Origin of the sequence: Aliiglaciecola lipolytica E3, assembly GCF_000314975.1 — a bacterium.
GTDB classification, from domain to species: Bacteria; Pseudomonadota; Gammaproteobacteria; order Enterobacterales; family Alteromonadaceae; genus Aliiglaciecola; species Aliiglaciecola lipolytica.
On record NZ_BAEN01000025.1, the window covers coordinates 1 to 43,608 of the forward strand.

Genomic DNA, 43,608 nt, shown 5'->3' on the forward strand with positions numbered 1-43,608 from the left:
TGTCGATTCAGATGTCACTAGGATGCCATTTGCGGCTTTTAAACGAGATTAATACAACTAAATTTTTAAATATATTCAGCTTGATAAATATCAAAAATTTCGTAACCCACAACCAATTAAAACTTAGGGTTTGAAAAACATTGCTTTAAGGTATAAAGCCCTGTTGTTGCTAACTTAATATCCATGATGATCTCCTGATTATGGTGTTTCTGGTGACGTTAAGGTCCCAAAAATGTGAGACTGTGGCGGTAATATCTAAGCTGTAATTACAGCATCACTCAGCCAATTTAATGCTAACCCGTAAGCCTGGCTGAGCCGAACTGACGGTTAATATACCGCCGTGTAGCTCAATGATGGCCTTGACTATGGCTAAACCAAGGCCATAACCTTCGCCCTGACGACTTGCATCAATACGGTACAAACGTTGAAATACTTTTTCTTGTAGTGCCTCAGGTATGCCTGGGCCATTGTCGCTCACAATCAACTCGCAGCCGGTAGTAAGGGGCTTTAATTCAAGGCGTATTTCACCTTGCTCTTGAGTGTATTTAATGGAGTTATCCACCAAGTTAAACACGGCCCTAAACAACAAATTACGTTCGCCTTTAATCATTAAAGGGCCAGAGGTTTGAGTTTTGGAGTAGCTAAAATCTAGGTTTTGTGTTTTTTGTTCGGCCAAGGGTTGCGCGAGTTCCAGCACATCCTTACATAAAGCCACCATATCCAGTTCACTAAATAAGGTGCCTTGCACACCTTGTTCGAGTCTCGACAACTCAAGCATGGCGTTAAAGGTGGCGATGACTTGTTCTAGCTCTTCCAACAGCCCCAGTTTCCAGCGTTCATCCTCACTGCCTTCGAGGCTATGCTGTAAACCTTGTTCAATGGCGATATGAATACGTGAAAGCGGGGTACGTAAATCATGGGCGATGTTATCTGTAACTTGTGCCACTGAATCGAGCAGGGCATCAATCTCATCTAACATTTGATTAATGTGCTCGGCAATAGTATCAAATTCGTCATGGCGCTGACTTAAGGGTAATCTCGTTTTGAGCTGGCCCCCTTTGACTTCTGTCAGCACACGAGCGATGTCGTTAACTCTGGATAACACTCTTTGGTTAAACAAAAAGCCGGTGATCAGGGTGACAAATAAGGTTAATAATAAAGCGAGGATACTGGCAGAACGGAAATCATTTTCTTGCGCCTGAGAATTGTCATCGAACAAGCCCACCAACAAAGTACCAAAACGTGTTGGTATTTGACCACCTAAGGCCAAAATCACTGAGGTTTGGCCTAAATGATCCACTATGGCCACGGGGAAATGTTGCAGTTCGGGCAGTTCTGGCACATTGTCGGGCATAGAGCCTAAATTACCAATTAAGCCCTCATTGTTTGCCAGTACCAAAACCAAAGAAGCACTTTTATCCACTCTTTGTTGTACGGCTTGGCGAAAAGTGCTTTGGTTAATGCCTTCAGCTTTTGCAAGGTCGGCAATGCCTTGGGCGGTGATTAGCACTTGTTGGCTTAACTGTTGTTTTTGCTCGCCAATAGTAAAGCGATAAACCAAGGCCAATATACCTACACAGATACACAACACGATAACCGTAAAGATTAAGGTGAAACGCCAAACGGAGGTTCGAGTAGCGCGCTTAAGACGTGCGAACCACATAACCGGCACCTCGAACGGTAAAGATCAATTGTGACTGTCCATCTTCTTCAAGCTTTTTACGCAGCTTGGCAACATGTACATCAATGACATTGGTTTTGGGGTCAAAATGATATTCCCACACCGCCTCAAATAACATGGTTCTTGAGACGACTTGCCCCTGATGTTCAAGTAAATAACGCAGTAATTGGAATTCTTTAGGCTGGATTTTTAACTCCACACCAGCACGTTTGACCGTGTGAGCGACGAGATCCATTTCTAGGTCGGCGATGCTGAGTTTGGTGATAGGCCCATAATTGGGATCACTTAATTGTTTTTGCCGACTGGCTAAAATAGTCGCGCGTAAATGCAATTCTTGAAAGGAAAAGGGTTTACTTAAATAGTCATCTCCCCCTGCTTTTAAGCCTTTTATACGCTCATCTACGTGACCTAAAGCACTGAGCAAAATCACCGGGGTATTAATGCTGGCAGCACGTAGGGCCGCCAACAACGCCAGACCATCCATCTTGGGCAACATGCGATCAAGTATAATCACTTGATACTCATTACTGGTGGCCAAAAATAAACCGTCAGGCCCATTGTCGGCGGTATCGACAATGGCGCCACTCTCTTGAAAGCCTTTTTGGATATAGCTGCGAGTGGTGGCATCATCTTCTATTACAAGTAGTTTCATGCAGGCAACTATCGCTTAAATACCGGTATGATGGTTTTACTTTTACTATCCACTAACATTTCCTTTTCACCATCTGGACCATAAGTTTCTATTTCAAAATAAACGATACCCTGTTTGTCCTCTAACTCCACATCCAACACCAGCGAATCTGTGTTGATAGCAATTAAGGCTATCGCCTGTAACATGGAGTAATTATTTGCTACTAATTTTTTTGCTGCTTTAACATTGTCTTCTTCTATAAACCACGAAAACAAACGCTCCCATTCTTCTTTGATAACACTGCCATCGTCAGCAGATAGGGTGATCTTGCGTTTGACGTCGGCATCAAGGTCGATGAGCTTAATTTCATGTACTAAACGATCATCTTTTTCATCGAGCTCGTAATCATAAACAACACCACTAAATTTATTTTGTACCATGACGATGCTTTGACTAGCGGTTATCCCTGAACGGTTAATTGTATCCATGGCTAATGCCATCTCTTTGTCCGAACTGCCTGCCCAATTTAAGCTACTGAACAACAAGGTCGTAGACAGTAAAATCTTGGTACTCGATAAATATTTCATAATAAACTCCTCTGATTTGTTAGCAGCATTGTAACTTTGTTCAGATAAAACCAGAGTGTCTGCAACATTAATTATTGTTAATCTTAGCCTTCGACAATGTTGAGCAACTGAGCATAAACACCGTCAGCAGCCCCTATCACTACACTGCCACTAATTAAGTAGTTGTCAGTTTGTAAACAATCATAAGTTTGCCCACCCGCTTCAGTGATGAGTAACATACCTGCCGCACAATCCCAAATGTTCATGTGGGGTTCAAAATAGCCTAATAACCTGCCCGCAGCCACGTAAGCCAAACTCAAAGCGCCACTACCACTGCGATGAAACATGCCTTGCTGCATCATCAAACGCTTTAAGGGATCTAAGGTTGCAGCTGGTGTTACGCGGTTAGAATAACCAATGCTGATCAAACCTTCTGCCACACTTTTAGCCGCTGAGGTTTTCATTGGCTTGCCATTTAAGGTGGCGCCATGGCCCAGGCTGGCAGCAAACATTTCATCGGCACAAGGATCATAAATAACACCGATAATTATCTGGTCATTTTCAATGTATGAAATTGATATACACCAACTACGTATGCCATTGATAAAAGGCTGAGTACCATCGATGGGATCAACAACCCAAACCCCACATCCTTGTTTTGCTTGGTAAGTATCTGAGCTCTCCTCACCAAAAAAATCATCATTAGGATATTGTTTGGCGATGGCCGCTCTAATTAAATTTTCGGTATTCACATCGGCCTCGCTGGCCATGTCCTGAATACCTTTACTGACCACAGTCAAACTACTGAGGTTTGAAAAATAGCCAAAAGCAAGTTGCCCTGCTTTGCGTGCAGTATCACAAGCAAACTCAAGACGTTGTGCAATATCACTCATACCTTACTCCTAACATTATTTATAAATTGAAAAGTGGTCTTTCACATTGGCGATTAAGCACAAAATGTTTATTCACTGCGGGGGTCTCTACCCAAACTTCCACTTCTTCAAGAGCTGGAAAATTTTCTAATACTTTTACCGTGACTTTGGTCAGTTTATTATCAGTGCCACATGCAAAGGTATAAAAGCCTTGGCTTTGGTTAGATTGCTCATCAAGCTGGGCCGCGACACTTTGACACTTTTGCTCAGCTTCTAGCTGTATCACCTTGTCCACTTCTGCTAAAGCCTCTAAAGGCGCAGTAGCCAAGGGCATGTTTAGCTGAGCAGTAAACTGACCATCTTCGGTGTATTTCACCACCATAGTGGCAATACTATCGAGGTGCTGCTGATGGAGAGTTTTATGTTCACTGCACAGTGGATTACGCACTTCGTCATCACAGCCCGTCATTAATGTCGCTAGTGTTACCAGTAAGGAATATGCAGGTAATTGTGGGTATTTTTTCATTAGTCTGCCGCCCTGATTTTCCACAAAGATGAAGCCAATACGATGGATAATACCGAGGCCCCCACCCAAAATAAGATAGGTTTATCATAGTTATAGAAATACACATTAAAATGCTGCTCTTGAGCCGGGAAAGAAAATATTATTTCACTTTCATAAATCAATTTACCGCTAATATAATCTTGCAGTCCTGCCCCGATATAACTAAATACGCCGATAAAGCCCATGGCCGCACCAGCGACTTTTTTGGGTGCAATATCCACCGCAAACAAACCACCTAATGAAGCTAAAATACCACTTAGGCCAAAACCGTAGACCACTAAGGCTATGGCTAAAATCACCGGATCTTGTGGACCATAAAAAATCACCCACAACGGCACCAATTCTATCAAACCAAAGATTAAATTAGCCGGTGGACGGCGAGCATCAAAAAATTTGTCTGATACCAGGCCATATACAACACAGCCCAAGATGCCTGCCACGGTATTAAAAAATATAAATAGGTTGGCATCAAATAGGTCAAAACCACGGATTTCTTGCAGATACACATTACCCCAACTATTGATGGCATAACGGGTTACGTACATGCTTGAACTTGCCAGGGCCAAAATCCAAATAGAAGGAATGGCGAGTACTTTTAACTGGGTTTTCCACACTGACTCAGCACTTACTTTTTTGGCTGTTTGAGCATGATCGGATTTCCAATCTGCCACAGTGGGCAAACCTAAGGCTCTGGGACGATCAGGTAAATAACGTAAGACGATAAAAGCGGCAAAAATACATATCACTGCGGGTGTCCATAAACCCCATTGCCAATCCAAACCTAAACCTTTTGGCGCGGCGGCAATCAGCCACGCTATGCCAAGATAAGTTAAACCTTCACCTATTGAATGGGCAGTACTCCAGATCCCATAATAGCGTCCACGTTCATGATTGGAATACCACTGGGCCATTGAGACTACACTGGCGGGTGCACCAAAGCCCTGAAACCAACCATTGAGCCCCCATAATAAGGCCGAGACCCAAGCAAGGTCTGAAAAACTCATGCCTATATTGGCCATAGCGGATAAAAACAAACCAGCCGCAAAAAAGCGCCCTACGTGGGCATAATCGGCTAAAAATCCATTAGTAAATTTGCCTAGTGCATAACCATATAAGAGGGTAGAGCCGATAATACCTAACTCTTCTGGGGTAAAAACCCCTGCATCCATTAAAGGTTTTTTAACCACATTAAACGCTAAACGACAGACATAACCCAACCCGTAACACACCGTAATGATCACAATGACATTGCGGCGCTGTTGTTGGTATTGGCTATTGATGTAGTCTAAATTCGGATTAACCGGCTGGTCGACTCCGCTGCGAAAAAAATTCAAAAATGCCTGCAGCATAACTCTCATTTAACAACCTGATAATAGTGCATACCCTTGAACCTTGAAATTGCAGTGTTGTTGGCTTCTATCTCTCACCCGTGCTCTGTGATTGTGGCTGAGTTTCTTTGCCGCCTAACTACAACTCCTATGATATTGGGTATAGATTATGGGTAAAAATACCAGCAGGTCCCAAGCATATACTAAGTAACCTGCTGCTGAATAATGCGTCAAAATTGGTTTAATTCACTGTAGCAATATGAGAACGACGTTGATATTCATAGCTAAATTCCTCAACCACCTCACCTGTTTCATTGTTAGGTGTGCTGAACATAGAAATTGTTGCCTTATCACCCTCGAGCTGAATATGGGAGAAGCCCCAAATCATTCCCTTTACAAAAATTGCATTATTTTCGGGATAAGTTTTATCCTGAAATGCTTTAAAGTTAAAATTAACTGGTCTTTGTTTTGCTGCTGCCCCAGAAAGCACTTGTAACAGTGGACGATATTGCTGATTTTCATCACTTACTGACGCACAACTATCCTCATGCAATTCCAAAGAATGCTCATGACCCACAAAATACATATCGGCATAACGACACATTGAAGGTAATAACAGCTTTCTCAATACTCTTGCTTGCTCAAACTTACTGCCACCAGATGACCAAATAGGGTGATGGGCAATAACAAATTTCCATTTAGCAGTAGAGTTTTTTAATTTGTCATCTAACCAAGCCACCATATTTTTTTCTTCAGGATTTTGTGGCTTAGACCATGGGTTCATTTCGTCTAGCTCGTCAGTGGGTACTTCACTGCCATCTTTATTTAGTTTGGCATCCTTAACATCTGTACCAGCTAAAATCACTTCGGTATCAATCACAAATATTTCTATTTCACCTTTGCCAGCAGGTGGTTTAACTGTGTAGAAAAGACCATCCATATAAAAAGGCTTATTCGTTTCCATAAAATCAACTTGAGCCATGGCGCCTTCTCTAGAGGTATTCCAATCATGGTTACCTAGGGCTGTATAAATTCGGTAGTCTTTATTGCCTTGACCCATATCACCAAAGGGTTTGGTAAATATGTCAGCAAAACGTGTTGAATCGTCTTTACCATCCACGCCCAAGGTGGCACCGTCGGGATAAATGTTGTCACCTAACATTACTGAAAACTGGCAATCTACTTTTTTACAGTGTGACTTCATTGCGCTCGCCACAGGATACATGCCGCTGGCATCCACCATACTTTCTACAGAGGGAATAAATACACTGGGAGAAGGAATAAATTTAGCCGGATCACCACCGTCTTCCAACCACTCTTCAAGCTCTCCATTGATAAAGGCCTGCCTGTCAGGTATTTGAGGTTTGTATTGTTTTTCTTTCAAATAATCGGTGTGGTAACCGCTATCACCAAAGGCAATAAAACCTACATTTAACACACTGTCACTTGGCGCAACTACTTTAGCCGCTTTTGTCTCTAATGTAGGGCTGTCATTACCACAGGCCAACAGTGATAAGGCCAAACTACTTACAATAATTGAAAAGGCCCACGATTTGGTAGATGGTTTTTTTAATGACATGTTATACCACATCAGGTTTACTCCATGTTCAAAACTCAACCGGATGATTCATCCGGTTTTGTTTAAATTAAATTTAGCTTAGAAAAATGCGCGAAAGGTCAACGTTACTATACGACTTGCACTTTCATCTTCTGTCTCTAACTCATCAATGTTTTTATTGATGTGGTTATCCAAAATTTCAGCGGCACTATCACCAGCGTAATTGTCAAAACGTTCAATTTTATGGGCGTTCAACAAGTTAGTTCCGGTTAAACGTAATACATAATTGTCACCAAATCGTTTCTCAACAAAGACTTCTAGATTACCGTCGTAACTTAAAGTCACATCACGGTCGATGTCGACTGACAAGCTATCGCCTTGTTTTTGATAACTAAAGCCCATACTGGTGTTCCAATCAGGAATGTTGTGTGTCACACCAAAATTATAAATATAATTAGATTGATCACGGAAACGACGTTCTTTGCCAGTAAACTGATCGGTAATTTTTGAATCAAGTAAGGTTAAGTTGGCAAATAATCCCGTGTTGTCCGACAGTGGTTTGTTCAAATCCATTTCTATACCCCAAATGCTACCATCACCCGCATTGTCGTAAGAAAACAGAATGCCACCATCTGGCGCAGTGCCCGCGCCCACGTCTTCAATGACATCAGTTACATCGCGATAAAATGCGTTAAGACCAATGATGCCTCGCCCTGCTAGGCTGCGCTCATAACCTATATCAAAGCCCAAAGATACTTCGTCTTTCAAATAAGGATTACCTTGTTTTGCATCGCCATCTTCTGGCTCATCATATTGAATTGTCGGCGATAACTGTTTAAAGTCAGGGCGGCGAACGGTTCTGGCAATACTCATACGCATGGTATTGTCACTATCAAATCGCTTAGAAAAGTGAGCAGATGGGTTAATCTGTGTTTCTGAGGTATCGGTATTAATGGCCATGCTACTCATCGAGCGGCTGGTATGCTCGGCACGTAAACCCACTTCCAATTGCATGTCTCCATCAAACTCCATTTGCGCCAAAATAAACCCGTCTAAACGTTTTTCTTCTACTTCATAACGTTGCTCTAGATCAATTTCTTCAATGACACCCGTGTCTGAATCCACGGCAAACTCAATTAAAATTTCATCACGTTTTTTACGGGATGCATCCAGTCCAGTTTTTAATTCAATACCATTACTGAGCTCATGTTTAATGAAGGTAGTAAATAAGATCTCTGAATCAGTGGTATCAAGATCTTCAATTTTGTCATATTCCCAGGGGGCATTTTCACTATCGCGTTCAAAGGCGATAGCGTCTTCGGCGCTGGTAATGCGACTAAAGTTAAGCGACGACTCCCACAAGGTATCATTACCCAACTCGGTAGAAAAAACGGCACCTACAATGTACGAATCTTCTTCTATATCAACTTCATCTTTGGCCATTCCATCCAAGGAAAATTCACCATCTTCAACTTCCCATACGATTTCTGTTTGGTTTTCTTCCCGGCTAGTAGAAACGAAGTTAGCAGATAGATCTAAGGTAGAAGTGTCATTCAAGGCATAAGACAAATTAGCACTGAGTGACACGTCGTCACTGTCTCGCACGTCATTTTCTTGCTCTACTTCTTTTGGTGTACCATCTGGCTCAAAACGACGCTCCATTTTTAATTTAGGAACATAACGCTCTTGCATACTAGCCGACACATTCCATGCCGCATTATTAGTGTCACCACTGTAACCAAAGGCACCACTGCCGCGTAACTCACCATCATCAAAACGTAGTAGGCCTAAACGGGCATTACCACCCTCAAAACTAGCCCCATCTTTTAAGATGATGTTGATGGTACCACCCACACCTTGGCTATCTTGGTCGGCACTAGGACTACGAATAATTTCAATGCTTTTAACCATCTCTGCCGGAATACGATCAACAAATACCGCACGATCTGAACCACTACTAGGTACTTTGCGGCCATTAATTAAGATCTGGGTATAACCAGCGCCTAAACCACGCATTTGGGGCGCATCGTATTCGCCAACATCACTACTAAAAGAAATACCAGGGGTACGCTTTAACATGTCACCTACAGAGGTAGGTTCAAAAGTTTGGAAGAACTCCACACCATAAGCCAAGGCAGGAGAAATAGTTGAGGTTCTGTCACGGAATACCGGACTACCTACCACCTGAATTTTTTCAACATCAGCAGCGTCTGCTGTTTGTTCTTGCGCTTGTATATTGCCCGCCACAGCCGACAATAAAATAAATGATATGCAACTACTTAAATAAGTTGTTTTACTCGGTAGGCTTTTAATTTTCACTATGCGTCCCCTCTTCTAATCTCAATTTTGAGTATTTTTAGAAACTGACTCTTATTAATGCATTAACCAAGGCCTTATATGTTGTTAGTCAGTGCCTTACCCTACCCAATGCAGTCGCCAGTTTTATTTAGCTATACGGTCTTTGTTTCACCTGTCACTTTGCTTTAGCAAATTTGACCCATCCAATATAGAATTTTTTTTTCACATTATCAAGCATTGGAACGTACGTTTCGTTAACAAAAATAACACATTACTTACAAATAAACTTAAGCAACTGTTTTAAAAGGATTTTTATTTTTAATGAGATAATAAAGAATAACGGAAATGACAAAGGAACACATTCCATAAATACAAAATATAGAATGTATTTTCTGAAATGGTGGAATTATCTAACCATTACCCTGACTCACGGAGTAAGGACAATGGTTAGTTTGTGATTAAACAGCTAGTAAAACTTAAGCTAGTTTTACCGGTAAGCCTGTGTCTAAAGATTGCTGCGCGGCATCGGCTAATTGTTGTGCCCGTAAACCATCTAAAAATGAAGGAGATGGCGCAGTTTTGTTGATTAAACAGTTAATAAAACTGCTTAACTGAGCTTGATAAGCTTGTTGATAACGCTCAATAAAAAACGGGTTTAAAGGACTGTGGCTTGCCGTATTTTGGGGCGTCGACATACTCACTGAATGAGGTAATGGATTGGTGGATTGCAACATACCATTAGCACCAAAGGCTTCAATACGTTGATCATAGCCATACACACAACGGCGTGAACCGTTAATATGGCATAACTTACCTGAGGCTGTTTTTAGCGTTAACATAACACTGTCAACATCACCAAATTGCGCCAGTTTCGGATCGATTAAAGTGCTACCTATGGCATGCACTTCGGTTATTTCTTCACCGGTAATAAAACGCAACATATCAAAATCATGAATGATCATATCGCGAAAAATACCGCCTGAATTACGCAGGTATTCCGCTGGTGCAATATCGGGATCACGACTGGTAATAATCAACTGTTGTAATTCACCTATCTCGCCAGCAGTTAATTTACCTTGCAAAGTAGCGTGAGTGGGATCAAAACGACGATTAAAACCAATTTGAATAGGCACATTACAGTCTTTAATTTGTTGCCAACAATCAGTGACTAATTTAGTGCTTAAATCGATGGGTTTTTCGCACAAAATAGCCTTGCCTGCTTTAGCAGCCTGAATAATAAAACCCACATGGGTATCGGTTGAGGTGGCAATGAGAATGGCATCAATACTCTGATCCTGCAGGATGACATCAACTGATTCGGCTACGGTAGCGCCATAGCTCTCAGCCAAGGCGACCGCCGATGGGCTATGGCTATCAAAAACATAACTCAGGCGCGCTTGTGGAGATGCCGCAATAAGAGCCGCGTGCATTTTGCCAATACGACCTGCACCTAACAATGCAAAATTTATCATTAATTGTCCTCACTTTTTTTGGTTGATAATCCACTCATGGGCCGGATCATTTTTAAATACCCACTGACGTGTTGGTCCTGCCATCACATTCAAATAATACAAATCATAACCGTGGGGCACTCCAACTGGGTGGTAGCCCTCTGGAACTTCCACCACACTGTTGTGCTCAACGGCAATGACTTCGTCAATACTGCGATCATCGGTATAGACACGCTGAAACGCGAAGCCTTGGGGAGGATTGAGTTTGTGAAAATAGGTTTCTTCCAAGGAGCTTTCGTTAGGTAAATTATCACTGTCATGTTTGTGGGGGGGATAACTAGACCAATTTCCGTCAGGAGTAATGACTTCAACTACCAGTAATTTTTCGGCTTCCAAATTAGCAAACAGGATATTACACACATGACGCTGATTACTGCCGCTACCACGCAGTTCATAACTGCAATCTTCTGGTCTGATTAAACGTGTGGGAAATCGACCGCTAGCAGGAGCGCGACACAAGGCAATCTCTACATCAGTAAGCGCTGTTACCTTCACCGGTGTGCCAGGCGGAGTGTATAAACTATAAGGTGCCTTTTTTTCAAATACTGACATGCGTTCACCCAGGCCTGACCAAGCATCAGTGTCAGTCGCCACATCAACCAATCCACTGACTATCACCATGCAGGTTTCTTGATCATCGGTCGTAAAGCTCTTGCTCTGATTAGCAGACAACTGATGAACTTCAAAACTTACATACTCCCAGTTAGCTGATTGTGGGGTGATTTTCTGAATACAGCCTTGATCATCCATTTGGCTGGGACGGCGATGTAAATACGACATAAGTTACCTCGAGTGTAGTGTAAGAAATAAAAGAGCGACTCGAGCCTCTGTTAATGGGCCAAACTGATGGCCAAAGATTGCACCAAACACATAGTCGCCGTAAGTGAGCGGAATGAATAAACTTCTGCTTCTTTGACGGTAAAACAAACAGTCGCATGCTCTTTCAAAGGGCTAAGCGGGCTATCAGTAAACAAGATAATGGGGGTACCTTTTGCTATAGCCGCATCAACTGTTGATTGAGTTTCGCTGGCATAGGGATGAAAGCTAATCACAATCACCGCATCGTTTTTGCGTATAAGATGCTCCTGCTCTTTATGCATGCCGCCTACTCCATCTAACAAATAACAACGTACATTGATGTGATTGAGCAAATAGGCTAAATAACTGGCGATGGGGAAAGAGCGACGTACCGCCTTAACATGAATAGTGTCGGCTTTAGAGAGGATCATTCTGGCCTGCTCTAAATCATCTGCATTGATATTGTCTTTTAAATAATTTAGCGCATGACTGTTGGCCTGACTAAATTGGTCTAATAATTTACTGGTGGCATTTTTTTGATCTAAATTAGCGTCATCTTGGACTAATTTGATCCTATCTTCATAACTGGATGACTCTTGTAATAACTTCTTCTGAAACAGTTTCTGCATGTCGCTAAAACCGGTAAAACCAAAGGCATTGGCAAAACGGATCAAAGTTGAGGGATGTACAGTGGCGTCTTTGGCGATCATCACCACAGTGCCAAATGCTATACCATTTGGATTCTCTAATACGTACTCAGCGACCTGTTGTAAACGCTTACTTAGTTTGGAAAAATTCTGGGTAATTTCTGAATTTAACTCTTCTAAAGAAGATACTGTGGTTATTTTTGTCATTATTTAACTCATTTCCATTGTTAAAACAGTTTTGAAATATAAACGATTAAAATAAAACATACATTCCAAAAATTGACTTTGCTAAACAAAATGCCTCACTCATTCCAAATAATCGGCATAATTCAACGTACCGTTCCGGCTAAACTTTCCACCTGCGCCACATTCTTTTGAGTAATAAAAGCGGGGCCTGAATACATATCGTTACTTGGTACAATGCCGTAACGAATGTTCAAGGCCAAAATGGTCACTGCCATAAAACCTTGCAGGTAGGGTTGCTGATCGATGGCAAAGTCAATGGTGCCTTGGCTAATGGCGCTGGTAATCTCATTACTCAAATCAAAGGTGCTGAAATGAACTTGAGTCTGTAAGCGCATTTTGTTTACTAAATTAATAACAGGGATGGCAGAGGTCGGGCCTAAAGTGAGTATGCCGTCGGTCGCAGGATGACTACGCAAATAGGCTTGAACTTTCTTTTCAATATGGCCGGGATCTTGAGAAGAATCGAGCATATTGCCTCCCAAGGTAACACCTAGTGCGTCGGCATAACCTTGACAACGTTCCACTGAAGAAGGATTAGTAATATAGTGGTTCACACATACAAATTGTTTAACCCCCGCTTGTTTGGCTTTTTCACCCGCCATAAAACCTGCTTGATATTCGGGCTGCCCTATATGCATTAAGGCCCCAAGATCCTGACTTTGCTGATGGGTACCTGAGTTAATAGTCACTAAAGGAATGCCCTTTTTAGTGGCCTTTTCTAAAGGATTTTTTAATACATCAAAATCAGCAATAGTGACAATAATGCCGTCCGGGTTAGAGGCCACTGCCTGCTCAACAATTCTGGCCATATCAGCCAAATCCCCAGTGCTAGGGTTGCGATACAACACACTTACGTCCATACGCTCACTGGCTTCTTTAACTGCGTTTTTGATGGTATTCCACCAAGGATCTGAATCAGGTGCATGGCTAATTAAAATAAACCGCTCGCCCTTAGCATTGGCATCAGTCGCCACAAAAGCGCTAGTGAGCAAACACGTTAGCATGACGAATAAGAGCTTATTTTGCAGATTCATGGCATACACCTTTGAGCCTAGTTTAGGTAGAGTAATATCTAGCGAGTACACTTAAAATAATATTCCAAATCAAAACAAAATGGAATATATTTTCCATAATATTTAAATTGACGAGTCACTGTCAATAGACGGCAGCCTCTTTTCATTGCAAACTAAGTAAGCTGAGTCCTGTTAAACATGCTCATTTGATGGCATAGCAATAGAACATAATGGCTGCTCTTTTATCATTAAAAACACAGGTAACAACATGACTGATTTACTCGTCATCTTTGACGTTGATGGCACTTTAGTAGATAGCGAATATTTATGCTGCCAAGGCCTATCTGATCTGATCCCAGAGGTGGATGAAAGTGTCGATGAATTGGTACTGCTGTATCGGGGAGTTAAGTTATTAGACATTTTTGCGGATATTGAAAAAAAATAAAAAAATCACTTTAGCCACGGATTTTGAACAACAATACCGTGCACGGGTGGCGGAGTTATTCACTACTCAGCTACAAGCATTTCCTGGCGTAGCCACCATGCTTGCTGAGCTGCCCTTTACTTTTTGTATTGCCTCAAACGGCCCCATTCCTAAAATTCGTCATGCTTTGAGTGTGACCGGATTAAGCCATTTTTTTGCTGATCGTTTGTATAGTTCATTTAGTGTCGGTGCTTGGAAACCAGATCCTGCGCTGTTTTTACACGCTGCCCAGGAAATGGGCTTTTTACCTCAGCACTGTGTTGTCATTGAAGACAGTTTGGTTGGTATTCAAGCGGCTCAAGCGGCCAACATGCAGTCCCTACGTTTTTTGCCCAACCAGCCCCTTAATCAACAAGATAAATGTTTTAACCACATGTCACAATTACCTGCTTTGTTAAACCAGCTCTCAGCTTCTTTATGAATTAGTACTGCCATGCATAACTCAGTTTGGCAAACACCGCGCGGCTATCGTCAACCTGAACTTTAGTTTCGTCATTGTCTAGGCGACCATGAGTAAAGCCAGCAATAAACAGGGTTTGTGGGCTTAATTTATAGGAATAAACTAGTTTAAAACTATCTTCCCGTTCCCGTTGTTGTTCAGCTTGCAGATACAAAGCAGTATCTCTATCAACCGCTTCAGCAATATAGGTTAAGCCAATACTGTTGTTATTGTTAAATTGATAACTCAAGCGCACGTCTTGGGCCTTAGCGCTGAATAATTGGCCACCAGCCACGTCTAAGGTCTCCTGCTCAAGCGTCGCTACCAGTAAAATATGCTGACCAAGATTAAGGGCGGCCGATAGCGAAGATTCAAGTTTTTTAGCTGGCCTGGCGTTATCTCTATCTATGTCATCCCCCCACTCAAAACTTGCACCAAGTTCCACCCCGGAAAAAGGTTGAGTTGAAAATTCAAGTGAATAGCTGTTCAAGCCATACTCGACGCCATCAAACACCTCATCTCCTGTGCCCGCTGACAGTTCTAAGGCAGATTGCCACGGCCCTTTTATTTCAAACTCGCTTTCGAGTTGACGTTCAAGTAGTTGGCCCTGTTCGTCGACAGTAAGCTCATAATCAAAATTCCATTCTATTTTTGACCACCAATTGGCATCAACGCCATACCAATAATGGCCACTTTTCACTTTATAGTTACGATAACCTGCACGGGTGATAAATCCGGAATCTGCCCGAAAGTCCTGACCAATTTCTTCAAACTCGGCATGATGAAACCAATTTTGGGTCTCACGCTCATATTTTAACAAATAAGCCATATCACTCAACTCAGCCGTTTGCACAAACTCTGCCTGAAATTCCTCAGGATATTCAGTTGTACTTCGCATAATTTGCCCATACAGCCGATCACTGGCATTCAACTGCCACATACCATCAATACTCAATACCTGATTTTTATAATCTCCATCTTCACTGCGTCGATCAGTTAATAAGGTTCCAAGGCTTAAGCCATTTGCCATTTGTTGTTGATAACGCATTAATAACGAGCGATTACTCACATCACGTCCGTCTTGCAGCAAGGCTTCAATCTCTGAGTTTTGAGAACTGGGTAAAATCAAATTGCTTTGTTGATCATTGGCGCTCAAAATAGCAAAAGTATGTTGTTCTATCTTGCCTGTCAGTTTAAGGCCGTAGTCAGGATCAACTATGGTGCGAGAATGCACTAAGTCCATATTGGTGCTAAAAAAATCAGCGCCTTCTAAAAAGAAGTTTCTTTTTTCATCCAGTTTAATGTTGAATTTTTGATTAATATCTAAATTTGCCGCATCCGATTCCACCTGAGAAAAATCCGGATTTAAGGTGGCATTAAGAGAAATATTTGGTGTTACGCCCCAATGTAAATCCACACCTAACTGCTGAGATTGTTGTTTATCAGCTAAGGTATCCAGATAGGCATATTGCTCAACTTGGCTAAACAACATGGTAGGTGTAATAGTCAAATTAGGTTTAGCAGCTGGCTCAATTAAAGCATTGAGCACAGAATACTGACAAATCTCACAGCTGGCATTTCTGTCTCTGGGGTTAAGTGCGAGTAAATAAGGTTGTTGACGTGGATACAGCCTTTCTAAATTTATGCGCCATTGTTGCTCCAAGCGATCGGGAAATCTCACGGCATGCAGGGGAATGGCCATTTCAACCACATAACCAAATTCAGTAATGCGCCCCGTGGATTGCCAGGTGGCATCCCATTGACTTAACTCTTCATCATTTGCTTCGTTACGGATTTCATCAATTTGTACCCCCACAGCATTCACCGAAAAACGCAGAGCAAACTCAGCAGTAGCATAAGTATCTAAACTAAATATCACCCTATCATCATTAAAACCCTGATCCCTGTCGCGCATAAAGGCGCGAATAGCACTTGGCTGCGGATCGTGGGCAATAAAGGCTACATAAATATTCTCGCTGTCAGCCAGTAACTGCACTTGGGTTTTCACCTGAGCCGCCAGGTTATTACTAGGGTTAGTTTCATAATCAAGGGTAGTCATTGGCGCATTTTGCCATGCGCTGTCATCAAGTAAACCATCCACAACGATAGGCTCAACCGTCTGAGGCAAAGTAAGTGCGGGGCTGACACACATGGCACCAGTACTAAACAACAAAGCACATCCCCAAAATGCTGAATATTTCATACTTACCCTTGTTAGTTATCACTTTAATTAACCAAAGTATGCAAGGTGGTAGGTAATCAGGGCCTTTGCGCAAGATTAATAATTGTTAATCTAAGGGATATTTTTACCCCAAGAGGAGAGCGACATTTGTTGGCTGTGCTCTTTTTTGCTTGAAATGAATTATTTTTAGAATATATATTCCAGTCATTCTTTAAATGTAATGCACTGATATTTATAAGTTTTATTCACATTAAACGACTTAAAACTGCGTTTATTTGTGTATCCAATAACAAATTATTCATTTCACATATTGTTTATTTGGAAAATTTATTCTAAATTATCACCATTGAAACAGCATTTTAACATTTCCAACTAGGGCACTTAGCCTGCGCAAGCGTCCTTTGGAATAAACAAAGTGCTGAATAACCAGATACCGTTTTAACTTTTCAGCCAGCGGAAGTATGAAGAACTGTCTATGCCAATAACCAACAGTAGTGTTAATAACACAGTACAGCCCCTCTATGATGAACGCATCAGAGCCCAGTCTGTATTACAAAAATTGCTGTTACGTCCAGACTTTGGTGCCTTGGCGGGGGTTATTTTAGTGTTTGCCATCTTTGCCATGCTCGCCAATGACAGCGGCATGTTTGCCGCCGATGGCATTTTGAATTGGACCACGGTGTCAGCACAACTCGCGGTACTGGCCATAGGCGCTTGCCTATTAATGATTGCCGGTGAATTTGATTTATCCATAGGTTCGATGATTGGTTTTGCCGGAATGGTAATAGCTATACCCGCACTTTATTGGGGCTGGCCAGTGTGGGCCAGTATATTTTTGGCCTTCATCACATCCTTAGCATTAGGTGCGTTGATTGGTTATACGGTAGTTCGTACTGGCTTACCGTCTTTTATTGTGTCACTCGCCTTTTTGTTTATTTTGCGCGGCTTAACGATTGCCCTGTCCATTCTATTTACCAATAAAACCATTGTCAGTGGTGTGAGTGAAGTGGCACAAGATGACTGGCTCGCGCCATTATTTGGCGGAGAATTTGGTTCAGACTTTTTTATCTGGCTTTCCAAACACGACTTACTTGCCACCTATGCCGACGGTTCGCCACTGGTGTCAGGGATTCCCATGATAGTGTTGTGGTGCTTGTTGTTAGCCGCGTTTGCAACTTGGATTTTGTTGTATAGCCCTTATGGCAATTGGATATTTGCCACTGGAGGCGATGAAAAAGCCGCCAAAAATGTGGGTGTTCCTACTGCTAAAGTCAAAATACTACTGTTTATGTTTACCGCCTTTTGCGCCACGTTGTACGCCAGTTGCCAAGTATTAGAATACGGTTCAGCGGCAGCAGATAGAGGCGTATTAAAAGAATTTGAAGCCATCATCGCCGTGGTTATTGGCGGTACCTTATTAACCGGTGGATACGGCTCAGTATTAGGTGCCTTATGTGGCGCTCTTATTTTTGGGGTAGTGCAAATAGGTCTGTTTTTTTCAGGTATTAACTCTGACTGGTTTCGGGTTTTTCTCGGCTCCATGTTGTTGGCGGCGGTGTTATTTAACAATTTCATTCGCCAGCGCATTAGTCAGCATAGTTAAGGAGATAACGGACATGACTAAGCCTATTATCGAATTGCAAAACCTAAGTCGCTACTTTGGCTCGGTGGTCGCGTTGCAGGGCATTAATATTCAGATCATGCCTGGCCAAGTGCATTGTTTGCTCGGTGATAATGGTGCTGGCAAGTCAACATTGATCAAAACCCTAGCAGGCGTGCATCGCCCTAGTAGTGGTCACTTATTGATTGATGGCCAAGCTACGGTGCTGCGCTCACCTAAACAAGCCTTAGATTTGGGCATCGCCACTGTCTACCAAGATCTGGCTTTAGTGCCGCTAATGAGTATTACCCGCAACTTTTTTCTTGGTCGAGAGATCACTAAAGGCTGGGGGCCATTTGCCTATTTTGACCTTAAAACTGCAGATCACATTGCCCTCAAAGGTTTAGCCGACATGGGTATTCAAGTGCGCGACCCGAGTCAAACGGTGGCAACCTTATCTGGTGGTGAAAAACAGTGTTTAGCCATAGCACGAGCCATTTATTTTGGTGCCAAGGTATTGATATTGGATGAGCCTACCGCCGCACTGGGTGTTAAACAGTCGGCAAAAGTGCTCAAAGTCATCGCCACCGCCAAACAACGTGGTTTAGCCGTGATCTTTATTACTCATAATATTCATCATGCTTACCCGGTTGCTGATCAATTTACCTTATTAAAACGCGGTCGCACCTTGGGTAGCTTTGCTAAATCCAGCGTTTCTCGTGAACAAGTATTAGAAATGATGTCTGGTGGCAGCGAACTCGCTGAGTTAGAACAGGAGTTAGCGGAATTTTCTTATAACGACGCTCACACCACTCAACAAGATCAAGCACAACTATGATGACGCATAAGCAAGCAACAGGGAAGCATATGAAAACCATTCGTATCGGCCTTATCGGCACAGGTTATATGGGCAAAGCCCATGCCATTGCTTTACATTCTGCGCCGGCGGTTTTCCCTTTAAGTGCCAATATTAGTTGCGAAATGTTAGCCGAGATCAATCCCGCATTAGCCGCCAAAAAGGCCGCTGAACTTGGATTCAAACGTTCAACTGGAGATTGGTTAGAACTGGTTAACGATGCCAATGTGGACGTGGTGGATATTTGTTCCCCCAACTATTTGCATAAACCCATGGCACTTGCTGCTATCGCCGCGGGTAAACATGTTTATTCAGAAAAACCCTTAGCCCTTAATGGCCAAGATGCGCTAGAAATGACCCTCGCTGCTGAACGAGCCGGAGTGAAAACTCTAGTGGGTTTTAACTACGCCAAAAATCCCGCCAGTCAATTAGCCAAACAAATCATTGCCAATGGTGAAATTGGTGAGGTGGTGCATTTTCGTGGCACTCACAACGAAGACTACTTAGCGAGTCCATTGATACCTATGAGTTGGCGTTTAAAACGAGCTTATTCCGGCTCAGGTACTTTGGGGGACATGGGTTCACACATTATTAATATGGCGCAATTTTTAGTGGGCGATATCACACAAGTCAACGGTGACTTACAAACCGTCATTCAACAGCGCCCCATTGCAGATAGCCCCGGTCAATTTGCAACAGTTGAAAATGAAGATCAGGCCCATGCCATGTTACGTTTTAACAACGGCGCGATTGGCACTATCGAAACCAGCCGCATCGCTTGGGGACGTAAAATGGGCCTGACTTATGAAGTAACGGGCACCAAAGGCACTATCGTTTTTGATCAGGAACGTTTAGCAGAGTTACGCCTTTTTATTCCAGATGGCAACACCGCACGAGAAGGATTTAAAACCATCTTACTGGGTCCCGAACACCCTGATTATAAAAACTTTTGTATCTCAGCCGGACATGGACTGGGTTACAACGACCAAAAAATTGTCGAAGTCCGAGATTTAATTGAAGGTATAGCCAATGAACAGCCACTTTGGCCTGATTTCAGAGCGGCCTACAAAGTCAATTTGGTTATCGATGCTATTGAAGAATCCAACCGCCTAGGCCAATGGATTACCATAATTGAAGGTTAATTCAACCAGCAGTTATACCCACCTAACGAGTTGAGTTATCTAAAGGAGATTTTAAAACATGAGTAATACACATAAATTTGACGTGATATGTCTGGGCCGCGCCGCGGTGGATTTATATGGCGATCAAATTGGCAGTCGCTTAGAGGATGTCTCTTCTTTTCGTAAATCACTTGGCGGTTCATCTTGCAATATTGCCTTTGGTACCGCTCGTCTTGGTTTAAAATCCTCCATGCTGACTCGTGTTGGTAATGACCATATGGGTCGCTTTGTCCGTGAAGAACTGCAAGAAGTGGGTTGTGATGTGAGTCATCTGGTGACCGATCCCCAAAGACTGACCGCCTTAGTGTTACTTTCCATTAAAGATAACGAGAGTTTTCCTCTCATTTTTTATCGTAATGACTGCGCCGACATGGCGGTTGATAGCAGTGATTTTGACTACGATTATATCGCCTCGAGTAAATCACTGCTGATTACAGGCACGCATTTTTCCACTAAACAAGTGAATGCCACCAGCCTTAAGGCCATTGAATATGCCCGTAAGGCCGGCACCAAAGTCGTATTGGATATAGATTACCGTCCGGTACTGTGGGGTTTAACCAGCTTGGATCAGGGCGAAAAACGTTTTGTCTCCAATGAGTCGGTCACTCAACATTTGTTATCTATTTTGCCCTTATGTGATCTGATTGTAGGCACGGAAGAAGAAATTCATATCGCTGGAGGCAGCACCAATACCATAGCGTGTTTAAAGAAAATCCGTAGTGTCACTAAAGCTGAAATCGTGGTTAAACGTGGCGCTTTGGGTTGCTCGGTGTTTGATAAAGACATTCCAGTCAGTTTGGATCAGGGTTTTACTCGTTACGGAGTCAAGATTGAAGTATTAAATGTACTTGGTGCAGGTGATGCCTTTATGAGTGGTTTTTTACGTGGTTGGTTACGTAATGAAAGTTACGAAAAATGCTGTGATTACGCCAATGCCTGTGGCGCTTTGGTGGTATCACGCCTTGCCTGTGCCCCTGCAATTCCATCCATGGAAGAGCTGGATAACTATTTGGCTCGCCAGCACAGTGTGTTACGTCCCGATCTCGACAGCGAAATCAATTATTTACATCGTGTCACCACCCGCAAACCTGCCGTGTGGAAAGAGTTATGTGTGTTTGCCTTTGATCATCGTAAACAATTTTATGATATGGCCAGAGAGCTCAATGCCGATCCAGCGCGAATTGATAACTTAAAACTGTTATTGGTGCGTGCTGTTGAGCAAACGACTAAACACCCAGACTTTCACTACCAAGCCGGGGTATTAATTGATGATACCTATGGACAAGGCGCGTTAAATAAAGTCACTGGTCAAAAATTGTGGATTGGTCGACCGGTAGAATTACCGTCTTCACGCCCACTTGAATTTGAAGGCCCTGGCACTATTGGTTCGCGTTTGGTTACTTGGCCCATCGAACAAATCGTTAAGTGCTTAGTTTATTTTCATCCCCACGACCCAGCTGAACTGCGCCTTGCACAAGAAAAAAAGCTCATGGAGCTATATCAATCCTGTTGTTTGAGTGGCCACGAATTGCTGTTAGAAATTATTCCACCAGCAGATATGCCGGCCAACGAGCTCAATGTCAGCCTGGTTATGCAACGCTTGTATAATCTGGGTATTAAACCAGACTGGTGGAAGCTGCCTGCTCCGAGTGTTAAAGGATGGCAAACGATTACTAAACTAATAGAACAACGCTCTCCTCATTGCCGCGGTGTGATTTTATTAGGATTAGATGCCCCAATGGAGTCGCTCGAACAAGGTTTTAGAGACAGTGCCAACTTCCCTATCTGCAAAGGCTTTGCGGTAGGTAGAACCATCTTTAGTGATCCCAGTAAAGCCTGGTTCAAAAATGAGATTGACGATTTGCAATTTATCCAGCAAATCGAACAAAACTATTTACGACTAGTTAATGCTTGGCACAGCAGAAAAGCATAAAGGAAAAATTGATGAGTACACTACGTTTAACCGCTTCTCAAGCGATGTTCCGTTATCTAAGTCAACAGTATTTAGAAACGGATGGTAAAATAGAAGCCATTTTTGCCGGTGCCTTTGCCATATTTGGCCATGGCAATGTATCAGGTATAGGTGAAGCCCTGTACCAGCAAGGTGCTACCTTTCCCACGTATCGCGCCCATAACGAACAAGGTATGGCCCATAGTGCCATCGCGTTTGCGAAACAACATAAACGTCGAAAAATGATGGTCTGCACTACGTCTATCGGACCCGGTGCAGCCAATATGGTTACTGCGGCTGGCTTGGCCCATGCCAACCGCCTACCCGTATTGTTTGTACCCGGTGACAACTTTGCTAATCGCCGTCCCGATCCGGTCTTACAACAAATTGAATGTTTTGCTGATCCCACAATTTCAGTCAATGATTGTTTTAAACCGGTCAGCCGTTATTTTGATCGCATTAGCCGTCCTGAGCAGTTAATTAATAGTCTGCCTATGGCCATGCGCACCTTGTTGGATCCGGTGGATTGTGGCCCAGTCACTTTAGCCTTTCCGCAAGATGTGCAATCCGAAGCTTTTGACTACCCCAGCAGTTTTTTCGACAAACAAATTCATCGTATTCGTCGTCCAGGTATTGATCCGGCGGAACTGGCTAAGGTAGTTGAGTTGCTGCAACAAGCATCGCGCCCTCTTATCATCGCGGGAGGCGGAGTTCAGTACTCATTAGCCACCCAAGTACTCAGTGATTTTGCCCAGCGCCACCATATTCCTGTAGCAGAAACCCAAGCAGGTAAAGGCAGTCTGCATTGGCAACATCCTATGGCCGTTGGTGCCATTGGTGTGACCGGCACAACAGCCGCCAATGCTTTGGCAGCAGAGGCCGATGTGATTATTGCTATTGGTAGTCGTTTGCAAGATTTTACTACCGAATCACGTACCTTATTTAATCGTCCCGATGTGCGCTTAATTCAAATTAACGTCGGTCATTTTGACGCTACTAAACATGGTGCGATGGCCTTACAAACCGACGCCGTTTTGGCCATCCAAGCCGTGGATAATGCGCTGACACAAAATTGGCAATCCAGCCCAGCATGGCTGACTAAAATCGCTGAACTAAATCAACAGTGGCACAACATTTATCAAGATGCTACTGAAGCCAGTGATGCTCAATTACCCAGTGATGCCCAAGTATTAGGCGCGATTAAACGTCAATCTGCCGCTAGCGATGTGGTGGTGTGTGCCGCTGGCGGTTTACCGGGCGAGTTACATAAATTATGGCGTTGTGACGACATTAGCAGTTACCACGTCGAATACGGTTTTTCCTGTATGGGTTATGAAATCGCCGGTGGTTTAGGGGTCAAAATGGCCAATCCTGAGCGCGATGTTATCGTGGTGGTCGGCGACGGCTCTTATATGATGATGAACTCAGAACTCGCCACCTCGGTGATGATGGGGTGTAAAATCATCGTGGTGGTATTAGATAATCGCGGATTTGGCTGTATTAACCGCTTACAAATGGCCACGGGTAACGCGCCTTTTAATAATCTGCTAGAAAATTGTTATAGCAACAATAAACCTGCGCCTAAGTTGGATTTTGCCGCTCATGCCAGAGCCATGGGCGCTCAAGCCGAATCTGTCACTGGCATCACTCATTTAGAACAAGCCTTAATCCGCGCCAAAGCGGCAGACACAAGTTATTTGATCGCCATAGATACTGACCCCTATATTACCACTGACAATGGTGAATCTTGGTGGGATGTTGCTATTCCAGAAGTGTCGAATAGCGACAAAGTCAATGACGCACAACAGCAGTACCAAGCCGCTAAACACAAACAACCCTATTGATATCACCCGAGCGTGCAGCATGGCACGCTCCATTTCTTTGGATTAAACATTATGACACTACAAATTGGTATTAACCCTTTGACTTGGACCAATGACGATCTGCCCTCTTTAGGCGCCGAAACCTCACTAGAGCAATGTTTGAGTGAAGGTCGCGAGGCAGGTTATGCGGGTTTTGAACTGGGTAATAAGTTTCCTCGTCAGAGTGAAGCGCTGAATGCAGTCTTGGCTAAACACGACTTAGCGCTTGTTTCAGGTTGGTATAGTGGTTTATTGCTAACCCACAGTGTGGCAGATGAAATCGCGGCCATTGAAAATCACCTGCAGTTGCTTAAAAAAGGTGGCGCAAAGGTCATGGTTTATTGTGAAGTCACGGGCTGTGTACACGGCGAGCAAAATACTCCAGTATCAAGACGCCCTAAAATGCGTAGTGAAGATTGGGTGACTTTTGGTCGCAATCTCACTCAAGTGGCTGACTACTGTCTGAGCCAAGGTGTGCAATTGGCCTACCATCATCACATGGGTACGGTAATAGAAAGCGCAGAGGATATTGATTTATTAATGCAGCACACCGGTGATTCTTTGGGCTTATTACTCGATAGCGGTCACCTAACCTATGCGGGCGGCGATCCTTTAACAGTGATTGCCAAACATGGTCAACGTATTGTGCATGTCCACGCTAAAGATATACGCGCCTCTGTCTTAAAAGACGCTAAAAATCGTGATTTAAGCTTTTTAGATTCGGTACTCAATGGGGTATTTACCGTGCCTGGTGATGGCTCAATTGACTATCTCGCCATATTTAAAGCCCTCAAAACGGTGGACTACAGCGCGTGGGTGGTAGTTGAAGCCGAACAAGATCCCTCCATTGCTCATCCCTTAACGTATGCCAAATTAGGTTTTAAAAATTTGCACGGTTTTGCCAGTCAAGCTGGCTTTGAGCTCAAATAAAACGCTGTTTCTCCCACTTAATGATGCCAGGCAGTAACCGTGTTTTTCGCGTTTTTTGCGCTCTTTGCACAACATTAACATTGTTTAATGTTTTGCAAAGCTAGCGGTTAAACACCTTAGTTTATGCTAACAGCACAACATAACTCAGGAGTACAAAAATGAAAAATATCAACAAGCTTTCTTTATCACTCATCGCCATCGGTCTTATGGGATCTTTCTATGCAACGGCGCAAAATTCAGTACTAAGCGTCTCTCCGGTGTTAGAAACCCGTTCGCATTTTGCCGATGCCCAAGGTAACTTTACCGATGTGGATGATCCGGCAATTTGGATCCACCCCACTAACAAAGCAAAAAGCATAGTGGTTACAACCTTGAAAAAAGGCGGCTTAGATGTTTACGATTTGGCCGGTAAATTAATTCAGTTTGTGCCACCAGCACCCGCTCCAGCCTGCGCAGATACCCAAGCAGAATGCGACAACAAAGGTGGCCGTTTTAACAACGCCGACATCATTTATGATTTCAAACTCAATGGTAAAAATACCGATATCGTGGTGGTTTCTGACCGTGGTCTCGACAAATTAGCGATTTACAGCATAGTCTCTGACGCCAAAGGCACACGTTTAGTGGATGTAACAGCCGCGAACGGTCCCTTAATTTTTGCCACTAACCAAGATGAAATCAATGAAGGTTTAACCGCCTATGGATTAGCCGCTGTTAAAACCGACAAGAGCATGGCTTTTGTTAGTCAAAACAGCACCACAGCTATCGAACAGTTGGAATTGTTTGATGATGGAAAAGGTAAAGTTAATTATCGCTCCATGACTAGAATGAATTTTCCATCCCTGTTTACCCTACCCAACGGCAAAGTTTGGACACCTTGTGCAGACGACGATGGCGAAGCTCCACACTTTGAAGGCATGGTTGCCGACACAGCTCATGGATTTTTATATTTAGCCCAAGAAGATGTTGGTATTTGGAAAGCCGACTTAAAAAACCCCGCAAACAGCCAAGAATGGCAACTGGTTGCTAAAGTAAAAAAATATGGCGTACCTTATAGTCGCACCTGGGATGCTGGTGAAGAAGAATACATTTGTAAATTAGATTTCGCTAAAGATCCCGGTTATGGCAGCGACAAGCTATTAGCCGATGCTGAAGGATTAACGATTTATGACGGCGGCAATGGCAAAGGATATTTGCTGGCCTCAAGTCAGGGTAACAATACCGTAGCTGTCTATGACCGCGATGGTGATAACCAATTTGTTAATTCTTTCACGGTAGCCGATGGAGAAATCGATGGCGTGAATGAAACCGATGGCATGATGGTGGTTAACGTTAACCTAGGTGGCAGATTTGATCAGGGTATGTTGGTCATGCAAGACGGTCAAAATAAAGGCCCCAAACCCAGTGCCGACGATGCTCGTGAAAACAGTAACTTTAAATATGTCGCGTGGCGCGATATTGCAAGCAAGCTCAACTTACCAGTCGATACTAAAGATATGACCAGGAAATAGATCTCAAAATTGAGGGTGTAGAACTTGGTCTTACACCTATCAATTTCTTTATTGAACCCAAATAGTCACCAGAACCCTCTTGAACAGGAGCTCATCATGAGTAATTATTTAATCGCTTTAAGGCTTAATAGATTAAAACATCATTTTTCAATTCGAAAGAACGTCAGTTTTATATCGTTCTTAACTTTCGCAGCCACTTTGCTGTTAGTTGTAGGCTGTTCCAATCCTAATAAAAACAAAACCGATACGACTGATACATTGGAAAACCTTCAACAGACTGCTTTTCGTATTCGCTCTGATTTTAATGCGCCACTGAATTCGGCTAAAGGTTGGGCTACTGACCTCAATAAAGCAACCGTTGTGCAGGCCGACCAACCATTCAGATTGCGTTTTGAAGTCGAGGGCTCATCGCAATCTGAACAACAATTCGGCTTGCAGTATCGTCGCAACAAAACCTCCTGGGAGCCATTGACTGCTGAGGATTTCCCCTACCCTATCAAAAAACACTTACTAGATTTTTCAACTTCATCGAATTTAAACCTTACAGACCGATGGCGTTTCATTCAAGGTAGCGAAGCGGTTATGTCTCTGCCGATGGAGAATGGGGAGGGATTCCTGCGAGTTGCTACGCAAGAAAGTCCATTGCTCGCCTTAGGTCAATACAAAATCCACTGGGAGGCGGAAGAATTTGCAGCCGTTATGCGTTTACCTGAGGCTTCGCAAGCCGGCATAGTATTTGGTTATGTGGATGCAGAAAATTACTATCGTGTCGATGTGATAGCCAATGGTGCCATTAAGATTGTGCGCATACACAAGGATGAAGAGTCCACAGTGTCGAGCCGCGAAGTTTACGTAAAATCAAATCAATGGATTGAAGTTAAAGTGGTAATGCAAGGCTCTGAGGTCACTGTCGAATATGAATGGGATGATTACATTCAAGGGATAGAATTTACTGAAGATGTGGGGAACAACATTCCTAGTTCATTGTTAGGCATTTACCTTCCGGCAAAAAGCACTGTTGAATTCGAAGAATTTGAAATCGCGGGCGAAGCACGCTCCCCCAGAGTAAGTATCATGTCTAGCCACGTCTTCGATTACGGTGATCCAACTCAGGATATTTTACAAGCATCGATGCTGCCATTTACCGGAGGTTCGGCCATCGATTATGCTCCTATATCCCCAGAGTGGGTTGCTTCTTCGGCTCAAAGCGAGTGGGAATTCCCTATTGTGATCCGCCGCATCTCAGACGACGCCCTTTTGAATGAAACAGGGGATACCTTTGAGTTCAGAATGGTTGATAGTCAAGGTAAGCCTTTGCAAGCCAAACAAAACCCCTTGGTAACGGTGAACGTACCCGCAGGCCATTTGGGAGGCACATTTGTTGAAACTCCAGTGCGCATTGGTCCATGGGAAGCAGCCAATGGCGATCTATACTTTTTGATGGAACCCTCAGAAACAGACAATATGATGATGACAGTAAAATCAACTGATGGTGGTAAAACTTGGCGGGAGCTAGATGGCACTAACCGCCCTCAAACAGGCGATTTGGAAGGAGTTTCATCGACTCATGACGACTACAAGATCCACACCCTACATCAAACATCTGATCATGTTTTTTACCACGTTTTCCGTACGTCTGATCATCCCACTCACCCTGATACATGGGCCATTACCGACGAAAAACTGGCGTCCCCTCAAGAACCCCCAGTACAGGTTTCTGATCTTGCCGTAAGGTCTGACGGCAGTGTTGTGGGCGTATACGGTAATCTGCAAAAAATTCTATTCAAAATTCGCTCACCTGAAGGTCAGTGGAGTGAAGAAACCATTATTGACCAAGAGCTCGCAGGGGATCTTTCTGGTCCGGTGGTGGTGCGTAGCAAAAACGATGTTGTGCATCTTGCGTATACCAGCATCGATGGCAGCGCTTGGTATCTACAGATTTTAGCCAATGGTCAGTTAACAGAGCGCACATTAGTGGCCTCTGGTTTAGGCACCGAAGTCGAAGATGCTGGTTCCATACTCCCTCTGGTCTATTTAGATGAATTGGATATGGTAAGCATTATTTATCGGCTGAGTAATGGAGAGTTGTGGGAGCGTCTTGGCGATGCTAAAGGTAAGCTTTCCAAAGCAATACAAGTAACCCGTCGATCCGTTGTACAAAATGCTGCCGATTCTGAACAAGTCGGTGCCGATGCCATCGGGTATGGTTCCAGTGTACATGTTGTATTTATTGAACAAGACACTGGTCGCATATTCCATACCTATCGCAACGAAAATACATGGAGTGAGCCGAGCCTTCAGGTTGATGGTGTAAATGCACTATGGGTGCGCGGTAACCTTATCAAGAAAACAGATCAGGGTGCTGTATACGGTTATATTTATGACGCCGGTTCCATGGGTGGATCAGGCATGAATAAGTATGCTGAGGTTGCACTTCCTAAACGTTAATAAAACCGGCTCTGTGACTTGAATGAGCCTACTTCCAATCTACCCTAGTTGATGTTCCGCTAGGGTAGATTTGTTTCAATAAGCTGATTAGTGGCAATTGAAACAAGCATCCTCAACACCCTTCATATTTAATTCAATTCTTCGGTATTATTTTGGCCCAGGCAAGAGCCAACATATGATGTAAGTGAGAATTAACGTATCAAACTGAGTAATATAATTTCTTACTGGCTCATGACTGCAAAGAAAAGCGGACCTTTTCTTCCGTTATGCTGACTACAAGAAATCCGACAAAGGAGTCATAAGCATTATTATGTTTTTAGGATTAAAAGTGCTAATTTTTGATTAGTCGCCAATTAGTTAAAACTTAATTCACTAATGTGTTCCTGCAGGTTACCAAAAGAACCGTAAAGAATAATAGGAATATTACTTTTGCAGTGTTTTTATTGGCAGAATTATCGAAATAATCCAGTTAAATTGGGAAACCCTGACATTCTTTATTGAATAGCTTGTGTTAACAAGGTAGCTACAACAGTTAGTTATTCTAGGAAGCTGCCTGCCAATCATCTGTTAGGGTGTTGAGAAAAGCTTCCAAGTCTTCAATATCTTGGGTGGTTAGTTTTAAATCACCTAGTTCTTCATTATTAACGTTTTCAGCGACCTCAGGACTGCCCCATTTAGAATCAACATCTCTCGAATTGTAATACTCCAGTACCTCGAATAAGGTCGTGACTACACCATTGTGCATATAGGGAGCCGTTAAGGCGATATTGCGTAATGTAGGCACTTTAAATTTACCTCGCTGTATCGTGGGGGTTTGGATATTTGGATTGTCAGCTAATCCATTATCAATGTAATTTTTTCCAGCGGGGTTGTAACGTTCTTCCATATTGAGAAAAGGTGAACTCAACAGTCTTGGCACTCCTAGGTTGTCATATGAAAAATCAGTGAATAGAGGCCATTCTCCCTGTTCATTAATTTGACTTGGGTGGCAAGCGGCACAATTTCCTTTATCTTCATCCTCAAATATTTTGAGGCCTCTTTTTTCCTGTGAACTAAGCTCTACTTTTTTACGTAAATAAGCATCATATTTTGAGCTAAACCTAGGGGCGAATGCTTTGCTAGACTGAAATTTTACTAGAGTCTCAAGAATAGCCTCAAAGGCTCGATTACTATCGGTCCAAATATCAGCGCCAAATAATTTTGTAAAATGTGGGGCATAGGCAGCCTTTTTAACCTTATTAACTACATCAGACTTTGTTTGGTTGCCCATTTCCAGTGGACTAAGGAGTGGCCCCGCAGCTTGCTCATGCAACGTAAGGGAGCGACCATCCCAGAAGAATCCTCCAATCCAGGTTCCATCTTCAGAATTAAAGTGCCATTTGGGGGTAAAACTAACATAACTGATACTCGGTACATTCCGGTTGCCAAACAATATTGGATTGGCACCAGCAGCTACAATCTGATTATCCGCATACCCTTTGTCTGGCTTATGGCAACTAGCGCAGGATTGACCAACTGGGGTTGATAATTTTGGGTCAAAAAAAACCATTTTACCTAATGCACTCATCTCATCATTGGATGTGGCTGAAAAAGACAATGTCAGGCAACAAACAAATATTAAAGTACTCAACATAAAGCCTAAAACTCTCTCAGGAAAGGACATTGCCGGAGTTTTATTTGTATATAAATTGTGCATGCATTCGCTTTTAAATATGTTGTTGATGAAGTTATTCTACCAAATAGAATTTTTAGTTCAAATTATAATAAATTAGAAATTAAATTCCGAGACTGGTTTTGTATAGATTAAGCTCGATTGTCGTAGGTGAAGAGCAAAGTGTAATGGTCTAATTATTCAAAACATATTGTTGAAGGTTATGAGAGCTGCCTGATCTATGAAAAATTACTTCTGATTTTACCGTTCACAACACATAATGAGCATTCATTAATACTAGTTAAAACCGATGACCTCACTGGCTTGAGTAAGCCAGTGAGGTCATTGGAGGTTTGGCAACGAAACTGTTAATTCGTTGTACGGCGGGGGAAGGTAAATTCAGCTTCAACTATGGGTCTGCCGCTCAAATCGTTTGGCGTAGTAAGGATTTGGACTCGCAATTCTTCACCTTTAATTTGAGCATGTATAAATCCAAAGGCTTGTCCTTTTGAGAACAGGCTGGTGACGCCAGGATAGTTTTGTTGCTGTTTTTTGATCAATGCTGGATGGATATTACGTTGCTTGCCCGCTGCTCCTGAAGTCATGAGGGGCAAAGGCGGGCTAAGGGCATCAGTTACACCCACACAATCATCAGTCCAGGCCTCCAAGGTATGGTCATCACCATTGAAATAAGCATCTGCATAACGACATAAGGTAGGCATAAATAACTTACGCAGAGTTCGCGCCTTTTCGAACTTACTGCCACCGCCCGACCAAAGTGCGTGATGGCCGGCAACAATTTTCCAACGCGCTTTAGAATTTTTCAGCGACGTTTCTAGCCACTCGAGCATACGTTTTTCTTCAGGTGTTTTTAATTTTATGTGATCCGGCCATGTTTCATAATGACCACTATCGAGTTCATTACCATCAACATCGACTTTTTCTTCTTTAACAACGCCGCTAGCCAGCAGCATTTCGGTATCGATCACAAAAATTTCTACCTCACCCTCAAAACCGGGAGGTGACACTTTGTAAAACAAATCTGGCATGTAAAAATTGGGATGTTGCTGCAGATATTCCATTTGCGCGACCGCCGCCTCGCGCGAGACACGCCAGTCATGATTACCCAGCATAGAATAGATGGTAAAATTGGGGGTTCCGGCACCAAAATTGCCATAAGGTTGATGGAGCATTTCTTTAAAACGGCGAGCATCGGTCACGCCATCTGCTCCAAGGGTTGCTCCATCGGGATAAATATTATCGCCTAGCATCAAGGCAAAATCACAGCCGCGCGTTTGGCAATGCTCTTTTTGGGCCCAAGCGACAGGATACATACCACTAGCCGGTACCCAACTACCTTGTGCTGGTTCAAACATCGCTGGTGTCGGGGAAAACCCTTCCATTGTGTGGTTTTTTTCCAGATGTCCCTCGACCTGATCTGCCATGTAATCGGCCATGGTGCGTATTGGCTGATCATCGTCATCAAGCACATTGTAAAAAGGGATCACGCCGTGATCACCAAATATCGATATGTTAATCACTTTTTCGGCACTGCTATTTTCAGCATGTGCATTACCGAAGAACGCCAAGCAAGCAAAAACGGGCAGCAGTTTATTTGTTCTATTTTTCATTATCTTCTCCTGTGTTAATTCCAGAATAAAGATATCACAATTATCAATAATGGAATATAAATTCCATTATTGATAGGAATTCAAACCCCTACACATCCTTGAGCTACATGTAAAAGATAGCTCATAAGATGTTATAAGCTAAGTTTTTACTCCTACATCAAATAACGGGTGCAGTGTTGTTTTTACGAACAACATCTCTGACTTTTTCACTATCCTAGCCTTTGTCAGCAACGTGAGATAGCACGCCCAATCACTAGCCGCTTATTCATCTTGTAATAAACCATAAGAAGCATGCTTTTTGGAACAGGTATTTTAAAACAACAAAATATTGATTTATAAATTCCATAATAGTAATATATGGAAAATTTATTCCATTTTGTATGGAGCATTAAAAAACACACACATTTTTAGCAGCATCACCTTAATTCATAACAAACGATAGAGGCCATCAATGAACAAGTTAGGTAACTTTATAAACGGTAAGCAAGTTCCAAGTCACAGTGAGCGCAGCAGTGCGGTATACAACCCTGCGACAGGTCAACAAAGCTTAGAAGTATCCCTTGCCAGTGCCGATGAAACACGTGACGCAATTAGCGCGGCCCATAAGGCTTTTTTAACTTGGAGCCAAGTTACTCCACTTCGACGTGCTCATGTAATGTTTCGTTTTAAAGTCATGTTGGAAGCGAATTTTGACAAATTAGCTGAAGCGATCTCATTGGAACATGGCAAGGTATTGTCTGATGCGAAAGGCGAATTAACCCGTGGTATCGAAGTTGTCGAATTTGCCTGTGGTATACCTCACCTCTTAAAAGGTGAACATTCACAAAATGTCGGCCGTGGCGTGGATAGTTTTTCCCTCATGCAACCTTTGGGGGTATGTGCTGGTATTTCGCCCTTTAACTTCCCAGTCATGGTACCTATGTGGATGTTTCCCATCGCCATTGCCTGTGGCAATACCTTTGTTATGAAACCCTCAGAAAAAGATCCCAGCGTCATTATGATGGTGGCAGAGTTACTCACTCAAGCAGGCTTACCTGACGGGGTATTTAATATCGTAAATGGTGATAAAGAAGCCGTAGATATTCTGTTAAGTGATGCCAGAGTACAAGCCGTCAGTTTTGTTGGCTCTACCCCTATAGCTGAATATATCTATGCTACAGGTAGCAAAAATGGCAAACGAGTACAGGCACTAGGTGGCGCTAAAAACCACATGGTAGTCATGCCTGACGCCGATACTGAACAAGTTGTATCAGCTCTGATGGGCGCAGCTTATGGCTCTGCAGGCGAAAGATGTATGGCGATTTCGGTAGCCGTTTGTGTGGGTGATGAAAGTGCTGAGAAACTCATTAGCCACCTAAAACAAGAAATAGCCGCCATGCGTGTTGGACCAGGAACCGGTTTTAAAGAAGAACCCCATATGGGCCCACTGGTCAGTAAAGAACATGCACAAAAAGTGCGTTCCTATATTGATGCAGGTGTCGCTCAAGGAGCAAGTTTACTTATTGATGGCCGAGACTTTACGGTTACCGGTAATGAACAAGGTTACTTTGTAGGTCCTACTTTGTTTGATCAGGTTAAACCCGGCATGCGCATCTATGATGAAGAAATATTTGGACCCGTTCTGAGCATAGTCAGAGTCGGTAGTTTTGAAGAAGCCCTTAACTTAATCAATGCCCATGAATACGGTAATGGCACCACCATTTTTACCACTAGTGGTGAATATGCTCGCGCCTTTAGTGACGAGGTTCAAGTAGGCATGGTGGGTATCAACGTGCCTATTCCAGTGCCCATGGCCTTCCATAGCTTTGGTGGTTGGAAACGCTCAGTGTTTGGCCCGCTCAATATGCATGGCCAAGACGGTGTGCGTTTTTATACCCGCATGAAAACGGTCACTGCAAGATGGCCTAAGAATGATATTTCCAGTCATTCATTCTCCATGCCCACCATGAAATAAAAATATAGGGCTCACCGCCTCGTGAAAACGGTGAGCCCTAAATCCAATTTCCAAGCATTGGAATAATGATAATTAAATTCCATATTTCACTCAAAATAATAGTGTAATCCCACTATCAAGATATATTGGCTATTGGCCAATAATCAGAAAAAGCTAATGTCAGCTTTGGGCGTGAACCTGTTTTAGATTTAGGTCCACTTCTGGCCTAAGTGATGGACAATTTTAACAGACTTCTGACGGTTAAAGTTCAATTTGAGTCATATGGTGACGATCGAGCTTTGCTGCATAAATGTATATTTCACGATTGATTTAACGTTGAATTTTAGTGATTTAAAGTTGGTTCGTTCGCCGTAAATAAGTTTATAAAACTCTGAATTCCTGTTCTAAGTATAAAGTAGTGTCTAGTAACGAAGGCTAGACAACTTTAATCGCAATTACCCAATTATGTTCACCTGTAGAATGAACAATTCACCATTTCTTCTATAAAAATCAATAGGCGTTTTTGACTTTACATTTCAGTTAATGCAAATGATAATAGTTATCGTTTGTTATTATCTATCAAGTATTTATAATGACGTTGTTTTTTCAAACACCTTCAAACTTTAGAGGACACTATGACCTATAAGAAAATCTTTGCGCTATCTCCTATTATGCTGGCGTTTGCGGTTCACTCACAAACAGCAGAATCAACCAATGAAAAGATTGGCAAAGCCAAAGATGAAGATATTGAAACCATCCGTATCATCGAAAGCCGTATCCAGCGTGTTAGTTCTGGGGCAACTGGTTTAGGTCTAGACAGTTTTGATACACCCCAATCGCTGTCGATTGTCGAAGGGAGCACGATTGATAATTACAGCCTCAATGATATAAATAGTTTATTTAAACAAGTCACTGGCATAAACATTGATCAAACCGAAACTGACCGTACTTATTTTAGTGCCCGCGGTTTTGATATTACCAGTATGCATATTGATGGCTCTGGCATCCCATTTGGCGATATTTTTGTTGGTGACTTAGATACTGCCATCTACGAGAAAGTAGAATTTATCCGCGGCTCTAACGGCCTTATTACTGGCTTAGGCAATCCCTCTGGTACCGTAAACTATGTCAGAAAACGTCCAAGTAATGATGCCAAGGCTAGTATTGCTCTTACCTATGGTCGCTGGGCGAATGTGCGTGCTGTCGCGGATGTATCAACCCCATTAACTGAGTCAGGTAGTTGGGCAGCCCGTGCCGTAATGGTTCATCAAGATAAAGAAAGTTGGTTAGATCTTTATGAAAATAGCCGAAGCGTATTGTACGGTGTGGTTGATGGACAGATAAGTGACAACCTTACTCTGACTTTTGGTTATACCTATCAAGACAACAACAGTGATGGTGTCACTTGGGGAGCCGTGCCGTTAATCTACTCAGATGGCTCCCAAGTGGATTTTCCAGTTAACACCACCACAGCGATGGACTGGACCTATTGGGATACTTTAAATGAAACAGCTTTCGCCGAGTTGAGTTGGTATATCACTGATAATCTTAATTTCACCAGTAAACTCAATTATATCAACTACGAAGATGAGTCTGAGCTATTTTATAGCTACTCAAATACCGGACTAGAACATGAAACTGGTTTAGGCATGCTGGGCTACCCAGGTAAATTTTCGGCCGAAGATGAAACCCTTATTTGGGACAATAATCTACAGGGTACTTTTCAAGCATGGGGTTTGGAACATACTTTCAACTTCGGTATTAGCCTTGCCGATTCAAAAACCAGTGATCTCGATTCGGGCGCTCTAAGTGGTTTTGATGTGATGCCAGCTTTTCCTGGTTGGAATAAGGCAGAGGTAGCAAGACCAACTTGGGCCGCACCCTATGAAGCCGGTTTTACCGATGTCAGCCTAAATCGTTTTTATGGTTCATTGCAATTGGCCGTGACAGAGAACTTTGATTTAGTAATAGGTGCGAGCTTCGTTGACTATGAAAACGAAGGCGAATCATGGGGAGCGTCAACCTCAACCTCTGAAGATGGCAGTAGCCCCTATCTTGGCTTTACCTGGGAAGTGATGACAGACCTGAATGTCTACGGTAGCTATAGCGATATATACCAGCCACAGTATTACTTAAACGAAGATCTTTTACCTCTTGGTTCGGCTGAAGGTCGTAGCTATGAGCTCGGTATAAAAAAACGTTTCGAGAATAACTTACTGGTAAGTTTCGCAGCCTTTAGAACAGAGCAGGAAAATCTGTATGAATTTCTCGGTTATGACGATGGTGACGGTGTGGATGACGAAGATTATTCAGATGACTTTAATTACGCCCTCTATAAAGGTGTTACCGTTGATTCAAATGGCTTTGAGCTGGAAGTGTCCGGACAAATAAGTCAAGAGTGGTCAGTGCAGGGCGGTTTTACTGCCTTAACCATGGACGATGAAAACGGCGATGAAGCCCGCACTTTTGTGCCTCGTAAAACTTTAAAGTTACTGGCTGACTATTCACCTCAATGGCAAGAAAAACTCAGCGCCGGTATGTCTGTGCGTTGGCAAAGTGACATGTATTACGATACCGCTTACGGGCGAATCTCTCAGGATAGCTATACATTGATTGGCGGTTATGTGCAGTACAGCATCAACGAGCAGATTTCACTCAGTCTGAATTTAGATAATATTACCGACGAAAAGTACCTCAGTTCGGTACGAAGCGAGCAAGCATTTTACGGCTCACCAATTAATTACAGTTTAACTATGCGTTGGGACTATTAATCCCAAGTCAGCCCCATTCAGGACATATCTGAGTAACAGATGATGTCCTGCTTAATAGTAGATTTTTGGGTGAGATGGCAAAAAATTCTTAATTTGAATGTAAACACACAAACATAAATGTTTTTGACAAGCGATTACGGGAGCAGACTATGGGCAAATCCCTACTGTTTTTTTTTAAAAGCCAACGTTTTTGGCTAAGTGGTCCGGCGACGCTACTGGTGTCACTGTTGTTTATGTTAGCCATGGCGGTGTGGTTTCCACCGGGTGTTGGCAATGTAAATAATATTATACTGCCTTTAGTTCTGCTCCCATTAATTTGGGCTATTTTATTTTTTTACACTTACCTAACAACAAATATGCGTAAAGCCCAGTGGCTACTGGTGGCGTTATTTGTTGTAAATAGCGCCATTCTCACATTTAAATTTTTAGGTTAATCTTTATGGATCAAAACACCTCTGCCTTTCGTTCGAAAGCTAAAGCATTACTTAGTCTACATTCTTGGTCTGGCATTGTTTTGGGCATGTTACTTTACGCTGTGATATTCACCGGCACAGTGGCAGTGGTGGCAGACGAAATTGGAGAATGGTCAAACAGCAATTATCCTCAACGTTTAATGCTTACTAGTGACGTGAATGAAACGGTAAAACGTCTTTCAGCGCAAACACCAAAAGAATACCTAGATGAAATTTCTGCTTATGAAAATGACCGTCAACAATTAGTGTATTTTTTTCATACCCACAAACAGAATCCTTCAGGCGACATGGACGAATACGGAGTGCAATATGCGTTGAATTCACAAGGCGAGATTGTTACTGAAAAAACGGGGTTTGGCAGTGACATATATGCACAAGATGATACCTATGCCCTAAGCCGTTTTCTGGTATCTATTCATACTGAGCTGCACATTCCTTCCCCGTGGGGGCTTATCCTTACAGGTATTTTAGGATTAGCTATGCTGATTGCTTCAGTATCAGGGTTTATGATGCATCGTCATCTTTTTATCGATATGTTTTCAATTCGTAAGCAGCGAGATGGACAATCCCTCAAACGTGATTCCCATACAGTTGCCGGCACTTGGAGTATTCCCTTTGCTATTTTGTTGGCATTTACTGGCAGCTTCTTTAGTTTTTCTACTGCATTCGGTATACCGGCAATGGGGATTGTTGCCTTTGGTGGCGACCAAGAAGCGTTAATGTACGCGATGGTAGGTGAGCAACAAAATAAAAGCGAGGCCCGAATGGCGTCAGCTAATTTGAATCTTATGCTCCAAGATGCGGTTCAACGACAATCGGCCGCTCCCACTTTTTTATCCATTTCACATATAGGCACCGAGTCTGCCAGTGTACTGGCCTTTTTTATGCCAAATGAAGGCAAAGTTGGATACGAACAATTAGTTTACGATGGCACTAACGGTGACTTTGTGGAATATAAACCAATAGTGGGCAGTGTACCGTCATTAGGAAGTAGTATTTTGTCGCTGATTTATCCCATTCACTTTGGCACCTTTGCAGGTTTATGGTCAAAAATAATATGGATAAGTTTAGGGGTAGCAGCTTGTTATGTCACCATTTCCGGACTGCAACTTTATGCTCACAGAAATCAAAAAAACGAAAGCAGTTGGCAATGGTATAGTCGATTGTGTGTATGGGGATTTTTTGGTCTTCCGCTTTGTTCTTTAGCAAGTACTGTGGGCTTTTTTGTTAGCGGCTCTTTAGGCACAAACCAAAGTGTTTGGACCCAATTATCCTTTGTTATTTCAGCCGCCTTAATCAGTGTATTAAGTTTATCCATTAAAAATATTCACCTACTGAAAAAGGTATTATTAGCAGGTAACGGGCTGTTTTGCCTGATATTACCCATGCTTCGATATACCACTTCTGGTACCGGCTGGTTACAGGCATTACAACATAATATGATGGCCATGATGTTTATTGAAATGACGTTATTGTTTTGCTCTGTTTGGTGCTTTTTCGCCCTGTATAAATCAATGCAATTTGATCAGCAAAATATCAATCAGACAAACACATCGTTTTCGACCCAGGAGACAGCCAAATGAACCACCTTATTATGACGCTACCTTTTATTATGTATAGTTTAGCCATAGTTTTTCTATTGGCTCATACCGATCCTCGACGTAGGCAGCTTTCTAATAAAACCGACAACACAACTAACAGAAAATTTGTGTTATCCGTTGCTGGCAGAAAACTGCTTGCATGGAGTTTAATACTGCCATTTATTCCACTTGCGGCTATGGCAAATTATGCAGGTATTTTAATGTACGCTGGAGCCGTGACGGTAATCGGATGGGCAGTATCTGAATTACCGACATCTGTGGTTTAAATACAAAGTTACAGGGCACCTAATCGTAATAACTTATTGTATAAAAGGAGCACAATACACCCGAATATAAGACCCACCACCCCTTATCAAATGACACGTTGAGCGACTTTGACGTGCGGGGATATTTACTCTCTTATTGAAAGGCAAGGACTGAGCATGAGTTACAACAAGCCTTCTCTTCTAAAAGAGATTTGTTATTTTTCTTGGTGGGCAAGTGTTATTACTGGCACCACTGTTAACCGAGTAAAGCTAAACCTAGCTCAGTTAACCGATACTACTGTAACTTGCTGTTAGGTTTATCTGGGATTGTCACTTTAATTAGCTGGCGACTAATGTTGGATTTGAATTACGTTCACGAAATGATTTACGGTCTTTTAAAGAGAATAGGCTTTGAATTTACTCTCGATCTAACCCTCGTTTTTGTTCAATTAAAGAGAGCTAGGGGGTTAGAGCTGATGAAATATTTACTTTGGACCTGAAACACTCAATTAAATCAAAATCAGGGAACTATAGATCGCTCATTGTTACCGTTTTATCTGATATGTTTTTTAGTCCGCTTTGGGCGTGGAGCGGAAGTCGTTGTAGATAAATTTGGAAAGTTCTTTATTACATCCACTTGATTGCAAAAATTAAATATTGTTAGTTATTTAAAATAGCGGCATACGGTGAAGTCTATAAATAATTTGGACACGGTGTGGACACGGGCTTCAAATTTAGCCGGATTTGGTCATTTAGGGCAAAGGACCTTAACTCTATGAAATGGCCCACCCGGCGAGATTCGAACTCACGACCTCGCCCTCCGGAGAGCGCCCCGTCGAAAAGGGCTTAATCGGTCTACCCCGGCGAAAAGCGTCTACACCGCGTGTATAAAGGGATTGAGAGTTTCACGGTCATAAGCCGATTTACAACGATTAACACCTTTGGTCACGGTCACGTCACAAAAATGGCAAAAAACATTGGTTAAAATTAACCAATATAGACCCCTGCGAAAACAGATATTGTACTTAAATTGGAAATAGTGTGAACTCAAACTTACATTTTTTGTATACAGAGTTTAATCAAAACTCACGTTCACTTCCGACTCTCGGCTAAGTGCCACTTGCATTCGTTTAATCAGGTTTAATTGATCGTCTGCTGGCATCTCAAAAGCCGCCGGTCAGATAGTCGTTATTTAGTACATTAGTTGCCGAGTTTAAATAGTAAACATCTAATTTCAACACCAGCGACATTAACTCCGCTTTTGCTTGCACCACCTGACGAATAGCACGCGAACGACTTCAATATTCAACGTGAATTCGACATTGGTTCATAGGCATCTAGCAAAACTAAGATAGCAAAAAATAAACTCTTTCATGGTAGGGTAGCTCGTATTTAACATTCGAAACTAATATCCCCATGATCCAACAAGTTCATCAACAAATTCGTGCACATCGGCAAAAACTACTAGAATATCCTAGCAAAAAAACATCTAGCCAATCTTTTAAGCCAGCTTTGACAATGGGTAGAAAATAGCTTTAATTACTGTTATCTTCAAAATCTAAGGTGATTCTGCTTATGTTTTTGATAAGCTTTTTCGACCTTCCATTTAAACCTAACCAAAGTCATTACTATAATTACAAGGAACGTAAATGAGATTTTTTTTGGTTCTTCTATGCTTGGGGTTGTCCGGATGTAATACGGAACGAACTGATACTAATACCAATACTTTACCCGAAAAACTGCGCACCATAGACGATACAAAGCTACTTTGTAGCCAATCCATCGAATCATTTTTCTTTAATCTAACTCAAACAATACCAAAAAATGTCGATGTAGACTTCCTCGATTTTTATGATTTGTCATTAGAAAAATTCAACAATTTATCAGAAGATTCTCAAAATAAATTATTGGATAGCTATGCGCAGATACAAGAAAAGACTCCTATAAATAAGCAGGGTGACGATACTATATCGTTTTGGGATAAGTCTTGGGGATGGACGAAATCGATAACGAAACAAACATACGATGATATAGCAGAGATTTTGCAAGACTCAGATAGTAATCTTGTTTATTCTGACTTTGAAATTTTGAAGCCTTATTGGAATCTATCGGAAGATGACCTCAAAAAATTAGCTGAGCGATCTCATCGTCAACTTGAGAGTGTTTCCGAGAATATTGGTTCGCCGCTAAAACAGTACGAGTTTGTTATGACAAAAACTGCGGGAGCAAGTCTCGTCCAGCATTCCTATATGGTTAAGTTCGATTCAACAGCAATTAGGTACGTCTGTGTGTTCTATAAACCAGAGGATACTTGGTATGTACATTCGGTTAATTGGGACAACTTAGTGTCCTTATTATTCAATTAGAACGGGCTTAAACTAGATGCTTAAGATTAGACATTTGTTTTCCCTTTGCGTGATTTGTTCCACGCTTTCCGTTGTTAATTTCTCTTATGCAGAAACGAAATTAATCGGATGCTCTTTAGAAGTATCCAAAGTTGTCGGTTTTGGTTTTGATTCAGGAAGTAAAGCATTCATAAAATCTGGTTCGGACTCAATTGCTGCGGATATTAAGGCATATTTTTCCGACAATGGGAATCAAAATGAGTTGCTTGCCAGCTCGCTCGTCGGAGGAACTGCTGCAACAACAGTGGGGTTCGCTGCTACGTACTTTGTAAGTACTCCAGTTGTGACTGCTGCTACAGTGGCTGGAGCTGAAATTGCATTTGGAACTGCAGTTGGAGCAACTTTCGGAGCCATTTCGGGGTCTACAGTAGGGCTAGCCTCTGGAGGTACTGCAATTGCAGCAACGGTACCTTTCGCTAAATATGGCGCTCTCTTAGGTGCTTCTCTCGGAGGAAATTTGGCCAGTATCTCCGCAGAATATTTGGCCAGTATCTCCGGAGAATATTTGGCCACTTTAGGGGTAGCTGGGAGTTCTCCAGGCTGGGCGGGCCCTGTTGCCATAGGTGGTGCGGTGGTTATTGCAGTAAGTGGAGGTTTTCTCATTTATAACCTTACTCAAGACGACAATAACTTAGTTGCGACGGGTAATCTGATCTGCGTTGAATAGTTTTAGAACTATTAACCTTGACATACAGATTACCACATCTCTCTCGTCTCGCTTGGGTATCAACTTAAAACTAGCCTCAATTATGTAAATATCATTCAAACTACATCTACCGCTTCGTCACCTAAAGCAATTCTTTTCGCCTTCAATTTGGCTGTTGGATCTAATCTTTTACCCCATGAAGAATCCAGAGTCATTTCTTCAGTTAATACTTTGATTGCAAGCCTTGAACGGTCATCCATAACTGTTATGGTCTAATTATTCAAAACACTTTGTTGGAGGTATGATATCAAAAACCAACGAGGACAGCACTTGGAGAAGCAATAGGCACATAGAAATTACACTATTTGGGAATTTGGTTTTAAAGTTGCGCAAAAAAGAAGTTACAGAAAATGATTAGTACGCTAACTAACAAGGTTGTTTATGCCGATGGCTCTAGTTCCTTGTATTCAGTAAACCATGATCCATTTAAATAATCTTCAAGGCGTTGCTCTATACGCTTTTTATCTTGTCTTGCTTGTTCAATCGAGTAGTTTTTTGAATGCTTAACATGTCTGAAGATACGAGTAACCGCAGTTTCAAAGATCTATGATGCTGTACTTTTGGGGCATTTTAATTCTGCTGCAATAGATGATATTGCAGATCCATTTAACATCCTCGTTATCAAAAAATGACGATCGTCACGGGTTAACTTCATAAATTTAACTCTGAATCTATACTTTTAATTTTTTCAAGGTGTTTTTCAGGAGCCATTTGATTAGATAAAAATCCAACAAAAGCAACATCATTTTCTCACTTTAAGTAATAAAAAACATGCTTGCCATCTGGAAATCTATAACCGTCCCTAGGAACCTCGTCAATAGCCAATCCCAGATTTGGATTATTGACTAAAGCTTGCATTCTTTTCACAAAATCTCGTTATATTTTAACCATTGTGGATTTCCCCACTTTTTAATGCGTACTTGCGAATAGACTCTAAATCTTTTCTTGCATGACCTCTAAGTAAGAATGGAGTATTCTTAATTAATCATATTTTCCAGAATCTAACTCATCCAAAAAGTCATTCTGAATCGACA

The 43,608-nt window shown here is 42.4% G+C and carries 33 protein-coding genes; 17 read left to right on the top strand and 16 right to left on the bottom strand.

From position 1 onward, the window contains the following. Positions 1-274: 274 nt before the first annotated feature. The 12 genes from GLIP_RS06130 to GLIP_RS06185 all read right to left on the bottom strand — a co-directional run bounded on the left by GLIP_RS06130 (position 275) and on the right by GLIP_RS06185 (position 13,735). Positions 275-1,663, bottom strand: a complete 1,389-nt coding sequence (locus GLIP_RS06130; RefSeq protein ID WP_008843726.1) for a sensor histidine kinase — start codon at positions 1,661-1,663, stop codon at positions 275-277. Continuing rightward, positions 1,644-2,333: a winged helix-turn-helix domain-containing protein gene (locus tag GLIP_RS06135; protein WP_008843727.1), complete on the bottom strand. Its 690-nt coding sequence runs from the start codon at positions 2,331-2,333 to the stop codon at positions 1,644-1,646. Before GLIP_RS06135 ends, GLIP_RS06130 begins: the two co-directional genes overlap by 20 nt. Before the next feature lie 8 nt (positions 2,334-2,341). Beyond that, positions 2,342-2,899: a hypothetical protein gene (locus GLIP_RS06140; protein ID WP_008843728.1), complete on the bottom strand. Its 558-nt coding sequence runs from the start codon at positions 2,897-2,899 to the stop codon at positions 2,342-2,344. Positions 2,900-2,982: 83 nt separating this feature from the next. Then, positions 2,983-3,771 carry an inositol monophosphatase family protein gene (locus GLIP_RS06145; protein ID WP_008843729.1) on the bottom strand — a complete coding sequence of 263 codons (789 nt, stop codon included), beginning with the start codon at positions 3,769-3,771 and terminating at the stop codon, positions 2,983-2,985. 19 nt (positions 3,772-3,790) lie between these two features. Beyond that, on the bottom strand, positions 3,791-4,276 hold the full coding sequence (locus GLIP_RS06150; RefSeq protein ID WP_008843730.1) for a ZrgA family zinc uptake protein: 486 nt from the start codon (positions 4,274-4,276) through the stop codon (positions 3,791-3,793). Further along, complete coding sequence (locus GLIP_RS06155) at positions 4,276-5,673, bottom strand: MFS transporter (RefSeq protein WP_008843731.1); 1,398 nt, start codon at positions 5,671-5,673, stop codon at positions 4,276-4,278. Before GLIP_RS06155 ends, GLIP_RS06150 begins: the two co-directional genes overlap by 1 nt. A 211-nt stretch (positions 5,674-5,884) precedes the next feature. After that, on the bottom strand, positions 5,885-7,222 hold the full coding sequence (locus GLIP_RS06160) for a metallophosphoesterase (protein WP_161602041.1): 1,338 nt from the start codon (positions 7,220-7,222) through the stop codon (positions 5,885-5,887). A gap of 78 nt (positions 7,223-7,300) precedes the next feature. After that, positions 7,301-9,520 (bottom strand): TonB-dependent receptor plug domain-containing protein, encoded by a 2,220-nt coding sequence (locus GLIP_RS06165; RefSeq protein ID WP_008843733.1) that lies wholly within the window; start codon positions 9,518-9,520, stop codon positions 7,301-7,303. A gap of 455 nt (positions 9,521-9,975) precedes the next feature. Continuing rightward, positions 9,976-10,971, bottom strand: a complete 996-nt coding sequence (gene iolG, locus GLIP_RS06170) for an inositol 2-dehydrogenase (RefSeq protein WP_008843734.1) — start codon at positions 10,969-10,971, stop codon at positions 9,976-9,978. A gap of 9 nt (positions 10,972-10,980) precedes the next feature. Further along, entirely contained in the window at positions 10,981-11,790 is an 810-nt protein-coding gene (iolB, locus tag GLIP_RS06175; RefSeq protein ID WP_008843735.1) for a 5-deoxy-glucuronate isomerase, read from the bottom strand. Positions 11,791-11,840: 50 nt separating this feature from the next. Then, positions 11,841-12,662, bottom strand: coding sequence for a MurR/RpiR family transcriptional regulator (locus GLIP_RS06180; protein ID WP_008843736.1), 822 nt, complete (start codon positions 12,660-12,662; stop codon positions 11,841-11,843). Positions 12,663-12,784: 122 nt separating this feature from the next. Further along, positions 12,785-13,735: a sugar ABC transporter substrate-binding protein gene (locus GLIP_RS06185; RefSeq protein ID WP_008843737.1), complete on the bottom strand. Its 951-nt coding sequence runs from the start codon at positions 13,733-13,735 to the stop codon at positions 12,785-12,787. Between the two features lie 247 nt (positions 13,736-13,982). Here GLIP_RS06185 and GLIP_RS22270 point away from each other — a divergent pair, with 247 nt between their 5' ends. Together GLIP_RS22270 and GLIP_RS06190 are read left to right on the top strand one after the other, a co-directional pair. Beyond that, entirely contained in the window at positions 13,983-14,159 is a 177-nt protein-coding gene (locus GLIP_RS22270) for an HAD family hydrolase (RefSeq protein WP_226992187.1), read from the top strand. Then, positions 14,146-14,619: an HAD-IA family hydrolase gene (locus GLIP_RS06190; protein ID WP_052154942.1), complete on the top strand. Its 474-nt coding sequence runs from the start codon at positions 14,146-14,148 to the stop codon at positions 14,617-14,619. Before GLIP_RS22270 ends, GLIP_RS06190 begins: the two co-directional genes overlap by 14 nt. 1 nt (position 14,620) lies before the next feature. Here GLIP_RS06190 and GLIP_RS06195 read toward each other — a convergent pair whose 3' ends face one another. After that, positions 14,621-16,840 carry a carbohydrate binding family 9 domain-containing protein gene (locus tag GLIP_RS06195; protein WP_008843738.1) on the bottom strand — a complete coding sequence of 740 codons (2,220 nt, stop codon included), beginning with the start codon at positions 16,838-16,840 and terminating at the stop codon, positions 14,621-14,623. A 454-nt stretch (positions 16,841-17,294) separates the two neighbouring features. Between GLIP_RS06195 and GLIP_RS06200 the strand changes: the two genes are divergently transcribed. The 8 genes from GLIP_RS06200 (at position 17,295) to GLIP_RS21355 (ending at position 29,158) form a co-directional block, all read left to right on the top strand. Further along, a complete protein-coding gene (locus GLIP_RS06200) occupies positions 17,295-18,422 on the top strand; it encodes an ABC transporter permease (protein WP_008843739.1) in 1,128 nt (375 codons plus the stop codon). A 13-nt stretch (positions 18,423-18,435) separates the two neighbouring features. Then, positions 18,436-19,257: an ATP-binding cassette domain-containing protein gene (locus GLIP_RS06205; protein WP_008843740.1), complete on the top strand. Its 822-nt coding sequence runs from the start codon at positions 18,436-18,438 to the stop codon at positions 19,255-19,257. Positions 19,258-19,286: 29 nt separating this feature from the next. Further along, on the top strand, positions 19,287-20,417 hold the full coding sequence (locus GLIP_RS06210) for a Gfo/Idh/MocA family protein (protein ID WP_008843741.1): 1,131 nt from the start codon (positions 19,287-19,289) through the stop codon (positions 20,415-20,417). Between the two features lie 58 nt (positions 20,418-20,475). Continuing rightward, the gene (locus GLIP_RS06215; RefSeq protein WP_008843742.1) at positions 20,476-22,389 is read left to right on the top strand and encodes a bifunctional 5-dehydro-2-deoxygluconokinase/5-dehydro-2-deoxyphosphogluconate aldolase; all 1,914 of its coding nucleotides are present in this window, start codon (positions 20,476-20,478) and stop codon (positions 22,387-22,389) included. 11 nt (positions 22,390-22,400) lie between these two features. After that, on the top strand, positions 22,401-24,251 hold the full coding sequence (iolD, locus tag GLIP_RS06220) for a 3D-(3,5/4)-trihydroxycyclohexane-1,2-dione acylhydrolase (decyclizing) (RefSeq protein ID WP_008843743.1): 1,851 nt from the start codon (positions 22,401-22,403) through the stop codon (positions 24,249-24,251). Between the two features lie 51 nt (positions 24,252-24,302). Beyond that, positions 24,303-25,199, top strand: coding sequence for a myo-inosose-2 dehydratase (gene iolE / locus GLIP_RS06225; RefSeq protein ID WP_008843744.1), 897 nt, complete (start codon positions 24,303-24,305; stop codon positions 25,197-25,199). Positions 25,200-25,357: 158 nt separating this feature from the next. After that, positions 25,358-26,710: a phytase gene (locus tag GLIP_RS06230; protein WP_008843745.1), complete on the top strand. Its 1,353-nt coding sequence runs from the start codon at positions 25,358-25,360 to the stop codon at positions 26,708-26,710. A 96-nt stretch (positions 26,711-26,806) separates the two neighbouring features. Continuing rightward, positions 26,807-29,158: a hypothetical protein gene (locus GLIP_RS21355; protein WP_008843746.1), complete on the top strand. Its 2,352-nt coding sequence runs from the start codon at positions 26,807-26,809 to the stop codon at positions 29,156-29,158. A gap of 541 nt (positions 29,159-29,699) precedes the next feature. On the opposite strand, the gene GLIP_RS06240 is transcribed toward GLIP_RS21355, so the two are convergent. Together GLIP_RS06240 and GLIP_RS06245 are read right to left on the bottom strand one after the other, a co-directional pair. Next, complete coding sequence (locus GLIP_RS06240; RefSeq protein WP_040522127.1) at positions 29,700-30,791, bottom strand: cytochrome-c peroxidase; 1,092 nt, start codon at positions 30,789-30,791, stop codon at positions 29,700-29,702. 386 nt (positions 30,792-31,177) lie between these two features. Then, a complete protein-coding gene (locus GLIP_RS06245; RefSeq protein ID WP_008843748.1) occupies positions 31,178-32,440 on the bottom strand; it encodes a metallophosphoesterase in 1,263 nt (420 codons plus the stop codon). Positions 32,441-32,891: 451 nt separating this feature from the next. Here GLIP_RS06245 and GLIP_RS06250 point away from each other — a divergent pair, with 451 nt between their 5' ends. The 7 genes from GLIP_RS06250 to GLIP_RS06280 all read left to right on the top strand — a co-directional run bounded on the left by GLIP_RS06250 (position 32,892) and on the right by GLIP_RS06280 (position 42,535). Then, a complete protein-coding gene (locus GLIP_RS06250) occupies positions 32,892-34,394 on the top strand; it encodes a CoA-acylating methylmalonate-semialdehyde dehydrogenase (RefSeq protein ID WP_008843749.1) in 1,503 nt (500 codons plus the stop codon). Positions 34,395-35,008: 614 nt separating this feature from the next. Further along, entirely contained in the window at positions 35,009-37,144 is a 2,136-nt protein-coding gene (locus GLIP_RS06255; protein WP_008843750.1) for a TonB-dependent siderophore receptor, read from the top strand. A 149-nt stretch (positions 37,145-37,293) separates the two neighbouring features. Beyond that, positions 37,294-37,578: a hypothetical protein gene (locus GLIP_RS06260; protein ID WP_008843751.1), complete on the top strand. Its 285-nt coding sequence runs from the start codon at positions 37,294-37,296 to the stop codon at positions 37,576-37,578. A gap of 5 nt (positions 37,579-37,583) precedes the next feature. After that, the gene (locus tag GLIP_RS06265) at positions 37,584-39,200 is read left to right on the top strand and encodes a PepSY-associated TM helix domain-containing protein (protein ID WP_008843752.1); all 1,617 of its coding nucleotides are present in this window, start codon (positions 37,584-37,586) and stop codon (positions 39,198-39,200) included. Beyond that, positions 39,197-39,484 carry a hypothetical protein gene (locus GLIP_RS06270; RefSeq protein ID WP_008843753.1) on the top strand — a complete coding sequence of 96 codons (288 nt, stop codon included), beginning with the start codon at positions 39,197-39,199 and terminating at the stop codon, positions 39,482-39,484. The genes GLIP_RS06265 and GLIP_RS06270 overlap by 4 nt, the downstream gene beginning before the upstream one ends. A 1,640-nt stretch (positions 39,485-41,124) precedes the next feature. Next, the gene (locus GLIP_RS06275; protein ID WP_161602042.1) at positions 41,125-41,829 is read left to right on the top strand and encodes a hypothetical protein; all 705 of its coding nucleotides are present in this window, start codon (positions 41,125-41,127) and stop codon (positions 41,827-41,829) included. Between the two features lie 16 nt (positions 41,830-41,845). Continuing rightward, complete coding sequence (locus GLIP_RS06280) at positions 41,846-42,535, top strand: hypothetical protein (RefSeq protein WP_008843757.1); 690 nt, start codon at positions 41,846-41,848, stop codon at positions 42,533-42,535. Positions 42,536-42,630: 95 nt separating this feature from the next. On the opposite strand, the gene GLIP_RS21880 is transcribed toward GLIP_RS06280, so the two are convergent. Beyond that, positions 42,631-42,774, bottom strand: a complete 144-nt coding sequence (locus GLIP_RS21880; protein WP_008843758.1) for a hypothetical protein — start codon at positions 42,772-42,774, stop codon at positions 42,631-42,633. Between the last annotated feature and the right edge of the window lie 834 nt (positions 42,775-43,608).

Coding starts and splice junctions, on each gene's coding strand:
- GLIP_RS06130 (WP_008843726.1), bottom strand. CDS start 1,663: ATGTGGTTCGCACGTCTTAAGCGCGCTACTCGAACCTCCGTTTGGCGT.
- GLIP_RS06135 (WP_008843727.1), bottom strand. CDS start 2,333: ATGAAACTACTTGTAATAGAAGATGATGCCACCACTCGCAGCTATATC.
- GLIP_RS06140 (WP_008843728.1), bottom strand. CDS start 2,899: ATGAAATATTTATCGAGTACCAAGATTTTACTGTCTACGACCTTGTTG.
- GLIP_RS06145 (WP_008843729.1), bottom strand. CDS start 3,771: ATGAGTGATATTGCACAACGTCTTGAGTTTGCTTGTGATACTGCACGC.
- GLIP_RS06150 (WP_008843730.1), bottom strand. CDS start 4,276: ATGAAAAAATACCCACAATTACCTGCATATTCCTTACTGGTAACACTA.
- GLIP_RS06155 (WP_008843731.1), bottom strand. CDS start 5,673: ATGAGAGTTATGCTGCAGGCATTTTTGAATTTTTTTCGCAGCGGAGTC.
- GLIP_RS06160 (WP_161602041.1), bottom strand. CDS start 7,222: ATGTCATTAAAAAAACCATCTACCAAATCGTGGGCCTTTTCAATTATT.
- iolG (WP_008843734.1), bottom strand. CDS start 10,971: ATGATAAATTTTGCATTGTTAGGTGCAGGTCGTATTGGCAAAATGCAC.
- iolB (WP_008843735.1), bottom strand. CDS start 11,790: ATGTCGTATTTACATCGCCGTCCCAGCCAAATGGATGATCAAGGCTGT.
- GLIP_RS06180 (WP_008843736.1), bottom strand. CDS start 12,662: ATGACAAAAATAACCACAGTATCTTCTTTAGAAGAGTTAAATTCAGAA.
- GLIP_RS06185 (WP_008843737.1), bottom strand. CDS start 13,735: ATGAATCTGCAAAATAAGCTCTTATTCGTCATGCTAACGTGTTTGCTC.
- GLIP_RS22270 (WP_226992187.1), top strand. CDS start 13,983: ATGACTGATTTACTCGTCATCTTTGACGTTGATGGCACTTTAGTAGAT.
- GLIP_RS06195 (WP_008843738.1), bottom strand. CDS start 16,840: ATGAAATATTCAGCATTTTGGGGATGTGCTTTGTTGTTTAGTACTGGT.
- GLIP_RS06200 (WP_008843739.1), top strand. CDS start 17,295: ATGCCAATAACCAACAGTAGTGTTAATAACACAGTACAGCCCCTCTAT.
- GLIP_RS06205 (WP_008843740.1), top strand. CDS start 18,436: ATGACTAAGCCTATTATCGAATTGCAAAACCTAAGTCGCTACTTTGGC.
- GLIP_RS06210 (WP_008843741.1), top strand. CDS start 19,287: ATGAAAACCATTCGTATCGGCCTTATCGGCACAGGTTATATGGGCAAA.
- GLIP_RS06215 (WP_008843742.1), top strand. CDS start 20,476: ATGAGTAATACACATAAATTTGACGTGATATGTCTGGGCCGCGCCGCG.
- iolD (WP_008843743.1), top strand. CDS start 22,401: ATGAGTACACTACGTTTAACCGCTTCTCAAGCGATGTTCCGTTATCTA.
- iolE (WP_008843744.1), top strand. CDS start 24,303: ATGACACTACAAATTGGTATTAACCCTTTGACTTGGACCAATGACGAT.
- GLIP_RS06230 (WP_008843745.1), top strand. CDS start 25,358: ATGAAAAATATCAACAAGCTTTCTTTATCACTCATCGCCATCGGTCTT.
- GLIP_RS21355 (WP_008843746.1), top strand. CDS start 26,807: ATGAGTAATTATTTAATCGCTTTAAGGCTTAATAGATTAAAACATCAT.
- GLIP_RS06240 (WP_040522127.1), bottom strand. CDS start 30,791: ATGTTGAGTACTTTAATATTTGTTTGTTGCCTGACATTGTCTTTTTCA.
- GLIP_RS06245 (WP_008843748.1), bottom strand. CDS start 32,440: ATGAAAAATAGAACAAATAAACTGCTGCCCGTTTTTGCTTGCTTGGCG.
- GLIP_RS06250 (WP_008843749.1), top strand. CDS start 32,892: ATGAACAAGTTAGGTAACTTTATAAACGGTAAGCAAGTTCCAAGTCAC.
- GLIP_RS06255 (WP_008843750.1), top strand. CDS start 35,009: ATGACCTATAAGAAAATCTTTGCGCTATCTCCTATTATGCTGGCGTTT.
- GLIP_RS06260 (WP_008843751.1), top strand. CDS start 37,294: ATGGGCAAATCCCTACTGTTTTTTTTTAAAAGCCAACGTTTTTGGCTA.
- GLIP_RS06265 (WP_008843752.1), top strand. CDS start 37,584: ATGGATCAAAACACCTCTGCCTTTCGTTCGAAAGCTAAAGCATTACTT.
- GLIP_RS06270 (WP_008843753.1), top strand. CDS start 39,197: ATGAACCACCTTATTATGACGCTACCTTTTATTATGTATAGTTTAGCC.
- GLIP_RS06280 (WP_008843757.1), top strand. CDS start 41,846: ATGCTTAAGATTAGACATTTGTTTTCCCTTTGCGTGATTTGTTCCACG.
- GLIP_RS21880 (WP_008843758.1), bottom strand. CDS start 42,774: ATGGATGACCGTTCAAGGCTTGCAATCAAAGTATTAACTGAAGAAATG.